General features: G+C 48.0%; 37 protein-coding genes and 1 pseudogene. 23 read left to right on the top strand and 15 right to left on the bottom strand.

Annotated elements, in window-relative coordinates; genetic code table 11:
- Positions 1-185 precede the first annotated feature (185 nt).
- Positions 186-590 (bottom strand): hypothetical protein, encoded by a 405-nt coding sequence (locus tag EKO24_RS17960; RefSeq protein ID WP_127027608.1) that lies wholly within the window; start codon positions 588-590, stop codon positions 186-188.
- A 368-nt stretch (positions 591-958) separates the two neighbouring features.
- On the opposite strand from EKO24_RS17960, the gene mfd reads away from it, so the two are divergent.
- The 8 genes from mfd (at position 959) to EKO24_RS18000 (ending at position 11,557) form a co-directional block, all read left to right on the top strand.
- On the top strand, positions 959-4,417 hold the full coding sequence (gene mfd / locus EKO24_RS17965; RefSeq protein WP_127027609.1) for a transcription-repair coupling factor: 3,459 nt from the start codon (positions 959-961) through the stop codon (positions 4,415-4,417).
- A 2-nt stretch (positions 4,418-4,419) separates the two neighbouring features.
- Positions 4,420-4,956 carry a CsiV family protein gene (locus EKO24_RS17970; RefSeq protein WP_241674638.1) on the top strand — a complete coding sequence of 179 codons (537 nt, stop codon included), beginning with the start codon at positions 4,420-4,422 and terminating at the stop codon, positions 4,954-4,956.
- Between the two features lie 364 nt (positions 4,957-5,320).
- Complete coding sequence (locus tag EKO24_RS17975; protein WP_127027611.1) at positions 5,321-5,851, top strand: PAS domain-containing protein; 531 nt, start codon at positions 5,321-5,323, stop codon at positions 5,849-5,851.
- On the top strand, positions 5,832-7,598 hold the full coding sequence (locus EKO24_RS23505) for a methyl-accepting chemotaxis protein (RefSeq protein ID WP_127027612.1): 1,767 nt from the start codon (positions 5,832-5,834) through the stop codon (positions 7,596-7,598). Before EKO24_RS17975 ends, EKO24_RS23505 begins: the two co-directional genes overlap by 20 nt.
- Positions 7,599-7,920: 322 nt before the next feature.
- Positions 7,921-9,276, top strand: coding sequence for a tRNA (N6-isopentenyl adenosine(37)-C2)-methylthiotransferase MiaB (gene miaB, locus EKO24_RS17985; RefSeq protein ID WP_143733253.1), 1,356 nt, complete (start codon positions 7,921-7,923; stop codon positions 9,274-9,276).
- 3 nt (positions 9,277-9,279) lie between these two features.
- The gene (locus tag EKO24_RS17990; protein WP_127027614.1) at positions 9,280-10,257 is read left to right on the top strand and encodes a PhoH family protein; all 978 of its coding nucleotides are present in this window, start codon (positions 9,280-9,282) and stop codon (positions 10,255-10,257) included.
- Positions 10,254-10,715, top strand: coding sequence for an rRNA maturation RNase YbeY (gene ybeY, locus EKO24_RS17995; RefSeq protein WP_127027615.1), 462 nt, complete (start codon positions 10,254-10,256; stop codon positions 10,713-10,715). The genes EKO24_RS17990 and ybeY overlap by 4 nt, the downstream gene beginning before the upstream one ends.
- Complete coding sequence (locus EKO24_RS18000) at positions 10,712-11,557, top strand: HlyC/CorC family transporter (protein WP_127027616.1); 846 nt, start codon at positions 10,712-10,714, stop codon at positions 11,555-11,557. Before ybeY ends, EKO24_RS18000 begins: the two co-directional genes overlap by 4 nt.
- An 85-nt stretch (positions 11,558-11,642) precedes the next feature.
- On the opposite strand, the gene EKO24_RS18005 is transcribed toward EKO24_RS18000, so the two are convergent.
- Both EKO24_RS18005 and EKO24_RS18010 read right to left on the bottom strand, forming a co-directional pair.
- Positions 11,643-12,026: a 4a-hydroxytetrahydrobiopterin dehydratase gene (locus EKO24_RS18005; RefSeq protein WP_127027617.1), complete on the bottom strand. Its 384-nt coding sequence runs from the start codon at positions 12,024-12,026 to the stop codon at positions 11,643-11,645.
- Between the two features lie 57 nt (positions 12,027-12,083).
- Positions 12,084-12,683 carry a hypothetical protein gene (locus EKO24_RS18010; RefSeq protein WP_127027618.1) on the bottom strand — a complete coding sequence of 200 codons (600 nt, stop codon included), beginning with the start codon at positions 12,681-12,683 and terminating at the stop codon, positions 12,084-12,086.
- Between the two features lie 284 nt (positions 12,684-12,967).
- Here EKO24_RS18010 and EKO24_RS18015 point away from each other — a divergent pair, with 284 nt between their 5' ends.
- The 5 genes from EKO24_RS18015 (at position 12,968) to EKO24_RS18035 (ending at position 17,954) form a co-directional block, all read left to right on the top strand.
- Entirely contained in the window at positions 12,968-13,210 is a 243-nt protein-coding gene (locus EKO24_RS18015) for a PA3496 family putative envelope integrity protein (RefSeq protein WP_127027619.1), read from the top strand.
- Between the two features lie 197 nt (positions 13,211-13,407).
- A complete protein-coding gene (pgaB, locus tag EKO24_RS18020; RefSeq protein ID WP_127027620.1) occupies positions 13,408-15,348 on the top strand; it encodes a poly-beta-1,6-N-acetyl-D-glucosamine N-deacetylase PgaB in 1,941 nt (646 codons plus the stop codon).
- Positions 15,349-15,409: 61 nt separating this feature from the next.
- Entirely contained in the window at positions 15,410-16,738 is a 1,329-nt protein-coding gene (gene pgaC / locus EKO24_RS18025; RefSeq protein ID WP_127027621.1) for a poly-beta-1,6-N-acetyl-D-glucosamine synthase, read from the top strand.
- Positions 16,735-17,181 carry a poly-beta-1,6-N-acetyl-D-glucosamine biosynthesis protein PgaD gene (gene pgaD / locus EKO24_RS18030; protein WP_127027622.1) on the top strand — a complete coding sequence of 149 codons (447 nt, stop codon included), beginning with the start codon at positions 16,735-16,737 and terminating at the stop codon, positions 17,179-17,181. The genes pgaC and pgaD overlap by 4 nt, the downstream gene beginning before the upstream one ends.
- Before the next feature lie 236 nt (positions 17,182-17,417).
- Positions 17,418-17,954, top strand: a complete 537-nt coding sequence (locus EKO24_RS18035; RefSeq protein WP_127027623.1) for a flavin reductase family protein — start codon at positions 17,418-17,420, stop codon at positions 17,952-17,954.
- Here EKO24_RS18035 and EKO24_RS18040 read toward each other — a convergent pair whose 3' ends face one another.
- The 3 genes from EKO24_RS18040 to EKO24_RS18050 form a co-directional block, all read right to left on the bottom strand.
- Entirely contained in the window at positions 17,955-18,392 is a 438-nt protein-coding gene (locus EKO24_RS18040) for a YcgN family cysteine cluster protein (RefSeq protein ID WP_127027624.1), read from the bottom strand. It abuts the gene before it with no gap.
- The gene (locus tag EKO24_RS18045; RefSeq protein ID WP_127027625.1) at positions 18,389-19,255 is read right to left on the bottom strand and encodes a PHP domain-containing protein; all 867 of its coding nucleotides are present in this window, start codon (positions 19,253-19,255) and stop codon (positions 18,389-18,391) included. The genes EKO24_RS18040 and EKO24_RS18045 overlap by 4 nt, the downstream gene beginning before the upstream one ends.
- Positions 19,256-19,330: 75 nt before the next feature.
- A complete protein-coding gene (locus tag EKO24_RS18050; protein ID WP_127027626.1) occupies positions 19,331-21,184 on the bottom strand; it encodes an ABC transporter ATP-binding protein in 1,854 nt (617 codons plus the stop codon).
- Between the two features lie 125 nt (positions 21,185-21,309).
- On the opposite strand from EKO24_RS18050, the gene EKO24_RS18060 reads away from it, so the two are divergent.
- The 9 genes and pseudogenes from EKO24_RS18060 (at position 21,310) to lysS (ending at position 30,922) form a co-directional block, all read left to right on the top strand.
- Entirely contained in the window at positions 21,310-23,511 is a 2,202-nt protein-coding gene (locus EKO24_RS18060) for a lytic transglycosylase domain-containing protein (protein WP_241674639.1), read from the top strand.
- A gap of 82 nt (positions 23,512-23,593) precedes the next feature.
- A complete protein-coding gene (fabA, locus tag EKO24_RS18065; protein WP_127027627.1) occupies positions 23,594-24,109 on the top strand; it encodes a 3-hydroxyacyl-[acyl-carrier-protein] dehydratase FabA in 516 nt (171 codons plus the stop codon).
- Positions 24,110-24,120: 11 nt separating this feature from the next.
- Positions 24,121-25,344: a beta-ketoacyl-ACP synthase I gene (fabB, locus tag EKO24_RS18070; RefSeq protein ID WP_127027628.1), complete on the top strand. Its 1,224-nt coding sequence runs from the start codon at positions 24,121-24,123 to the stop codon at positions 25,342-25,344.
- A 146-nt stretch (positions 25,345-25,490) separates the two neighbouring features.
- Positions 25,491-26,300: pseudogene (gene ttcA, locus EKO24_RS18075) on the top strand (tRNA 2-thiocytidine(32) synthetase TtcA); the annotation flags it as partial.
- Positions 26,301-26,446: 146 nt separating this feature from the next.
- A complete protein-coding gene (locus EKO24_RS18080) occupies positions 26,447-27,184 on the top strand; it encodes an SAM hydrolase/SAM-dependent halogenase family protein (protein WP_127027629.1) in 738 nt (245 codons plus the stop codon).
- A 182-nt stretch (positions 27,185-27,366) separates the two neighbouring features.
- A protein-coding gene (prfB, locus tag EKO24_RS18085; RefSeq protein WP_127027630.1) for a peptide chain release factor 2 occupies positions 27,367-28,465 on the top strand; the annotation gives its coding sequence in 2 pieces (ribosomal slippage) (positions 27,367-27,441 and positions 27,443-28,465; 1,098 coding nt in all).
- Between the two features lie 7 nt (positions 28,466-28,472).
- Positions 28,473-28,889, top strand: a complete 417-nt coding sequence (locus tag EKO24_RS18090; protein WP_127027631.1) for a DNA-binding protein — start codon at positions 28,473-28,475, stop codon at positions 28,887-28,889.
- On the top strand, positions 28,868-29,341 hold the full coding sequence (locus EKO24_RS18095) for a hypothetical protein (protein ID WP_127027632.1): 474 nt from the start codon (positions 28,868-28,870) through the stop codon (positions 29,339-29,341). Before EKO24_RS18090 ends, EKO24_RS18095 begins: the two co-directional genes overlap by 22 nt.
- Before the next feature lie 81 nt (positions 29,342-29,422).
- Positions 29,423-30,922: a lysine--tRNA ligase gene (gene lysS / locus EKO24_RS18100; protein ID WP_127027633.1), complete on the top strand. Its 1,500-nt coding sequence runs from the start codon at positions 29,423-29,425 to the stop codon at positions 30,920-30,922.
- A gap of 171 nt (positions 30,923-31,093) precedes the next feature.
- Here lysS and gloB read toward each other — a convergent pair whose 3' ends face one another.
- The 9 genes from gloB to EKO24_RS18145 all read right to left on the bottom strand — a co-directional run bounded on the left by gloB (position 31,094) and on the right by EKO24_RS18145 (position 44,051).
- Positions 31,094-31,858: a hydroxyacylglutathione hydrolase gene (gene gloB / locus EKO24_RS18105; RefSeq protein WP_127027634.1), complete on the bottom strand. Its 765-nt coding sequence runs from the start codon at positions 31,856-31,858 to the stop codon at positions 31,094-31,096.
- 240 nt (positions 31,859-32,098) lie between these two features.
- Positions 32,099-33,961 (bottom strand): 1-deoxy-D-xylulose-5-phosphate synthase, encoded by a 1,863-nt coding sequence (dxs, locus tag EKO24_RS18110; RefSeq protein WP_127027635.1) that lies wholly within the window; start codon positions 33,959-33,961, stop codon positions 32,099-32,101.
- Position 33,962: 1 nt separating this feature from the next.
- Positions 33,963-35,600, bottom strand: a complete 1,638-nt coding sequence (locus EKO24_RS18115) for a copper resistance D family protein (protein WP_127027636.1) — start codon at positions 35,598-35,600, stop codon at positions 33,963-33,965.
- Between the two features lie 9 nt (positions 35,601-35,609).
- Positions 35,610-35,966, bottom strand: coding sequence for a copper resistance CopC family protein (locus tag EKO24_RS18120; RefSeq protein WP_127027637.1), 357 nt, complete (start codon positions 35,964-35,966; stop codon positions 35,610-35,612).
- Between the two features lie 236 nt (positions 35,967-36,202).
- Positions 36,203-37,588 carry an aspartate aminotransferase family protein gene (locus EKO24_RS18125; protein ID WP_127027638.1) on the bottom strand — a complete coding sequence of 462 codons (1,386 nt, stop codon included), beginning with the start codon at positions 37,586-37,588 and terminating at the stop codon, positions 36,203-36,205.
- A 16-nt stretch (positions 37,589-37,604) separates the two neighbouring features.
- Complete coding sequence (locus tag EKO24_RS18130; RefSeq protein ID WP_241674646.1) at positions 37,605-40,214, bottom strand: MMPL family transporter; 2,610 nt, start codon at positions 40,212-40,214, stop codon at positions 37,605-37,607.
- Between the two features lie 5 nt (positions 40,215-40,219).
- Complete coding sequence (locus EKO24_RS18135; protein WP_127027639.1) at positions 40,220-40,939, bottom strand: phosphorylase family protein; 720 nt, start codon at positions 40,937-40,939, stop codon at positions 40,220-40,222.
- Positions 40,936-42,939 carry a squalene--hopene cyclase gene (gene shc / locus EKO24_RS18140; RefSeq protein ID WP_127027640.1) on the bottom strand — a complete coding sequence of 668 codons (2,004 nt, stop codon included), beginning with the start codon at positions 42,937-42,939 and terminating at the stop codon, positions 40,936-40,938. The genes EKO24_RS18135 and shc overlap by 4 nt, the downstream gene beginning before the upstream one ends.
- A gap of 11 nt (positions 42,940-42,950) precedes the next feature.
- On the bottom strand, positions 42,951-44,051 hold the full coding sequence (locus EKO24_RS18145; protein WP_127027641.1) for a phytoene/squalene synthase family protein: 1,101 nt from the start codon (positions 44,049-44,051) through the stop codon (positions 42,951-42,953).
- A 476-nt stretch (positions 44,052-44,527) separates the two neighbouring features.
- On the opposite strand from EKO24_RS18145, the gene hpnH reads away from it, so the two are divergent.
- Entirely contained in the window at positions 44,528-45,637 is a 1,110-nt protein-coding gene (gene hpnH, locus EKO24_RS18150) for an adenosyl-hopene transferase HpnH (RefSeq protein ID WP_127027642.1), read from the top strand.
- Positions 45,638-45,737: the final 100 nt, after the last annotated feature.

Raw genomic sequence — 45,737 nt, forward strand, 5'->3', positions numbered from 1 at the left:
GATGTTAATTATCGGCTGTTTATACCCAAAGGGCATAAGTAGGGTTTGAGCAGGCCAGCTGCTCAACTCAGCTGTATATGTGGCCGCCCCAATAAAGAGATAAAGACGGCCACAGATGCGGCTGGGTATGCAAAAGTGCGAAGCGTACTGGATGCGCTTCACTACAGAACATCCTCAGTCTTGTATTATTTAATTTTAACCAGTTCCTTGTCGCCGCTGGAAAAGTGGCATTTATCCACGGTAAAGTTAGCGCAGTCTTTGGACTCTTCAACTTTCGCGCCGTTTGGGCTCAGTTTGATTTTTAGTTCGCAGAAAACTGCCGAGCTTTCAGAATGCTTTTTCAGCAGCAATTCGTTTTCGCCGGTGCTTTTGGCTTTACCGGAAATAGACTCTGAGCATTGGCTGCTGCCTCCGTCTTTGCCGCTAGATTCAAAGTCCACATCGGCACTGACAACATAATCGTCATCGATTATTTTAGTGACTTTCAAGTGGCGAACAGTGTCGCCGTCGCGCAATACATAGTGATCTGTCGCTGCAAAAACGTTGCCGGAAACCAGCATAGCAATAGTCAGAAACAAGCTTTTTTTCATGGTGTTACCTCGTGTTTGAAATTGAAATTTGACCAACATGGTGGCAGCCTATAGTTTGTTGCTGTTCATGTCGTCGTCGGATATAACTTGGCACAACTGGCAATTATTGTACCTGATTGCTGGCCGTTACCAAAAGACGAAGCAATGAATTACCTATCTATCAGCAATGAGCCGTTCTCTTGTCGATGGCGCGCACATTAGTCAGCTTATGTGGCTATAATATTGAATTAGTTTCAGTCTTTTACAGACTGGCCGTGATTCGTGGCGCCACGCGCCTTAACTGCATATTCCCAAGCAGTACATGACTGCATGATGGTTTAACTCGACGACAGTGATGAATGCTATGGGGGTGAGGTATAAAATTTTTAATGGCTAATAATTTGATTTTCTCCCCGAAAATTCCGCAAAAACAAGATCAATCATTGATTTGGGCTGGATTAACCGGCTGCGGCGATTCGCTGGCTTTGGCTTCCGCCATTAAAAATGAAGACCGGCTGTTTGTGATCGTCACGCCGGATAACCAGACTGCTTTGCGGCTTGAGCATGAGTTATCGTTCTTTTTGCAGAACGAACATGCCATTTTGCATTTTCCCGATTGGGAAACCTTGCCTTACGATGTGTTCTCGCCGCTGCCGGAGATTATCTCGGAGCGTTTAAAAACATTGGCCTTGCTGCCGCAGGTGAAACGCGGCGCACTTGTCGTTTCGGTGACCACATTGATGCACCGCTTGGCGCCTCGCGAGCATGTCCTGGCCAACAGTTTTGCCGTGAAAGTCGGCGATGATTTTAACTTGGAATTGAATCGCCTGAAGCTGGAAAGCGTCGGTTACCACTGCGTTTCGCAAGTGTATCAACACGGCGAGTTCGCGGTCAGGGGATCTATAGTCGATTTGTTTCCGATGGGCAGCAAGGCGCCGTTCCGCATCGAATTATTCGATGAAGAAGTTGAGTCTATCCGTACTTTCGATCCCGAGACGCAACGGTCATTGGAAAAAATCGACCTTATCCGGTTATTCCCGGCGCGGGAATTTCCGCTTACCGATGAATCCATCAAGCATTTTCGCCAGTCTTTTAGGGAGGCTTTCCCGGAAACCTCGCCCAAAAACCATTTCTATCTGGATGTTAGTAAAGGCATCACCCCGGGCGGCATTGAATATTATCTGCCGTTGTTTGTGGATCAAATGGCGACTTTGTTCGATTACCTGCCGAAATCGGCCGTTCTGGTGATGTCCGATACGTTCGGCGCGACTGCGCAGGCTTTTTATGCGGAAGCCGAAGACAGGTTTCAGCAAAGAAAATATGATGCGGACAGGCCGCTGCTAAAACCGGAACTGTTATTTTTATCGACCGACGAGTTGGCGCAAAAAACCGGGGCATTTGCCCATATTAGACTTGGCGGTACGGTTGCTGAAGACGCAGAGAGTATCGTTTTTAATTGTCAAACACTGCCCAATGTAACCATTGACGCCAAACTGGAGAACCCTGCCCAGGCTTTGCAGCAGTTTGTCGGCAGTTTTGCCGGCAAGATTTTGTTTGTCGCGGAGTCCGCAGGGCGCCGGGAAGCCTTAATGGAAAGATTAAGGCAGCACAAAATTACCGTAAAGCAGGTTGAAAACTGGGATAAATTTCTCCAGTCCGAAGTATCGCCGTGCCTTCTGGTTGCGCCGATGGATCATGGTTTGCGGCTTGATAGCCCGGCTATTGCGATCATTACCGAAGCGCTGCTGTCGGGCGAAAAAGTACAGCAACGCCGTAGGCGGCGTAAGTCCGGGGCTTATGAACTCGAAAATATAATCAATAACCTGAATGAGCTGACTATCGGTTCGCCGGTCGTGCATCAGGAGCATGGCGTGGGCCGCTATTTAGGCTTGCAGACTTTGGAGATCGGCGGTATTGCATCCGAGTTTTTGACCTTGGAATACGCCAATCACGACAAGCTTTACGTGCCGGTTTCGGCCTTGCATGTGATCGGCCGTTATACCGGCATGAGTGCGGAAAATGCGCCGTTGCATAAGCTGGGCGGCGATCAATGGAGTAAAGCCAAGCAAAAAGCCATTAAGCGCATCCGCGACGTTGCGGCTGAATTGCTGGAGATCCATGCCCAAAGGGCTGTCAAACAGGGGCATGCTTTTGAAGTCCAAAATGTCGAATATGCGGCTTTCGCCGATGCGTTCCCGTTTGAAGAAACGCCGGACCAGCAGACGGCTATTGAAGCGATATTGGACGACATGGCGAGCCCTCATCCTATGGACCGGGTGATTTGCGGCGACGTCGGCTTCGGTAAAACCGAGGTGTCGATGCGCGCGGCATTCATTGCCGTGCAAAACGGCAAGCAAGTCGCGGTATTGGTGCCCACTACGTTGCTGGCGCAGCAACACTACCAGAATTTTCGCGACCGTTTTGCGGATTGGCCGGTACGCGTCGAAGTGTTGTCGCGTTTTGTCAGCGCCAAGCAGCAAAAAGAAATTACCGATGACCTGGAACAGGGTAAGGTCGATATTGTGATCGGTACGCACAAGCTGTTATCGAAAGAGATCAAATATAAAGTGCTGGGGCTGGTAATCATTGACGAAGAGCATCGTTTTGGCGTGACGCAAAAAGAGCACTTCAAGAAATTGCGCAACGAGCTCGATATACTGACCCTGACCGCAACGCCTATTCCGCGCACGTTGAATATGGCTATGTCGGGTTTAAGGGACATTTCGATTATTGCCAGTCCGCCGCCGAATCGCCATGCAATCAAGACCTTTATCAGCGAATGGATAGATGCCCAGGTCCAGGAAGCCTGTTTGCGCGAAATCAAGCGTGGCGGACAGGTGTTCTTTTTACATAACGATGTTAAGTCGATGGAAAAAATGGCCAGGGATTTGGAAGCATTGGTGCCGGAAGCGCGGATTGAAATTGCCCACGGGCAAATGCCGGAGCGCGAACTGGAGCGCATCATGCTGGATTTTTATCACCAGCGCTTTAACCTGCTGTTGTGCACTACTATTATTGAGAGCGGCATCGATATACCCAGCGCCAACACGATTATCATCAATCGCGCCGATAAATTGGGATTGGCGCAATTACATCAATTGCGCGGCCGGGTAGGGCGTTCGCATCACCGCGCTTATGCTTACTTTATCGTGCCGCCGAAATCGTTATTGAGCAAGGATGCGGTTAAGCGGCTGGAAGCGGTCGAAGCTTCCGGCGATTTAGGGGCCGGGTTTATGCTGTCGTCGCATGATATGGAAATCCGCGGCGCAGGCGAACTGTTGGGCGACGATCAAAGCGGTCAAATTCAGGAGATCGGTTTTACCTTGTATACGGAATTGCTGGAGCGTGCGGTCGGTGCATTAAAATCCGGCAAACAGCCGGAACTCGAGGCACCGATGGACAGGGGGCCTGAGGTCGACCTGCAGGCTTCTGCGTTGATCCCGGAAGATTATTTACCCGATATTCACGGTCGTCTGGTGTTATATAAACGTATCTCCAGCGCTGAAACGAGAGAGGAACTGCGTGAATTGCAGGTGGAAATGATTGATCGCTTCGGATTGCTGCCGGAACCCGTCAAAACATTGTTCAGCGTCACCGAATTGAAACAGCGGGCCGAAAAATTGGGTATCAAGAAGATAGAAGCCAATGCCGGCGGCGGGCGCATCATTTTTTCAGAAACGCCGAATATTAATACCGACCAGTTGATTTCCCTGATACAAACCCAGGCGCAGATTTATAAATTCGATGGGGCGGATAAGCTGAGGTTTATCAAATCGTTCGAAACGGCCGAGCAGAAGCTTGAGTTTATCGTTGAGCTGCTGGATAAATTAACGCCGATACCGTCATGACGATGATTAAAATTGTTTTTTACGGCTTGGCGGCAATGTTGGGACTTTTTAGTCCCCCTGTTTTGGCCGAAACCAAGGCGTATCAAATAGAGTTGATCGTGTTTCTACAGACTCAGCCTAATACCGAGGTATTCGATCAGGTCTCCAGTGAAATAGAGTGGCCTTCCGGTTTGACTGAGCTATCGGCTTATAACAAAGCGGAAAATACAACGCTTGACGACAGTTATGCGGCATTAGCCAGGGATTCGGCTTACCGGCCTATTTTGCAGGTTGCCTGGGTTCAGCCGGTAGAAGAAAAGGGGATAAATTCCCCCGTTCATATTCAAGGGGCTGATGGCAAGCTGAACGGCTATCTTCGGATACAGCATGATCAAGGTCTGCAAATGGTGGTTGACTTGGAATTTAGCTCTAAGTCGGGTGATCGCGGTAGCAAAAATCTGGTTTATCGGTTAAATGAAAAACGCTCTGTTAAGTTGAATGAAGTCTATTATCTGGATCATCCAAAGTTTGGGGTTATAGTAAAGATGAGTTCTTTATAAAGTATGCGGCTAAGCTTAGGTGTTTTTCTTGCCTGGAGTTGCTCTCAAAACTGCAAACTTAATAAGGGCGGTTAACCGGATCGTCAATGATGCGCATCAAGTACTAAAAAATAGTGCGGACTGGTTTTTTATGATATTAAGGAGCAATAAAGATCGGCCAAAGTGAAAATTCTTTTGAGTAAGGGGAACTTGCCAGCTGGCTACGCTGCTCTTCCGTGAGATACGGCACAGCGGCAACAGAGGAGTGATTGAAACATATTATAAAGTCGGGCTTGATTCAGGATATACACGACTATTGATAATAATAAACCGGTAAACAAATTGCGGACGCTTTGTTAGCCGAATAATTAACTGAGGAAGAATAATGAAGAGAAAAGATATTGTCCCAACCACCAAGGAGAGGGTGATGCGGGAAAATGATTTCATCGTTTCCAAAACCGATCTTACGGGGCGAATTATTTATGGGAACGAGATTTTTATCGAGTTCTCGGGCTATGAAGAACAAGAACTTCTCGGTAGCCAGCACAATATCATCCGTCATCCTGACATGCCTAGAGCCGTATTTAAGTTATTGTGGGACTATTTGGCAGAAGATAAGGAGATCTTTGCCTATGTTAAAAATATGTCAAAAGATGGCGGGTTTTACTGGGTATTTACCCATGTCGCGCCTTTAATAGATAAAAATAAACAAAAAGTCGGCTACACCTCCGTGCGCCGGATGCCTAATCCTAAGGCTATTCCGATTGTGGCGGATGTGTATCGCGCCATGTTGGATGCCGAGCGGAACGCGGGCTCTAAACACGCTATGGAGGCTTCGGGCGCTGTATTGGCTAATGTATTAAAAGATAAAGGCGTTACTTACGAGGAGCTGATCAATGTACTACAGTCGCTTTAAAAATAATGAAGCTATTGCCTTAGCGGCTGTTGCTATTGCATGGGGTGGTTCACTGATTTATCTGTGGATGCTTGTCCTCGGCCTGTTTGAAGTAGTAGGCGGGGTGATTATTTCTTCGCTGCTAACGGTCCTCTCCATTTTATCTGCCGTTTGGTGGAGCAAATTAAGGACGGCCGACCGGGAGTTGCTGGATAAGTTGCTCAATGCAAGTCACGAGTGGGCGCAAGGCTCCGTGGATGTCCGGCTGACTTATATCGGCGGCAAAGAGCGGCCGCTTCAGCAGCTGGCTTGGGCGCTAAATAATTTGATGGACCAAGTAGAGACTGCCCAGGTAGATATGTATTACTCCATGGCCTACGTCATTTATGGCGACTTTTCCAGAAAAAGCTATCCACAAGGGTTACATGGCGGATTTGCGTTAGCCCTGAAACAACTTAATGCTGTCGCAAGAACATTGTCTGCCACGACAAGCGCGATTACTAAGCTTATGACCGCGATGGCTAACGGCGATTTCAATGAAAAAGTCGATGTTAATGTCGAAGGCGAATACAGGGTGGCTGTGGATAATGCGATGAGCGCGATGATGACAATGCAAACCATGCTGGGAGACGTAGGTAAGGTTATGGGCAGCGTTGCTCAGGGTGACATCAGTCAGCGAGTTCAGGCGGAAGGAAAAGGGGATTTGGGACGATTGAAAGAGGATATTAATTTTTCGCTCGATGCTTTGAGCAGTCTTGATGATATATCGCTGATTGCGAGTGCATTGTCCGCAGGCGACCTGACTCAAACTATCACAAAGAGCTATCCGGGGACTTTTGGCGCGGTAATCGCCAGTATGAACGGCACGGTGGAAAACCTTAAGGGACTGGTGGGAGATATCAAGGATTCGACTATCAGCATTAATACTGCCGCGAAGGAAATTGCCGCCGGCAATAACGATTTATCGCATCGCACTGAAGAGCAGGCAGCCAGCCTGGAAGAAACTGCTGCCAGCATGGAAGAACTGACTGCCACCGTTCAGAATAATGCTAAAAACGCCCAGCATGCCAACCAACTTGCTGTAGGGGCTACAGATATTGCAGGCAAGGGCGTTACGGTAGTTGATCAGGTTGTGGCGACCATGGAAGGAATCAATGAGTCTTCCCGGAAAATTGTCGATATTATTTCCGTGATCGATAGCATTGCTTTTCAGACCAATATTCTTGCTTTGAACGCGGCGGTGGAGGCGGCTCGCGCCGGCGAGCAGGGCCGCGGCTTCGCCGTCGTGGCTGGAGAAGTGCGCAATCTTGCTCAACGCGCGGCTGCTGCGGCAGGAGAGATCAAAAACCTGATTGGCGACTCAGTAGAAAAAGTTGAAGACGGTACTAAATTGGTTGCCCAAGCCGGGAAAACCATGGAGGAAATTGTTAGCGCCATTCGCGGTGTCACAATCATCATGTCGGAGATCAGAAGCGCTTCTGTTGAGCAGACTTCCGGTATCGAGCAGGTTAATCAGGCTATTGGACAAATGGATGAAGTGACTCAACAAAATGCCGCGTTGGTGGAACAGGCTGCTGCAGCAGCCGAGTCGTTGGAAGAGCAGGCGGAAAACTTGTCGGCTACCGTTGGACGCTTTACTGTTGATAATGGTTTAGCGAGCTTGCAGGTTTCTAAGCCTGCAATTCCAAAGGTAAATAAAAGCCCTGCGCCCGTTAAAGCAAAGCCGCAATTACAGGTGGCTATTAGCGATGAGTGGGAAGAGTTTTAAATTGGGTGGTAATTCAGTTTGAGAATCAGGCTCGAGCAATTACAAAGCGGATATACACACTGCGTTGTTCGGGCCATTTCTATTGAACTTAGCGAAGAGCCTCGTATCGGCGGCGTCCGTCCTTGTTCCTGCCTACGGTTTCTGTTTAAATAGTCTTCAGGTTATAATAATCAATAACTAAGCCTTGGCCGATTGTCCAGGGCTTTTTTCATTATTACAAGGTGGCTTAGCCACCGCCGTTCCGTTTTAATGAACTTAAGACGCGGACTTTAAGCTCGGGGGTGTGGCCTCAGTGATTTTTGGATGATTTACTATTAAAAATATGACACAAAAACTTTATATTCAAACCAACGGTTGCCAAATGAACGAGTACGATTCCGATAAAATGCGGGATGTGCTCAATGCTTCACATGGATTTGAATTAATTGACGACCCCAAGCAAGCCGATGTTTTGCTGCTGAATACTTGTTCGATACGTGAAAAAGCGCAGGAAAAGGTATTTTCGGCGTTGGGTAAGTGGCGCAAGATTAAAGACAAGCGTCCCGATGTGATTATCGGTGTTGGCGGCTGCGTCGCCAGCCAGGAAGGTGCCGCTATCCAAAAGCGGGCTCCGTTTGTGGATATTGTATTTGGACCGCAAACCCTGCATCGCTTACCGCAGCTGCTGGATCAGGCGCGAAGTCATCAAAAAACTGTTGTCGATGTTTCCTTTCCTGAAATTGAAAAATTCGATGCATTGCCGGAACCCAGGGCGGAAGGTCCGAAGGCTTTTGTTTCTGTGATGGAAGGATGCAGCAAATATTGTACGTTCTGCGTAGTGCCTTATACCCGCGGCGAAGAAATCAGCCGCCCGTTGGATGACGTAATCGCTGAAGTTACTACATTAGCCAAGCAAGGTGTCCGGGAAATCAATCTGTTAGGCCAGAATGTTAATGCCTACCGTGGTGTCATGGATGACGGCGATATCGCCGATTTTGCGTTATTGCTGCATTATGTGGCTGCGGTGGAAGGCATTGATCGTATTCGTTTCACCACATCGCATCCGATGGAATTTACCGATGAACTGATCGAGGCTTTTGCCGAAATTCCGCAGTTGGTTGATCATCTGCATTTGCCGGTACAAAGCGGCAGCGATCATATCTTGAAAATGATGAAGCGCGGACATGCGCGCGCCGACTATATTGAGATTATCCGCAAGTTACGCGCAGTGCGGCCTAATATTTACTTGTCATCCGATTTTATTATCGGCTTCCCCGGTGAAACCGATGCCGAGTTTGAAGAAACGATGTCTTTCATTGAAGAAGTCGGCTTCGATCTATCTTTCAGTTTTGTTTATAGTCCGCGTCCTGGAACGCCGGCGGCTGATTTGCCGGACGATGTGCCGGCGGAAGTTAAAAAACAGCGCTTGGAACGTTTTCAAAACCGTATCAATGAAATGACGGCTGCTATCTCGCAGAGTATGATCGGTACCGTGCAAACTGTGCTGGTTGAAGGGCAGTCTAAAAAGAATCCGTTGCAAATGCAGGGCAGAACGGAGAATAATCGGGTCGTTAATTTTATCGGGCATCCCCGTTTGGCCGGACAGTTTGTCGATGTGCTGATTGCGGAGGCATTGCCTAATTCTCTACGAGGCCGGATAGTTGATACTTCCGTTGAAAAAATTGTTGCTAAGAATTGATTTATGATTTCACAGGAAATTTCTCTGTCGCCTGCCGATAATGGCCGGTTATCTAATTTTTGCGGTCAGTTTGACGCTCACTTGCGGCAGATTGAGTCGCGTCTTCAGGTCGAGATCGCTAATCGCGGCAATCAGTTTAGGGTAACGGGCTTAGACAGCTCTGTAAAGGCCGCCTGTGCCGTGATGGAAAAATTATTTGCCAGTACCGAAAAAGAACAGTTGACTTCCGAGCTCGTGCATTTAGCCATGCAGGATTCATCCATCGAAGAGTTATTGGACGCTCCGGCAGCAACATCGTCCCAGCAAAACGTAACGATCAAGACCAAGTGCGGAATGATCAGGGGGCGAGGGATTAACCAGCAGGAATATCTGAGGAAAATTGTGACTCACGATATTAATTTTGGCGTCGGACCTGCTGGAACCGGCAAAACTTATCTGGCCGTTGCTTGTGCGATTGAATCGCTGCAAAGCGAAAAGGTCAGAAAGATTATTCTGGTGCGTCCGGCGGTAGAGGCCGGTGAAAAACTGGGTTTTTTACCGGGCGATATGGCGCAAAAAGTCGATCCTTATTTACGGCCTTTATATGATGCGCTGTACGACATGCTCGGTTTTGAACGAGTTGAAAAAATGATCGATAAAGGCATTATAGAAGTGGCGCCGTTGGCTTTTATGCGCGGCAGAACGCTGAACGATGCTTTTATTATCCTGGATGAGGCGCAGAACACCACTATCGAACAAATAAAAATGTTCCTTACTCGCGTGGGTTTCGGGTCGACGGCTGTGGTTACCGGCGATGTGACCCAGATCGATTTACCGTCGGAAAAAATGTCCGGTTTGCGGCATGTGCTTGAAGTATTAAAGAATGTGGAAGGCATCAGCTTTACTTTTTTCAATGCGCGCGACGTAGTTAGACACCCGCTAGTGCAGCGTATTGTTTGTGCGTATGAAGCTTATGAAAAGACTCACAAGGGTGAGTCGTGAATCAAATAGAAGTCCAGGTTGTTTTTGAATCCGTAGAGCAGCCGGAGCGGCAACAAATCCAGCTCTGGGTTGATACGGCGCTGGAGGATTATGAACGGGACGCCGAGATTGTGGTGCGTATTGTTGACGAACAAGAAAGCGCCGAACTCAATGAGCAATACCGCCATAAGTCAGGGCCAACCAATATCCTGAGTTTTCCTGCCGATTTGCCTGAAGGTATTGAGCTGGATTTGCTGGGCGATTTGGTCATATGCGCGCCGGTAGTGGAAAAAGAAGCGCGGGAACAAGGTAAGATATTATCGCATCATTGGGCGCATATTATTGTGCATGGCGTATTGCATTTGCTGGGTTATGATCATATCGACGACGATGAGGCCGAGCTTATGGAAAATAAAGAAATAGCAATTTTGCATAAATTACATATAAATAATCCTTATATAGAGGTAAACGATAAATGAGTGACGAACAACCCCCAAGTAGAAACTCCCCGCAGAAAAGCTGGGTCGATAAGATCAGCCATTTACTGACCGGGGAGCCGCAAGACCTTGAAGATCTACTTGAAATATTAAGAGAAGCCCGGGAAAAACGTTTATTGGATACGGATGCATTATCCATGATTGAAGGCGTTCTACAGGTGTCTCAGATGCGGGTCAGGGATATTATGATCCCCCGTATTCAAATGGTTGTTGTACCCAAAGATGCCGAGCTGGAGACTATTATGCCGCTGGTTACCGAATTTGGGCATTCGCGCTATCCGGTTATCGATGGCGATCGGAGTAAAGTGGTTGGCGTGTTGTTAGCTAAAGACTTGCTGGCCCGCATTCTGGAAAACAAGACTTTGAAAGTTCATCAAATAATGCGGCCTTCATGTGTAGTGCCGGAAAGTAAGCGCTTAAACGTATTGTTGAAAGAATTGCGCACCAACGGAAACCATATGGCCATTGTTGTCGATGAGTACGGCCAGTCGGCAGGCCTGGTCACCATTGAAGACGTGTTAGAGCAAATTGTCGGGGAGATTGAAGACGAACATGACGATCATGAAGACGAAGGTTATATTTTTCAGCGCAGTTCGAATGAATACATGATTAAAGCGTTGACGCCTATAGAAGAGTTTGATGAATATTTTTCAACGCATCTGGCAACCGATGAATACGACACCATCGGCGGTTTTGTTGTGAGTCAGCTTGAGCATATGCCCAAAAAAGGCGAGAGTCTTGTCGTCGATACAATGAAGTTTGAAGTTATTCGGGCAGATAGCCGACGCGTACATTTGCTAAAACTAAAAATAATTGAGCACTGACTTACCGTGGCGTAGGACTGCGATAGCCCTGCTTGCGTTACCTGAAAATTGGTTGATCTGTAGCAAAGCAAGCAGGGAATTCAACTTAATCGTATTTGATGTATTTAAATCTCGGATCATCCGGCGTTCCTTCCAATGCGCCGCCCTCTTTACCGGGTTGCCACATGATCACTTCTTCGATTTTATGCGCTAATTCGAAATCTTTGTTGGTAATGCCTTTTGCCGCGTGGTTCATTAACTTAACGATCACAAAGGCATAAGAAACGGTGAGGTCCGGATGATGGAATGCGGCTTCAGCCAAGTGTCCTACCGTATTAACTACCATTAATGTCGCTTTCCAACCGCTGGTTTTATATTTACGTCGAATCCAGCCGTTTTCGTAATACCAGTGCGGTAATTCCTCCTTTAATCGCTGTTCGATATCGGCATCGGAATAAGTGTCTTCATGTGTACGTTCTCTCCAGCCCATAATGACTCACCTCATGCTTGTTTGCTTATGAGAAACCCGGATAACCTAATCTTAGAGCTAGTTCTCCGGCTCCTGATGTGTGGCTTCGCAGCCTTGTTGATAAAAAGTAAATGACGGTGCGAACGGGACAATATCAATCGTTAAAGTTGTTTGTTGTTGGAATGATTTAACCGCACCGGCCACGCTATTGCGGAAGTTGGTAGACAATTGTTTGGTCAGTTTTTCTTGTGCTTGATCTGCGCCCAACGCAAAAGGATCTTCTGCAAGATTGGTTGCATTGATCGCATCTTGTAGCGCTTCTAGCGAAAATGCTTGGATTTTATTTTCAAAGTCGCCGAAAATTTTCGTTCCTTTCTCGCTTTTGATTCTCTCTACGTCGGCTGGATAAGCATAAACGAGAAATGCACCTTTGGCGCCTTGAAAATTGTTTTTACAGGCTCCGCCATCCATGATCCTGACCAAGCTTAATGTTTTGTCGTCTTTAGTCCAGGTTAGCGGTGGATTCTGGCCGGACTGTTGCGATGAGTTCTCGGATATTGGCGGGCGTTTATCAGGAGCCGGCATAGCGCTTACGTCGTTTTTAATTTCTTGGGTAGTAGAACATGCGGTCAATACAATACAGGCGATAGCGATTAGAATGTGTATGCTTGCTTTCATAAATTACAGTGTTTTGTTAAGTACGATTATTCTGTCTGTAAACATTGTAATCTTTAAAAAGTCATTAGGTAAAAAATATGATTACGAGCCGGTAAACCGTAAGATATAAAAAACGAAGACACTGATTACGTATAGCTCTTCTAAGCGTTTGATCGTTTTTTAAAATAAATATCCGAGCCTATATCCATTACGAAAATTTTATTACGGTAGAATTAAAATTTCGCTTTACAAGCTTGTCATAAATAATTAAAAAGTGAATTTTTAAAGCTAGATTGATTACGACTATGAAAGTTTCTAAATCCGTACCAGATAAATCAGCGCCTGAAGTTGGTGTCGACAAAAACAAAGATGAAGTTGATCTTGATGTTGAAGGCTTCGATTTGAGCAATGAATATATAACACTTCCTAATGAAAGTGAGCGAGCGGCAAAGAAAATGGCGGCGCGCAGGAAGATTGAGTTGTACTGGGAGAAAAAACGCCTACAGGAACAGCTTGGTGAGTTTTATGATGAGGATCTCGATTTTTAATTGAGTAGTAACAGCCTGAGGAGTCAGGTTGCGTTTATTTATTGTAAGGAAATAATAGAGTTTTTTGTTAAGTAACAGATTTTGCAGTCGAAAGTCGGCTGGATGATCATGTTCAGCCGATTATTCAATCCGGTTTGCACGTTTTTCGGTTAATATTATCGCCCGTTGGTGAGTTTTCTTTTTGCAATCCGGATACCATGACTATTTTTACCCCTGTTACAGCAGTCCATTACTTAAATAAAGCGTGTTTGTTAATTTTTCTTATTGTTTGTTTCGGCACAGCATCCGCCAAAGAACACTCCTTTCTTGTTCTCAATTATCACGACATACTTACCGCAGAAGACGCTCAACGTTCACTTGATAAGATGGATGTCGGTGTCGAGCATCTTGAACAGCATCTGGACTGGTTGAAAAAAAAAGGTTTCAAGATTGTCAGCGTACAGAATGTCCTTGATGCGGCCGCGGGCAAAGACTCATTGCCCGATAAGGCCGCGCTGTTGACCTTTGACGACGGTTATCTGAGTTTTTACACGCGAGTTTTTCCGCTGTTAAAAAAATATCATTATCCTGCCACGGTGGCGCTGGTGGGTACCTGGATGGACGGTAATGTCACTGCTGACGAACCGGGCAAGCCCTTGCTGAACTGGGCACAGGTAAGAGAAATGGTGCAGTCCGGTTTAGTCGAAGTGGCCTCGCACAGTTACGATTTGCATAAAGGTATTAATGCGAATCCGCAAGCCAATTCCCAGGCTGCCGCGGTTACGCGTTTATATGACGATCCGATGCTGGTTTATGAAACCGATGAACAGTATCGTGAACGTATCCATGCCGCTTTACGAAAAAGCGCCGAATTCATCTTTCAACATGCCGGAATCAGGCCCCGAGTGATGGTTTGGCCGTATGGAGAATATAACCAAATCACCATTCAGGCATCGCGTGAGGCTGGAATGCCGATGACGATGGGATTGTTGGACGGTACTAATACAATAGCGGATGTCAGCGCTTTACGCCGCTTGATTATGGTCGATAATCCCGACGTTGATCAATTTGCAAAAATTGTTACCGGGCTACGCGTCGATCAGTCTTTACGAGTAGCGCATCTGGATATGGATTATCTTTACGATAAGGATTCCGAGCAAAGCGAGCATAATCTGGATGCCGTGATTCAGCGCATCAAAGACATGCACATCAATACCGTTTATTTGCAGGCCTATGCCGACCCAGACGGCGACGGTAATGCCGATGCGTTATATTTTCCGAATCGGCACTTGCCGGTAAAACAGGATTTGTTCAGCCGGGTTGCCTGGCAATTAAAAACGAAAGCAAGAGTTAGGGTGTATGCCTGGATGCCTATCATGGCTTATCGTGGCAAAGCGCCGGAGTCCTGGTATGTCCAGGAATGGCGCGACGGCAAGACGCAAAAAGCCAGTCATGTTTATACCCGTCTTTCACCGTTTAATCCCGAAGCGCGTCAATATGTGGCTGAAATTTATGAAGACTTAGCCAAGCATTGCAGCTTTGACGGCATCCTGTTTCATGATGACGGAATTTTGTCGGATTATGAGGACGTATCGCCGCTAGCGTTGGCTTATGCGAAAGAGGTATGGGGCTTGCCCGATCAATTTGAGCAATTGCACGCAACCAGTGAAATGCGCATGGCTTGGGCACAACATAAAACCGAGCTGATCAATCAATTTACCGACGAGTTGGCAAGCCGGGTACGCATTTATCGGCCTGGCATAAAGACCGCGCGCAACATTTATGCGTTGCCTTTGTTGCAGCCCTACAGCGAGGAATGGTATGCGCAGTCTTTTAAATCTTTCTTGGCGCATTACGATTATGTCGCTATTGAAGCCATGCCGTTTATGGAAGAGGCTGAAAATCCCGATCAGTGGCTTACGGAACTGGTAAAAACGGCGGCCAAACAGCCTGAAGGGCTCAAAAAGACCGTGTTCGAGTTGCAATCGGTCAACTGGAAAAACCAGCAGAAAGTTCCAATGCCGGTATTTAACGGGCAATTGGAATTACTGAAAAAGCTTGGCGTCAATCATATCGGTTACTATCCCGATAATGTTTTTGAGGATCAGCCGCGCTTGGCGGATTTACAACAACATTTTTCACTTCCTACACAGCCTTAACCATGTCTTTTGTTTTAATTAACCTGAATAAGTCGGGCAATGCCGTTTGCCCTGAAAAATCATGAATACTTCATTGCAGAGCCTGACTGTTATATTGCAGAGCCAATGGCATGATTTTGTTTCTGTATGGGAGCCGCTGGATGATTACATTCAAGGGTTTATTTATTATTATCCTTTGTTTATGGCCTATATTTGGATGTTTGGCGCGATTATTTTTTATTTTCGCTACGAATGGCATCAGCAAGGCAATGCCGAACATCTGCCCGAATTAACGGAATATCCGCCTGTTTCTATTTTGATTCCTTGTTACAACGAAGAGGATAATGTTCGCGAAACGGTGGAAATTCTATTACACCAGAAGTATCCGGATTTTGAGATTATTGCCGTTAACGACGGTAGTAAAGATAACACCCTGGAGATACTGCAGGAGTTAGCCGGACAGCACGACCAGCTTCGCGTGGTCAATTTGCATACCAATCAGGGCAAGGCAATGGGCTTGCGTACCGCTGCGTTACTGGCCAACAGCGAAATCCTGATTTGCATAGACGGCGATGCGTTGCTGGCGCCCGAAGCTATTGCCTGGATGGTAAGGCATTTTCAGGATAATCCGAATGTCGGCGCCGTTACCGGCAATCCGCGCATTCGCAACCGTTCCACGTTATTAGGGCGGATTCAGGTCGGCGAATTTTCGGCTATCGTCGGCATGATCAAGCGGGCGCAACGGTCTTATGGACAGGTATTTACCGTCTCAGGCGTTATCGCGGCTTTTCGTAAATCCGCATTGCACGATGTCGGTTATTGGAGTAACGACATGGTCACCGAAGATATCGACATCAGTTGGAAACTGCAACTGGCCGGCTGGTCGATCTATTTTGAACCGAACGCATTGTGCTGGGTGCTGATGCCGGAAACGCTGAATGGTTTATGGAAGCAGCGCTCGCGTTGGGCTCAGGGCGGAACCGAAGTGTTGTTGCGTTATTTTCGCGGCCTATTCCGCTGGTCGTCCCGGGGCATGTGGCTGTTGTACGGCGAATGCCTGATCAGCATTTGTTGGGCATTTTTGATACTGTTGCACGTGCTTTACGTTCCGGTGGAATTGTTTAGCGAATCGACCAATGAGTCGCTGCACGATCTTAGCCCGAATTGGACCAGCATGCTGCTGAGCCTGACTTGTCTTATACAATTCGGAGTCAGCCTGTTCATCGATTCGCATTACGAATCCCGTACCGGAGGCGTATCGAGATACTATTACTGGATGGTGTGGTATCCGATCGTGTACTGGCTTATCAACGTCGGTACTACCATTATCGGCTCGGTCAGGGCGATAAAAAAGAAACGCGGGCAACGCGCCATCTGGGTAACCGTGGACAGAGGCTTGCGCGAAAAATGAAAGAATACATTATTAATACACCGCAGCTACAAAGCTTGCAAAAACGGGTTGGGGCCGTATTGGCTTGGGCTGTTTGCTGGACCATGTGGATTTATTTGTTGGTTCCGTTGGCCACTTTAATTAGCTGGGTGCTCGGCGATAGAAAGATGATCAACGAAATGCGCTGGTTTGGCGGCTATAAAAGCTTGCTGGAACTGATGCAGATTTACGTTGTAACCTTACTGGTGATGGTTGCACTTTGGTTGTGCTGGATTATCTACCGCGCTTTACGGAGCAGGGTGCTAATTCCATCGGCTAATAATATTGTTAACGATGCGGAATTGTGCGCGTTTTATCAGGTAAAAAACGATGAATTGCAACAGTGCCGGAAGGTGGCGTTGATTACCGTTTATTTTGACGATCACGGGCATATTGTTCATCTTGATCCGCATATAGACCGATAGATGTTGCTCGTCTACGTGTGAAACTTGCTAGCATGAGCGGCTTTAAGTACTCGTACCAATTATGTTGCCGTTGAAACTACCGTACATTTTAAATTAAAAAATGATAATTTGGGCAGGGGAACGTAGTCCGCTAAATTACTAGCGATAGTTTCTTCATTTAGTGCTTATCCGATAGCTGTACATTCTTTATAATCCGGTAGCAAATACATGTTTACCGGATAACAAGAGGTCCTAATATGTCGAAAGAAGCTTTCCCCTTGTCTAGGGTTTATGGCCTGCTTGAGCCGGGGCCGGTTGTGCTGCTTACTACCGCCAGAGAAGGACGAGCCAATATTATGACTTTGTCGTGGCACACGATGTTGGAGTTTGAGCCGCCGCTGGTTGGCTGCGTGATCAGCAGCGGGAACTTCAGTTTTGATAATTTGAAAGCAACCAAGAAATGTGTAATCAATATCCCAACGGTGGAATTGGCGCAGAAGGTAGTCGATTGCGGGAATTGTTCCGGCCGAACGGTCGACAAGTTCAATGCGTTCGGACTCACGCCAGTGGCAGCCTCGCATGTCGATGCGCCGCTTATCGATGAATGTTACGCGAATCTTGAATGCAAGGTTGTCGACGAGGATATGGTCGAAAAATATAATCTCTTTGTTTTAAAAGTTGTTAATGCCTGGATTGACCCAAACAAGAAAAATCCACAGACGATTCATCATCTTGGCGAAGGTGCGTTCATGGTTGCCGGCGAAAGAATCCAGCTGCCTTCCAAGATGAAATAATTACTCCAGCCATTCGATAATGTAGTCTTCCAGGTCGTCGATGTCGTCGACTTCGGATTCTCTTAGCGCATAACTGCTGATTGAAACATCGGCTTTCCGGACGCTAGCGGAGCTTTTCGACAGCAGCGGATGCCAGGGCGGAAGTTGTTCGCCATTGTTCACTAGCCGGTAAGCACAGGTTGCCGGCAGCCAGTCGTATTCGTTAAAGTCGTATTGTTTTAAATCCAGGCATTCCGGGACTAATCGCGTGCGTTCGGCATAACGGGTGCAGCGGCAAGTTTCCAAGTCGATCAGCTTGCAGGCGACACTGGTAAAGTAAATGTCGCCGGTGTCTTCGTCTTCGAGTTTATGCAGGCAGCATTTGCCGCAGTTATCGCATAATGACTCCCATTCTTCGGTGGACATTTCGGAGAGTTTTTTAGCTTCCCAAAAATTCATACAAGGGCCTCATTAACAGATTGCGGTTGAGGGCCGAGCAATTCCCATACTGGTTTGATATTCTCGGGTAATGGTGCAAGCCGGCCTAATTCCACCCATTGATTAGCCGGACTGTGAAAGTCGGAGCCGACCGAGCCGGCCAGTTCAAAGCGCGTTGCATAACCGGCAACCGTTCGTATTTCATCGCTATTATAGCGGCCTGTGACCACTTCTATTCCTTGTCCGCCTGCTTCCTTGAATGCGGCTAACAGCCGTTTCATCCAGCTGGCGGTCAGCTTGTAACGCAAAGGATGGGCCAATACCGCAATTCCGCCGGATTGCGTGATCCAGTTTACTGCTTGCGCCATATCGGACCAGGTCGTGGACACATAAGCGGCTTTGCCCGCGCCCAAATAGCGGTCGAAAGCTTCCTGCTGAGTCGATACATGAAATTGCGAAAGCAGGAAGTCGGCGAAATGTGTGCGGGTGATCATGCCTTCGCCGGCGGCTTTTTTAACCGCTTCCAGCGCGCCCGGAATACGTTTTTTCTCCAGCTTCTCGGCAATTTTTTCGGCGCGTTCAATACGCATGTTTTGCAGGCTGCGGATAGCGTCGGTCAATGGAGGGTAATCGGGATCAATGCCCAGGCCGACAACGTGCAAGCATTTGTTTTGCCAACTGGTTGATAACTCTATCGCGGGAATTAATTTGATGCCTGTTGCGCTTGCCGCAATCTGTGCTTCGCCGAGCCCGGCAACCGTATCGTGATCGGTTAAAGCCAGCGAGGTAACGCCATGCTCGTGGGCGCGCCGCACTAATTCCGTCGGCGATAACGCGCCGTCGGAGGCGGTGGAGTGGCAGTGTAAATCGTAGCGTTCAGTCATAGATATTTTAGGTCAAAGGCTAAAGGCGCAAGGCAAAAGAGCTCTCCGCCTTTTGCCTTGCGCCTTTCATCTGCGTTATTGGTACTCGCCATAGAGTTTTGCATACAGACCATTCTGGTTGAGTAAGGTCTCATGTTGTCCATGTTCGCAGATTTTACCTTGTTCAAACACGTAAACATGATCGGCTTGTTTCACTGCACTCAGACGATGGGCAATGATGATCGTGGTACGGCCGTTTAAAAACTCAGCCAGCGCCTGATGCAGATTGCGCTCCGTTTCGCTGTCCAATGCCGAGGTCGCTTCATCCAGAATGACTACTTTAGGATCGGCAACGATCATTCTGGCAATGGCCATACGTTGCCGCTGCCCGCCGGAGAGCCTCATGCCTTGCCGGCCGACGATAGTGTCCAGTCCTTGCTCCAGTTCCTGAACAGTATCTTTTAATTGGGCGATGGCAAGCGCATTCCATAACGCTGTATCGCTAGCCGTTTTACCTAATGTCAGGTTGGCGCGGATGGTGTCGTTGAACAGGACAGGGTGTTGCAGTACGGTGACAACATTTTCCCTGACCACTTCAAGGCCGATGCGATCAATAGGTACTTCGTCAAAGTAAATCCGGCCGCTATCGGGTGGATACAGGCCGATTAAGGTTTGTATCAATGTCGATTTGCCGCCGCCGCTGGCGCCGACCAACGCAACTTTCTCTCCGGCCGGGATTCTTAAATGGATGCCGTCGAGCACTTTGTCATGCTGGTCTGCCTTGTTCTGCACCCTGCGGGTAAATGTCACTTCGCTTCCGGCGAATTGGTCATCGCCATAGCTGAAATGCAAGTCTTCTACGCGCAAAGAAACGGTTTTTTTATTTAAAAACGGATTTTCAAGGTGAGGATAATGCGGCTCCTGTTTCAGTGCGTTAAGGCGATTGATCCGAACTAACGCGGCTTTGGCGGCATAGAAAGCATATTGGATGCTCAGTATTTCCTGGACCGGCGCCATCATGAACCAGAGATAGCCGAATACTGCCAGCATTTGTCCGATGCTGAGGTCCGAATAAAACACCATCAGCATCGCGCAGGCCCGGAATATGTCAAAGCCGAACAGGAACACCAGAAAACTTAAGCGTGTCGCGGCATCGCTTTTCCAGGCGAACGCGGTGGAAAAATCTTTAACAGAGCGGGCGGACTCAATTAATTGATGGCAATAATGTTTCTCGCGATTGCTGGCGCGTATTTGATGGATTGCTTCCAGGGTTTCAGTCAATGACTGCTGGAAAACTTCAAAAGCGGAGTTTTCCTTGGACTTTAGATCTTTAACGCGGGAACCGATAACGCGGGTGAAGTAAATGACCACGGGATTCAGTAACAGGATAAACAGCCCCAGTTGCCAGTGCATCCATAACAATATGACGGCGGTGCCGATAACGGTCAGTACGGCTACCAGCAGTTTGCTGACGGTAGAGCCGATAAAAGTATCGAGCGTGTCGAGGTCTTTGACCAGATGGGTGACCACGGTGCCGGTGCCGAGACTTTCGTATTCGGACATCGAAATAGTTTGCAAATGCCCGATCAGGTTGGCGCGGATGCGAAATACAATATCCTTGGCAATGCACGAAAACTGCCGGGTCTGGATAATGTTGAAAATAATCGCGATGATGCGCAGGATAAGGCTGATCAGTAAAATAACGCTGATATAAAGAATGGGGAGTTGCCAAGCGACGGGAAAAAACAGGTTGACGGTCTGGATAATAATGCCGGGTTTATGCAGCAGCACTTCATCAACCAGTAACGGCATCAGCAACGGCACCGGAACGTTGGCAATAGTAGCTAGAATGGCGATAAAATGAGAAGCAATAAGCTCTTTTTTATGCTCTAGCGCAATTTTGTAGATAGTGTTCCAGTTGTACGCCGGGGGAATCTGTTTCGATTGCACGGAATTGGATAGGGAGGTTTTGAAGCGCTTGATTATAACATTTTTAAAACTGAGTTGAGCAGCCTGTCTGCTCAAACGAAACTTATGCTCTTTGGGTATAAAAATATATTTATTGTGAGTGAAATATGAAATGTTTGGCGTGGATTGTGCTGTTATGTCCGCTTCTTTTTTCCGATGCCGTATCCGGCAATACGCTCGACCAACAAAGAAACGATTTTTTGCAGGCGGAAAAACTGCTTGCTCAAGGCAATGTTGATGCGTTCATGCGCGCCAGTGCCGCTTTGCTGAATTATCCTCTGTATCCCTATCTGCAATACCAGTGGCTGAAGGATAATTTGCATCAAGCCGATCAAATTCAATCTTTTCTGGCCGTCTATAAAGACACTCGTTATGCCGGATTATTGAGGTCCAAATGGCTGGATTATTTGGCTAAGAATGAACAATGGCCAGATTTCATCCGCAATTATATCGCCAGGGATGGTGTGTATGCCGCAAGCCAGTCGGGAACTGGCGCGGCAATCGCCAGGGATGGTGTGTATGCCGCAGGCCAGTCGGGAACTGGCGCGGCGACCGCCAGGGATGGTGTGTATGCCGCGAGCCAGCAGGGAACTGTTGTGGCGATTGCCAACGATAGTGGACCTGCTTCAGTCTCGGCGGGAACAAGTCCGGCAATTGTCAATGACGTTGTGCCTGCCCCAGTAAGCCTGCCGGCAATCGTCGTGTCAAAAGTAACCGAAAATACCGCTCTTGAATGCGAATATAACCTGGCCCGCTATAAAACCGGCAACGAACAGCAGGCACTGAGCGAAGCTGAACGTTTATGGCTGACTGGAGACTCGTTACCGCAAGAATGCGATCCGTTATTGTCTGTGTTGATGATGTCTCCCCGTTTTACGCCGGAACTGATATGGCAACGGTTTGAGCTGGCCCTGCGCAAAGATAACGTTTCCGTGGCTGAATATGTTCGCCGGTCTATGAGCAGAACCGATCAGGATGCTGCCGACGTTTGGCTAAGGATTCACCAAAAGCCTGAACTAATCGAAAATAATGTTTTATCGCCAGGGATGGTGTGTATGCCGCAAGCCTGCCCCGAGCAGGCAGGGCGTTTGACTCCACAAATGGGGAAGCTCTTTGCCCATGGCATAGAGCGGCTGGCAAAGTCCGATTTAAATCTGGCTATTCGAATTTGGGATGATAGAAAAGTTACCTTCCAGATAGATGAGCAAACTGCCCGGCATTTGGAGCGTAATCTCGCGATAAGTCTGGCTCGTAGCCGAAATCCGGGCGCCTATTTTCGATTGAGTCAACTGCCTGCCGATGCTGAAGTTAATGAGTGGAAAATGCGCGCGGCTTTGCTTGAACAAAACTGGCAGCATGTCGGCGAGGCGTTGGCGGGTTTGACGGTCCAGGAACGATTGGATCCTAAATGGCAATACTGGCAAGCCAGGTTGTTGGATAAAACCGGGAACTCCATACAGGCGAAAGATGCTTATCTTAAGCTCGCTGAAGACCGCAGTTTTTACGGTTTTCTAGCTGCCGATTACGTTAACAAGCCTTATCAATTTGCTAATAAGCCGATTTTTTTGACCGCAAGCGAGCTAAGCAATCTGGCCGATGAAACCGATTTTAAAATGGTTAGTGAGTTTAAGGCGTTGAACAGGGATATGGAGGCCGAGCGGCAATGGTGGTATGCGGTAAAAAAGCTAAGCAAAGAGCGCATGATGATCGCCGCCAAATTAGCCCAGCAATGGCATTGGGACCAGGTGGCCATTGCTACATTGGTTAAAGCCGACTATTGGGATGACTTGGCTTTGCGTTTTCCCGTTTATTATGCGAATGAAGTTCATACTAATGCTTCTCTACATAATCTCGATCCGGCTATTGTCTTTGGTTTGATCCGGCAGGAAAGCATTTTTAATAAAAATGCCGAATCGGCTGTTGGCGCGCGGGGCTTAATGCAGGTTATGCCTAAAACCGGCATGCAAATAGCCCGCGACTTGAAGGAGAAATGGCGATCGGACAGCGTTCTGTTTAATCCCGGAGTGAATGTCAGGTATGGTGCTTTCTATTACAAGCAGCTGCTAAAACAATTCCATGGTCATTTCGCCTTGGCAATTGCCGCGTATAACGCGGGGGCCGGGCGAGTGTCTAAATGGCTGCCAAGTGTCGAGCCTGTACCCGCGGATATTTGGATAGAAACGATACCTTTTAAGGAAACCAGGAAATATGTAACGTCGGTGCTTTCGTACAGCATTATCTATCAGCAGCTTATGCAAAGAAATGCGTTGAAGATAAAAGAATTGATGCTCGACGTGTTGCCAGGCTAAAAATAGAGCTGATTTTTTTCGAGGTCTGTTAGATAATGAGCAGTTTAGAATAATAATAATTACGTTAAGGTATCAGAAGAGTATGGGTAAACAGCACAGTTTTACGCGCGAAGAATTGTTGAAGTCCGGCAGGGGAGAACTGTACGGGCCGAAAAATGCGCAATTGCCTCTACCAAATATGTTAATGATGGATCGTATTACCCTTATTACCGATGAGGGCGGTGCATACGGAAAAGGCGAGATCATTGCTGAGCTGGATATAACGCCCGATTTATGGTTTTTCGATTGCCATTTTCAAGGCGATCCAGTGATGCCAGGTTGTTTGGGCTTGGATGCAATGTGGCAATTGGTCGGCTTCTTTTTATGCTGGATGGGCGGTCCCGGTAAAGGACGGGCTTTAGGCGTGGGTGAAGTTAAATTTACCGGACAAGTATTGCCTACCGCTAAAAAAGTGATTTATCGGGTTAATTTAAAAAGATTAATAATGCGGAAGTTGGTTATGGGTATTGCTGATGCCACCATGGAAGTCGATGGCAAAGTGATTTATGAGGCTACCGATCTACGGGTTGGTTTGTTTACTTCCACAGAAGATTTTTAGAGGCATTAACCATGAAAAGAGTCGTAGTTACCGGTCTGGGCATTGTTTCCAGTATTGGGAATAACAGAACGGAGGTTGTCGATTCCTTAAGAGAAGGCCGTTCAGGAATTGCTTTTGCCGACGTTTATCAGGAAATGGGCTTCCGCAGCCATGTTCATGGCCCTATCAACATCGATTTGGATGCATTCATCGATCGTAAAATAAAACGCTTTATGGGCGACGGCGCTGCATTTAATTATATTGCGATGCAGCAAGCGATCGACGATTCCGGTTTGGATGAGTCGGATGTGTCGAATTTCAGAACCGGTTTGGTGATGGGGTCCGGCGGTCCTTCAACGTCCAACATTGTCGACGCGGCTGATATTTTGCGCGAAAAAGGCATTAAAAAAGTAGGCCCTTATATGGTGCCTAGAAGCATGTCCAGCACCAATACCGCTTGTTTGGCAACGCCTTATAAAATCAGAGGCGTCAATTATACGATTAGTTCTGCATGCGCAACTAGCGCTCACTGTATCGGCCATGCAATGGAATTGATTCAGATGGGTAAGCAGGATGTCGTGTTTGCAGGCGGAGGCGAAGAAGTTCATTGGACCATGTCGATGTTATTTGACGCGATGGGCGCGTTGTCTTCCAAATATAACGACACGCCGACAACAGCCTCAAGACCTTACGACGAAACCCGCGACGGTTTTGTGATCTCCGGCGGCGGCGGTGTTCTGGTCATTGAAGAATTGGAACATGCCAAAGCGCGCGGCGCGAAAATCTATGCGGAACTGACCGGTTATGGCGCAACTTCCGACGGTTACGACATGGTTCAACCGTCGGGCGAAGGCGCGGTGCGGTGCATGCAGCAGGCAATGGCGACTATCGGCGGCAGTAAGGTCGATTATATCAACGCTCACGGCACTAGCACGCCGGTCGGCGATACCAAGGAACTCGAAGCCTTGCGTACCGTGTTCGGCCAAGACGACGTACCGTTGGTCAGTTCGACAAAATCTCTGACAGGCCACGCGTTAGGTGCGGCGGGTGTTAACGAAGCGATTTATTCGCTGTTAATGATGGAAGAAAACTTCCTCAGCGCTTCAGCCAACATCACCCAGCTTGATCCGGGCGCGGCAGGTATTCCGATAGTGTGTGAGCGTAAAGACAACATCACGTTAAATACGGTCATGTCGAACAGCTTCGGCTTTGGCGGCACCAACGCGACACTGATTTTTCAGCGATACAACGGTTAATCGTTCCGCATTTTATAGAACACGGATGACACAGATAAGACGGATTTAAACGGATTTATCTTTTTTATCCGTGTTAATCAGTTAAAGCCATGTCATTCGTGTGCTGATTTTTAGTTTCCTTTTTCGAGTATTCCATATCTCTGACCATGTCAGACCTAAACCAAAAATCCAGAACCCAGTTCAATAAGCTGCAAAAAAAATTGCGGCACACGGTCGGCGATGCGATTGCCGATTACAACATGATCGAGAACGGCGACAAGGTCATGGTGTGCTTGTCCGGCGGTAAGGATTCGTTCACATTGTTGGACGTCCTGATGCATTTGCAAAAAACCGCACCGGTTGAGTTTGAACTGATTGCTGTTAACCTCGATCAAAAGCAGCCCGGTTTTCCGGAGCATGTATTGCCGGAATATCTTGAATCGTTGGGAGTGCCTTATCATATTATCGAAAGAGACACTTACAGCGTGGTAAAGCGGGTGATTCCCGAAGGCAATACCACCTGTGGATTATGTTCGCGTTTGCGCCGCGGCACCCTTTACGGTTATGCCGAAGCGAATAACGTCACCAAAATTGCTTTGGGCCATCATCGCGACGACATACTCGAAACTTTTTTCCTGAATATTTTTTACGGCGGTAAATTAAAAGCGATGCCGCCCAAGCTGTTGAGTGACGATAAAAAGAACATCATTATCAGACCCTTGGCATACACCCGAGAAAAGGACATCGAACGTCTTGCGGTATTTAAAAACTATCCGATTATTCCGTGCAACTTATGCGGTTCCCAGGAAAATATGCAACGCCAAGCCATGAAGGCGATGTTAAGAACATGGGATAAACAGTTTCCCGGACGATTGGAAACCATCTTTTCCAGCCTGCAAAACGTCGCGCCTTCACAATTGGCGGATACGCAGTTATTTGATTTTGCCGGGTTAACGCGCAGCCGGCAAGCTGATGAAGAGCAGGTTATGACATTTATCGCCAGGGATGGTGTGTATGCTGCAGGCCAGTCGGGAACTGGTGCAGCGATCGCCAGGGATGGTATTCATGCCGCTTGCCAGTCGGGAACTGATTCGGCGAATGCCGGGTTGGACGTATTGGCGCAGTGACCTGCATTGTCCTTTTTACCGATTTTGGCCCGTCCGGACCTTACGCCGGGCAAATGGAGTCGGTGCTAAGGCTGGCAGCGCCGAATGTTCCTATTATCAATCTGTTGAGCAATGCTCCGATAGCAGATCCTCGATTGAGTTCCTATTTGTTGGCCGCATTGCGCTACAGTTTTCCGGCCGACAGTATTTTTTTGTGTGTTGTTGATCCAGGCGTTGGCAGCGAGCGCCGGGCAGTGGTTTTACACGCTGACGGACAGACTTTTGTCGGGCCGGATAACGGCTTGCTGAATACAGTTGCTTTGCAGTCTCAAAACACGCAATGGTTGGAAATTGTCTGGCACCCGCAACATTGTTCGATGAGTTTTCACGGTCGGGATATATTTGCCCCGATTGCCGCCAAGCTGGCTGTCAACCAAGCAGATGATTCATTGCTGCCATTTGAGCGAAACGAGTTATGCGATTGGTCCCAGGATTTAGCCGAAGTGATTTATTTCGACCACTACGGCAACGCAATGACCGGATTGCGTTATCGGGAAGACTTCATTGGCAAGGTTTTAAATATTAACGGGATTGTAATCAGGCAAGCCGATACTTTCAGTGATGTCGGAGCACTGCAAGCATTCTGGTACCAAAACTCCAGTGGATTGGTCGAAATTGCAGTCAATAAAGGCCGTGCAGAGCAGCAGTTGGCTTTGAGGTTGGGAATGCGGGTCGGTTTTTCATCTATTTTCTGAACATGGCCGACTTTGGTGGCGTGGTTAAAACTGCAACTAATTCCTTAACTTAATAGCTTTAAGCCGGTAACTTGGGATGAACAGGTTCGGCTTATAGTTTATAATTGCCCCCCTAAAGTTTTTCATCGACCAAATGCCGATACCCGCACTTGGTCCCGACTGTCATTGGTTAAATACACCTCATGCAAGAAATAAATCCGATCAAAAACAAAATAGCCGACTTAAAAAGCCGTGGCGATGCGCTTAGGAGGTATCTTTGACTTTGACGTCAAGAGTGAACGTTTAGTCGAAGTTTTAAGAGAGCTGGAAAACCCGAAAATCTGGGATAACCCGGAAGAAGCGCAGGCATTGGGCAAAGAGCGCACGCAGTTGGAAGCTATCGTCAACACCATCAACGAACTGGAGCGCGGCCTTGCCGATGCGGAAGAACTGTTGCTGATGGCGGTTGAAGAAGGCGATGAGGAAACGGTTCAAACAGTCGTCGACGATTTGGAACACTTCGAAAAAAGAGTGGCAGACCTGGAGTTTCGCCGCATGTTCTCAGGCAAAATGGATGCCAATAACGCGTTTTTGGATATACAGTCCGGCTCAGGCGGCACAGAAGCCCAGGATTGGGCGTCAATGATCGAACGCATGTATTTGCGTTGGGGTGAGCAGAAAGGTTTTAAAACCGAACTGATTGAAGAGTCGCAAGGCGATGTGGCCGGCATCAAAAGCGCCACGATCAGGTTTGAAGGCGAATATGCGTTCGGCTGGTTGCGCACCGAAACCGGCGTGCATCGCTTGGTCAGAAAATCGCCGTTCGATTCAGGCAATCGCCGTCATACTTCGTTTGCCTCCGTATTCGTATCGCCGGAAATCGACGACGACATCGACATCGACATCAATCCAGCCGATTTACGGGTCGATGTTTACCGTGCCAGCGGCGCCGGCGGCCAGCATATCAACAGGACCGAGTCGGCCGTGCGTATCACCCACAATCCGAGCGGAATCGTTGTGCAATGTCAAAGCGACCGTTCACAGCATAAAAACCGCGATACCGCGATGAAGCAATTGAAAGCTAAATTGTACGAGCTGGAAATGCGTAAGCGTAACGAGGCCCAGCAAGTATTGGAAGACAGCAAGTCGGATATCGGCTGGGGCAGCCAGATTCGTTCTTACGTTTTGGATCAATCAAGGATTAAAGACTTGCGCACCAGCGTTGAAACAGGCAATACCCAAGCGGTTCTGGATGGCGATTTGGATCAGTTTATCGAGGCCAGCTTGAAGAGCGGTTTATAGAGCCGTTGTGAATAAAACTGAGCTTGAAAATTTAGCTGCACTCAGAATAAAAGAGGCCGGTGTTCTTTTAACTGCGGATTGTTATCAGGGGGCCTACTATTTGGTAGGCTATGCGGTGGAATGTCTATTAAAAGCCTGTATTGCCAAGCAAGTTAAAGAGTTCGACTTTCCAGATAAAAAACTCGCCAATGACTGTTACACCCACAAGCTTGCCGATCTCGTTATTACTGCCGGGTTGAAACAGAAACTAGCTGAAGAAGAAAAACGAAATAAAGAATTCAAATTAAATTGGGCAGTTGTTGTTGAATGGTCAGAGGAGTCTCGCTATAAAGGCGCCATTACAAAACCAGAAGCGTATGATCTTTTTACTGCAATTACCGACAACGAATCAGGAGTATTGCCGTGGCTAAAGAAATTTTTATGACGCAATGGTTCTCGGATGAGATGCTTTTAGCCGGTGAGTCTTTGATAAGGCAATTAGACGCAAGCGATGCAAAAGTGCAAGCCGCTTTTTGGTTATTGGATGCCGAAGATAAAACTTGGAAATTGACAATAGTTTCGCCGCTTGTTGAAAGCGAAGGACCTAGAAGCTATTACAAGCGCATTAATGACATTAATGAGTCTGCCAGGCCTGATGAAAAAGTGATTGCGTTGCACGACATTAGTGTAAGCGATACTAATAACCGTATTGTCAAAGCGATAAAACGCAGTGTTTTAGGCGACGACGCTATGCTTGGAAATAATAGACTTGGCAGGAATACGCTAGGGGGGGTTTATATTGAAGATATGTACCTTTATCGAATGGACTGGGTTTTACTTGGAAATAATGTTCCTAGCGCAACAACGAAGAATGCTGCCCCACCTCTAAGTCCTTAGGAAAAATTGATGTGATGCAGTCAGCCACTTAATTCTATGGATGAAATAAAAAGATTATTTTAACTTTATAACTATTAAATCATGTCAGAAATCGAGCACGACGAACAAGAACAAATCAGACAACGCCGCAGCAAATTGAACGAGTTGCGTGAGAATGGCGGTATTGCCTTTCCTACCGATTTTCGCCGCAATGTAGTTGCGGGCGAATTGCTGGCCGAATACAGCGAAAAATCCAAGGAAGAACTCGAAGAACAACCGTTGCGGGTGAAGCTGGCCGGACGCATGATGACCCGCCGGGTGATGGGTAAAGCCAGTTTCTGCCATATTCAGGACATGTCCGGAAAGATTCAGCTCTACGTAACTCGCGACGCGCTGCCGGAAGGTTTCTACAACGAGCAGTTCAAGAAATGGGATATAGGCGACATCGTCGGCGCGGATGGTGTATTGTTTAAAACCCAGACCGGCGAACTCAGCGTTAAAGTTGACGATATTCGCCTACTGACCAAAGCTTTGCGGCCGTTGCCGGAAAAATTTCACGGTATTGCCGATCAGGAAATCAAATACAGACAACGCTATCTGGATTTGATCATGAGCGAGCAATCGCGTAATACCTTTTTGACCCGCTCGAAGGTCGTCGCGTATATTCGCCAGTTTTTGATTGAGCGTAATTTTCTGGAAGTTGAAACGCCGATGATGCAAATGATCCCCGGTGGAGCAACGGCGCGTCCTTTTACGACTTTTCATAACGCGCTGGATATGGAACTGTACTTGCGTATTGCGCCGGAATTGTATTTAAAGCGCCTGGTTGTCGGCGGTTTTGAACGGGTGTTTGAAATTAACCGCAACTTCCGTAATGAAGGTTTATCGACCCGTCATAACCCCGAATTTACGATGCTGGAGTTTTACCAGGCTTATGCGGAATACCATGAGTTGATGGATTTAACCGAAGCGATGTTGCGCGGTGTCGCGATGGAAGTGTTAGGGCAAACCATGATTACTTATCAAGGTGAGCAATACGATTTCGGCAAGCCGTTCGAGCGGATGACCGTGGTCGAGTCGATTCTGCATTTTAACCCTGAGTTAACAGCGGAAAATCTTGCCGCCCGCGAAGCCGCCGCTGAAGTGGCTAGAAAGCTGAACATTCCGGTCAAAGACGGCTACGGTCTAGGCAAAATCCAAATTGAGATTTTCGAGAAAACCGTCGAAAGCCGGTTGATGAATCCGACGTTTATTACCGCGTATCCGGTTGAAGTGTCGCCGCTGGCAAGACGCAATGATAAAGACCCGCATGTGACCGACCGTTTTGAGTTTTTTGTCGGCGGCCGGGAAATTGCCAACGGTTTTACCGAGTTGAACGATGCCGAAGATCAGGCTGCGCGTTTCCAAAAACAGGTTGAGGAAAAAGAGGCCGGTGACGATGAAGCGATGCATTTCGATGCCGACTATATCGTCGCGCTGGAACACGGCATGCCGCCCACCGCAGGCGAGGGCATAGGCATCGACCGTTTGGTGATGCTGTTCACCGATGCGCCGTCAATACGCGATGTACTGTTGTTTCCGCATATGCGGCCTAAGGGATAAGTGGCAGCAGGATACCGATCAATTCACCACGAACGACTGCAAGGATGCAGGAGGTGGAGCAACCCGCTCCTGCGTTGCTCTCGATTGCTGTTCCCGACGCAATTCTACCTCCTGCTTTCATGCAGCTGTTCGTGCCTTCGTGGTGCATCTGTATAATTTTTGTTATATCAGTCAGAAACAGTCCTTCAAACGCCTGATTTCTGCAAAAACTTCCACCGGCGTTTTATTTACCATCTTAATAGTTTCCCGCAACGTTAAACTGTCTTCCCTGAAAAACGGGTTAGTCGCAAGTTCTTGTTCTATCGTCGACGGCACTGTCGGCAGCCGGTTCGCTCTCAATTGATTGATTACTTCCATTCGTTGTCGTAACTGCCGGTTATCCGGTTCTACCGTTAGCGCAAACCGGCCATTGGTTTGGGTATATTCATGGGCGCAATAGATTTGCGTGGAAGAAGGCAAGGTCTTTAATTTCTGCAATGAATGCCACATTTGTTCGGCAGTGCCTTCAAACAACCGCCCGCAGCCCATCACAAACAGCGTATCTCCGCAAAACAGCGCGTTGTCGTCAGCAAAATGATAAACAACATGACCGCTGGTATGGCCGGGAGTCGATATAACTTTAGCTGTATGTTTGCCAAGCATTACCACATCGCCGTCAACAACGCCGCGATCAAGGCCGGGGATTCTATGCTGGTCCGAAAGCCCTGCAATAACCGTGCAGCCGGTAAGTTGTTTCAGCTCCAGATTGCCGCCGACATGGTCGGGATGATGATGGGTATTTAGAATATAAGTTAATTGCCAATTATTTTGTTCCAGAACATCCAGAACCGGCTGGGCAACAGCGGGATCTACAGCAGTGGTTTCACCGGATACAGGGTCATGGAGCAGGTAGATGTAATTGTCGTTTAGGACGGGCAGATGGAGGATGGTCAGCATGTTTTAGCTCTTACTGGCGGCAGGTTAAAGAATCATTAATCGAGAGGTGATAAATATGCTTTATCCTAACATAGAGCCATTGACTGGATAGAGTCATAAATATCGCTAAGCGGGAGCGGACTGCTGTTTTTCGCGGCCCGAGAGCGAGTTAAACCAGTCGCTATATTGGATGTTGGGCATAAAATTATGCCCAACATAGAGTTCTTTCGCAGTAGGAAAGTATTTATTCCTGCAATATCGTTAAGCGCAAAACTTCTCAACCTGAGCCAGAATTCCTTGTGTATCGAGACCGCACAAGGCCAGTAATTCTTCCCTTGTACCTTGCTCGACAAAGCTGTCCGGCAGGCCGATATTCAGCACCGGCATTAGGATTTGTTGCGCTTGCAGAAAGTCGTTGACGGCACTGCCGGCGCCGCCGGCCAGTACGTTTTCTTCGACAGTAATCAATACTTCATGAGTCTTGGCTAACTCAAGCACCAGTTCGGTATCGATGGGCTTGACGAAACGCATGTTGATCACCGTGGCTCCCAGTTGTTTGCCGGTTTCCATCGCCGGAGTAACCATGCTGCCCCAAGCCAGGATCGCGATGCGGCTGCCTTGATGGCGCACTTCGGCTTTACCTATCGGCAACGCTGTCATCGTCTTGTTGACCGCCACGCCGGGGCCTTTGCCGCGTGGATAGCGCACCGATGCAGGGCCTTCATGCAAAAAGCCGGTATAGAGCATTTGTCGGCATTCGTTTTCGTCGGCAGGCGCCATGACCAGCATATTGGGGATGCAGCGCATATAGCTATAATCGAAACTGCCGGCATGGGTTGGGCCGTCGGGACCGACAAGACCTGCGCGGTCCAACGCAAACAATACATCCAAGTTTTGCAGGGCGACGTCGTGGATCATCTGGTCGTAAGCCCGTTGCAAGAATGTCGAATAAATCGCGACGACCGGTTTGGCGCCTTGGCAAGCTTGTCCGGCAGCCAGCGTTACCGCATGTTGTTCGGCAATCGCAACGTCAAAGTAGCGTCTTGGGTAACATTCCGAGAATTTGACCAGCCCGGAACCTTCACGCATAGCAGGCGTAATGCCCAATAAGCGTTCGTCTTTTGCCGCCATGTCGCACAGCCACTCGCCGAATACTTCGGTGTAAGTCGGATGCGGGGAGGGCGCTGATTTAGGCAGGCAATCCTTGGTCGGATCGAAAGCCGGTACGCCGTGATAAGCCAACGGATCTTTCTCCGCCGGCGGATAACCTTTGCCTTTTTGCGTGACGATATGTAAAAAGCGCGGCCCGGTAATATGTTTCAGGTTTTCCAGCGTCGATACCAGCATATCGATGTCGTGGCCGTCAATCGGGCCGATATAGTTAAAACCCAGCTCCTCGAACAAGGTGCCCGGCACGATCATGCCTTTCATATGCTCTTCGGTGCGTCGAGCCAATTCCCAGACGCTGGGTATGCTGCTCAAGGCTTTTTTACTGCCTTCGCGCATCGACGAATAGAATTTACTGGACAAAATCTTGGTTAGGTAATTATTCATCGCACCGACCGGCGGCGAGATTGACATGTCGTTATCGTTCAGTATCACCAGTAGGTTGGCGTCCAGAGCGCCTGCATGATTCATTGCCTCAAACGCCATGCCGCCGGTGATGCTGCCGTCGCCGATGATTGCGACCATTTTCTTGTCCTCGCCTTTTAACTCGGACGCAATCGCCATGCCCAAGGCAGCGCTGATCGAAGTGCTGGAATGGCCGACGCCGAACGCATCGTATTCGCTCTCTGCCCGGTTAGGAAATGCGGATACACCGTCCCGGGTACGGATAGTCGTCATCCGTTCTTTACGGCCTGTCAAAATTTTATGCGGATAAGCCTGATGGCCTACATCCCAGACCAACTGATCGGACGGCGTATCGAATACGTAATGCAAGGCTATCGTTAATTCAACTGTACCCAGGCCGGCGGCAAAATGGCCGCCGGAAATGCTGACGGTATGGGTTAAATATTCGCGCAGTTCTGCCGCCAAAGGCTTAAGCTGGCTTTTCGACAGCTTGCGTACATCGGCAGGGGTATTGATGTCTTTGAGCAAAGGATAGTTTTGTAATGTATTCATATTAATAAAGAGGTTCGCGATAGAACATCAGGATGATGCCAATCTGAAACAGAGCGGCAACAGAAATAAAACCGGCAATATCCTTGCCCGGTCTGTCCAATTTTAATTCCAGCCAACGGCCACAGGCCAGAATCAGGGAAAATATCCCCATCATAGTATGACCGACCTGGATAAGGAAGGCGCTTTTGGGTTGAAAGCCCACATGGGAATGCGTAAGCAACATTAAACCGCCAAAAGCCGCCAGCAACGGGAAAATAAAAGGCAGTTTGCTGTCCGGATTTTTGGTTATCCGGGCGCTCAGTTCCATAATGCCGAGCACAAATACCAGTAAAGTAGCAATCCGGTGCTGCAGTACTTCACCATTATTGAAAGTGCTTTCCCAAAAGCCGATGGGGCCTAAAGGCCAAGTTTCGGCATCGCTACGGAAAAACAGGAAAATACCGAGCAGTACAAAGCCCAACGGCCAGTATTTGAATTTTTCGAATCCCGGTTTTTGAACATAGGACAACATTGCAAAGAAGCTCATCACGGTCAGGAAAATGCCGGCGATATTGTGGTTATAGTTCGACCATTCGGTTGCTGCCAGCGAAGGAATCTGGCCGACAATTGCGACTCGTCCTGCTTCGCCGGCAATCAACGCGGTATGCGTAGGCGAGCTGGTTCGTGGTATCTGCGGGTGGAAAGTGTTAAGAACCTCCTGCCAGCTTGCGGTCAGGCTTGGAATATCTATGGCCGGAGGCTGGGAAGCGAGGCTGGCTGCAGTAAAGAGCAGGGTGACCAAAACAAAGGTTTCCGCTTCGACGTAATAAGGCACGCGGTTATTTAATGCGTGACTGTTGCCGGAAAAACCGAATTCCAATACGGCGGACCTATTCAACCACGCAAATCCCAAAGCGATGGCCATTAACGTAATCTTTACCATCAATAGATTGCCGTAGCCGGTGCCGATCAGGCCATTCCAGGTATCAATATATTGCAGTGCAATCGGCAAGCCTGAGATCAAGATCATCGCGACCGAGGCTATGCCGAAAGCGGAGAATCTTTTTAGCAATAATGTCCATAATGTCTCCGGAACTTGCTTGCCGTTACGCAATAGCCACAGATTAACCAATTGGAAAACGCCGCCTATCCAGGCTGCTGCGGCCAGTTGGTGAATAACCGTCAGCGACATCAACGTAACTTGATTTTCAAAACGGCCCGCGCCATGAACCAGCCATGCTCCTGAAATAACCATCGGCAGGGCTGCAACGCCGGCGGTAAGCCAATGCTGTTTGGAAAAAGAATTTTGGCTCAGGTATTGGTAGCAATAGCCGGCCAAAAATACAGTCAGCACGGTACGAATGATGCCGCCTATGAATTGCACTGTGTCGGCGAATTCAGGAAAAGGCCAACGCTCAAGCACGGCTGTCATCAGCCAAACTTTAAGGATGATTTTGAATAGTTGAGCCGCAGCCAGCCAAAAACCGCCTTTATAGAGAAGGGCAACGGTTCTTTGCAATAATGCGGATGAGTATCCGTCTTGGTAATGCCACGGACGCAATACAAAAATCCCCCAAAACAGGCCGCCGATGATTAATGAATAACAAATCAGGTCAACCCCGCCAATAAGAGAATCGAGAAAATCAGCTATGCCGGCCATTGCTAACTCCTATTGGGAAACGGAAAAGTGAATAACGTCTTCAGTCAAATGACCGTCAGCCGCGAAGATTTTGAATCTGAGCGCATAATCGCCGGGTTCCAGCGGCGGAACATGGATAATAATCTGGCCTTGCTTGCTGCCGGCGTCGCTTTGTAACAATTGGTGCTTATCGCCTTTACTGACCAGGAAGATTTGCGACAAACTCAGTTCTATATGGGAATTAAACGATAGTTCGACGTTTGCCGGGCTGTTGGCATGAATCGGCGTCATTTTTAACGAATAGTCGGTTATCACCGCATGAGCGGCGGCCCAATGTGCTTGGCACAATGTTAAAAATAATAAAATGAATTGAAATGACTTTTTCATTACTTTTCCAGTCTGTAACTATTTACGGATGTAGACTATTAATAATGGAGCACGGATATAACTGATAAACACGGATAAAGCTGAGTTGGGCGGCTTGCCCGCTCAAACGAAACTTATGCCCTTTGGGTATAAAGCTGAGTTGAGCGGCTTGTCCGCTCAAACCCTACTTATGCCCTTTTGGGGTATAACAAAATCCGTGTAAATCCGTTTAATTCCCGTCATCCGTGTTCTATTTCTTATTTTTTTCCTTTCAATGCATGACTCGCCAGATTCTTGCCTAAATCCCATATCGAGCCTGGAATTTGGTGAGTATCGGCAATAGCTTTATCGAATGAGTTGACGATAGTGTCGCGGTCTTTTTGCGTTAGGTTTAACGGCGGCAACAGTTTAACCACATTCATGCCGTGTCCTGCGACCTGGGTTAATATGTGGTGCTCTTTAAACAAAGGAATCGTGATCATTTGACAGAACAAGCCTTTGTTGGCGGCTTCCAGCATCGCCCAGGCGGCTTTGAGTTTCAGGCTCTTCGGCGATTGGAATTCAATCGCAATCATCATGCCTTTGCCGCGCGCTTCTTTCAGGAACTCATATTTGCCTGTCATCGCGTTCAGGCTGTCGATAATGTCGGTGCCGACCTTCATGCTGTTTTCGACCAGTTTTTCGTCTTCCATCACATGCAGCGTGGCAAGTCCGGCCGCCATCGCCATATTGTTTTTGGAGAACGTGGAGCCATGCACGACAGCCCGGTCCATACGGTTGTAAACGGTATCCATGATTTTCTGGGTGATAGCGACTGCGCCAACCGGGACAAATCCGCCGGACAAGGCTTTGGCCATACAGATCATGTCAGGTTTGACGTTCCAGTGGTCGATGGCCCAAAACTTTCCGGTACGGCCCAAGCCGGTTTGAACTTCATCGGCAACAAACAGCGTACCGTATTTTTTACACAGGCGTTCGACTTCCGGCAAATAATTGTCGTCAGGTACGTTGACGCCTTTGCCCTGGATAGGTTCGACGATAAACGCGGCCACGTCTTTGCCGCTTAAAGCTTCTTCTAATGCTGCCAAATCGTTGAATGGAATGGCGCTGCAACCGGGCAGCAACGGGCCAAAACCTTCGCGGAAAATGTTTTCGCCGTTTAATGACAGCGAACCCATGGTCAAGCCATGATAGCCGTGTTCGCAAAAGACGATTTTTTCGCGCTTGGTGGTATAGCGGGCGAATTTGATTGCCGCTTCGACGGACTCGGTTCCGGAATTGCAGAAGAACATCTTGTTCAGGTTGTCCGGCGTGGTTTTCAGGATTTCCTGCGCCAGCAATCCGCTCAGTACCGATACGTCCATTTGCACCAGGTTCGGCAATTCCAGCGTTAAAGTCTCGGTTAACGCGCTGACAACGGTTGGATGATTGCGGCCGATCGCGAATACACCGAAACCGCTCAGCAAGTCAAGGTATTCGGTACCTTCCTGGTCGTAGAGATATTGTCCGACAGCCTTTTGGTAATGGCGGTCATAACCAATGGTCTTTAACACTTTGACCATTTGGGTGTTTAAATGCTGTTCGTGCAGATCGAATTTATCAGTGCTGTGTTGAGAAAAAAGTTCGGAGATGCTGAATGACATTAGGTACCTCAAAAAATTAAATGCTTTTGCCGCTAAAAGCAGGCAGGACTATTAAAGAACACATCACTGTGAAAGTAAGGCCGATGGCCAATACTAAACCCATGCTTGCCATGCCCTGGTGAGCGGTGAAGGCAAGGCTTGAAAAACTGCACAAGGTGGTTATCGAGCTGAAAATAATGCCTCGGGTGGTGCTGCTTTGCAGCAAGTTTTCATCTTCGCACGAATTGGAATGGTGCCTGTGCATGATCAGGATGCTGCTATCGATGCCCATGCCCAGCAGCAAGGGCAAGGCGATGATATTGGCGAAATTGAAAGGGTTATCCAGCAATACGTTAGTTGCGCCGGTCAATAAGGCGGCCAGCAGCAATGGCATGATAATCAATAAGGTTTTTTTGATGCTTCTGTACATGAGCAATAATAACATCACAATCGCAACAAAGGCACCGCTAAAGGCTTTAATAAATGCGTTGACTATCGCGTCGCCGCCGGCTTGATTGATAATCGGCAGGCCCGACACATTGCTGTCAACGGTTTGTACTTGGGTCACGAATTCTTTCAGGTTATCCGCTTGGTTTTGGTCTTTTTCAGGCATGATCAGGACTCTATAAAGGCCGCCGGCGCTAAGCCAGTGCGATTTTATTTCCTGCGGCAAGTCATCCAGGCCGAATGGAATTGCGGTCAAGCTCGTTCTAAGACGTTCCAGCGTAAACGGCAGCAAACCCAGGATATTTTTTTCCAGCTGTACGTAGCCTGCTGCCGGCGTTTGCGTGCCATCGATCTGGGCGATGAATGCATCGATGCGCTGTTGCAGCTGCTGTAAGGTTTGTTCAGGCACATTAGGCGATTTTTCGGAAATAGCCTTTTTAAGCGCGTCATTGAACTTAATCAATGCGTCTCGCTGGTTTGCCGTATCGAGTGTGTTGTCGAAATTTTTGAGTTGTCCGCCCAGCATCAGATTTAAATCTTCAATCGTTGCCAGCTTTTCGTCCTGATCTTTAGCGACAAAGCTTTCCAGGGTTATTGTTTGATGGACTGAGGGTTGCTCCGCCAGTTGGCCGGTAATTTTGTTTGCCGTTTCAAGGCTGCTTGCCAGCGCGGTCAACGCAAAAGGCGAGTCGGTTTTGGACGTTAACAGCTCTTTAATCGTTACGACCGATTCGCTGTTGGGGTCCCTGAGATTGATCGGATTGTAGTCAAAGCTTAGGTCTGTTAATACGTAGCAGGCGCCGATGCCTAACAAGATCGAAACGATTTTAATGCCTGTCGAAAAGCGGAAAGGAAAGGTAATGATAAATTTCGGGGTTAACGGCGAGCGTATCGGCTTTACGTTTTCAACCGAAAAAACGCAAAACAGCGCCGGCAGCACAGTCAGCGAAATAATCAGGCCGATAAAGATGCCGCCGCCGGAAATAACGCCGAGTTCGGATACGCCGGCATAGTCCGTTGGTATAAAGGCGAAAAAACCGATCGCGGTGGCCAATGCGCATAAGAACAAAGACGAGCCGACGTCGCGGATGCTGATCAGGATCGCTTCGCTGTTCGATAGGCCGTCGGCTTTGCCTTCACGGTAGTGCAGGCAAATGTGTACCGCGTAATCGACGCCCAACCCGATATATAAACTGGCAAAGGCAATTGAAATAACGTTTAAGTGGCCGACGGTAATGGCTGCGAACCCGGCCGTGAATATCAAGCCCATGACCAGAACGATATAGGTTGTAATCAATAATTTTACCGAGCGCAGGCCTATCCATTGCACTCCGAATACTAAAATCAACGACAGCACCCCTGACAGGGTGGCGCCTTTGGTCACGCTCTCCAGTTCTTCGTGTTCCAATGCGGTTTCGCCGGTCATGCGGATATTGACCGAAGGATTCTCCGCCATGATAGCGCGACTGATGTCGCGCGCTGCCGATAGCGCGACATCGGCCGGCAGCATTTCATTAAAATGCATTTTAGGTTTGGCGATAACGATAGTCCGGTTAAATGTTTTTTGTTCGTCCGGCTTGTTCTCGGAAAGTATGTTCTGCCAGGATAAATAGTGCGCTTGGCCGTTTAACTGGTTTTTCAACACCTCATCAATCGCAAACAATATTGGGTTCAAGTCCATGGGCAAGGCATTGTCATGGCGGTTTAGCGCTTGGCCGATAATGCCGAATAAGCCTTCGAGATGATAATTTTGAGCCAAATGGCCTATAAACGGCTGGGCATCGGTCAGTTTTTTGGCAAACTTATCCAGGTCTTTCCGGTCGAGATAAAGCAATGCCTGTTGCCTGAAAAAAGCATTGTCGGTGGGTATGTAGGCGGAATCAAAACGATCGTCTGCCAGGTTTAGCTGCTCGCTAAGCTTGACGGCAGTCTGCGAGGATTCTTCCGGCGTACCGGCTTCAACGACAAAAATAATGGTCGTCGCGTCTTCGGGAAATGCCTGGTTAAAGTGCGCCTGGTTTTGCTGAAACGGCAAGTCGGGTGACAGCATTTCAGCGGTGTTGGTATTAATTTCCAGGTTCTTAAGCGTGTAGTACAGCGTGCCGCCGCACAGTAAAAGCGACAGCAATAGCAGCGTCCATGGGCAGCGCATGATTTGCCGCTCGCACCAGCTGATCAGGGTGTTAAAAAAAGATGACATGTCGATTATCGGTCTTGGCTGGCTAGAGCGGTCAAACGGTCGAGCTGTTTGGCGACCGATTTCAATGTGTTTTTGGCGGCGTTGAAATGTAGGCCCAGTTTGATAAGGCCGGGTAATTCGGCAGGGTGTAGCGCAAGAAATAGCAGTAACTTGGCGAGAACGATGTCGCCTTGATCATTAAGGGAATGATTGATAGCTTTAGGTAAATCCATGCCGGCCGGATCGGCAATGGTTCGGATAGCTATAAAAGGCACATTGTTTTGCCGGGCGACTTTTGCGACGGCAATGCTTTCCATATCCACTGCAATGGCGCCGGTTTGGGTGTGCAAATGCTTTTTATCCGCGGCTGCGGCCACAATGCCAAGGCTTTCAGCTAAACTGCCGGTATGGATTTTTAGACGGGTTGAGAGCAGGTTTTTAGCTAGCTCGAACCAGTCATTGTGAATGCGGATTTGATTGGCTTCGGCATCGATCAGGGTATCGGCCAAGACCAGGTCGCCGGGGATTAGGAATTCGGTCAGCGCGGCAGCGCATCCCCAGCTGACTAGTTGCGCGGCGCCTTGCGCAATCAGTAATTCGGAAGCTGCGCGGGCATTATCGGCGCCTGCGCCGGAATAGGCGAGTACGATTTTATCGCTAATAAAAACACAGCACCCCTTGCCAATTTTCTTTGAGGTCAGGGTGCTGAGTTCTTCCGGTAAAGCAACGACAATGCCGGTGATCAATTTTTATCGCCAGGGATGGTGTGTATGCCACTAGCCGGTAGGGAACCGGCGTGGCGATTAAGCTCGTTACGATAGCGAGCCAAGGCCCAAAGCGGGAAGAATTTGTCGTAACCGTGGTATTTCAGGTAAAAAACTTTCGGAAAACCGGGCGCGGTAAAACATTCGTCATTCCATACGCCGTCAGCTTTCTGGTTGCGCAACAGGAAATCAATGCCTGCTTTTACTTCGTGGCTGTGAGCTTCGCCTGCGGCCATCAGCGCCAAAACAGCCCAAGCTGTCTGGAACGCGGTGCTGAAACGGTATTTCCCGCTATGGCTGGTGTCGTGGTAGCTGTAATTATCTTCACCCCAGCCGCCATCCCCGCGTTGTACGCTTTTTAGCCATTTTGCGGCTTTGGTAAACATCGGGTCGGTTTTAGGCAGGTTGGTTTGCTCCAGTCCAAGCAATACCGACCATGTGCCGTAGATATAGTTAGTGCCCCAGCGGCCAAACCACGAGCCGTCTGCTTCCTGTTCACTACGCAGGTATTCGATAGTACGTTCCAATGCAGGTAAATATTCTTCATGATCCTGCGCTACTCTGGCCATCAGCATCGCGCACCGTGCGCTAACATCGGATGTAGGAGGATCTAATAGCGCGCCATGATCGGCAAACGGGATTTCATTCAGGTAGTAATAAGTGTTGTCAACGTCAAACGCGCCGTAGCCGCCGTTCTTGGATTGCATGCCGACTATCCAGCGTGTTGCCCGGTGTATTGGTTCATCCATATGTGGCAGATTGGACTCCGCCATCGCAAAGGCCACTACTGCCGTATCGTCGACATCGGGATAATACGGGTTTTCAAATTGAAACGCCCAGCCGCCGCCTGCTAAGTCAGGCTTGGAAATCCGCCAATCGCCGGGTTCGTCGGATAATTGCTTGCTTTTAAGCCAATCGTAGGCGCGAGCCAAGCTTTGGCTGTTGCCGGTTTTGTCGGCTTCCTGTAGAGCCAATGCCGCGAGTCCTGTGTCCCAAACCGGGGAGAGGCAAGGTTGGCAATAAGCGTCATGCTCATTAATAACCAATAATTTATCGATAGCTTTACGGGCGGTGACGACGTGATGATGATCGGCAGGCATACCCAACAGCAGCATGGCTTCGTAAGCGTTGACCATGGCCGGGAAAATCCCGCCCAGCCCGTCTTCGCCGTTCAGGCGCTCAATAAACCAGTCTTTGGCTTTTTCAATCGCCAATTCATGGGCTTTTTTCGGAATCAACGGACGCGTTACCCGTCCCAGTTTATCCAAGCCTAGAAATATCTTATTTAAAGTTGTTCTTTCGGGAAAATAGTGCTTTTCTTCGTCAGGATGAGTGATGAAAAGTTCCAGTATGCTAACTTTATTAGGATTTTTAGCTGTTGCCTTTAAAGTGCAAAGAATAAATAACGGTACCATAACGGTTCTTGACCAATACGATACTTTATCCAGGTGGAACGGAAACCAGCTCGGAAACAGCATGATTTCAACCGGGATATACGGAACGCCGCGCCAAGGCAGCTGTTCAAAAGTCGCCAAGGCAATGCGCGTGAATACGTTGGCTTTGGCTGCGCCGCCCTGGCTGAGAATATAGTTTCTCAAGCGCGTCATATGCGGCGTGTCGATAGAATCGCCTGCCATTTTTAACGCGTAATAGGCTTTAACGCTGCAACTAATGTCGCCAGGGCCGCCGGTAAACAACGGATAACTGCCGTCTTCGGATTGGCGGGGCCTTAAATAATTGGCAATTTTGGCCTGAAGCGCTTCATCGATTTCGCCCAGATAGTGCATCATCATGATGTATTCTGATGGAATCGTGCAGTCCGCTTCCAGTTCAAATACCCAGTAACCGTCTTCGCTTTGCAGGCTTAATAATTTATCCTGCGCTTTGCTAATGGCGCGTTCGAGGTCGGATGCATGGTTGCCGGCGGTAGATGAACTGGAAATAGTGCCGATAGTTATCTCTGAGTTGGCTTCGTTAAACATAAGTTACGTCCTTAAAGTTTTATGTTGTCTTTTGAGGATTGTGTTGAATATGTCCAGTCAGGCGTCTTGAGTTCGCGACTTGTCAAATTGAAAAGTAAGTTAAGCATGGCGTTGCTACGTCCGGTCAATCGAGTGGCAAGAATCGTTGCTTTAACGCTGTTGCGGGTGATTTTGACTTGGTCGGAATGGGTGAAATCCAGGTTTTGTTTAATCTTTTTTAAGGTCAAAACGGCCATTCCCAGCGCCCAAAGGCAGAAATTACGGATGCCGGTTTCGTGGGAAGGAAGCAGTTGCGTATACCTTAATGCATTGTGTAAATGACCATGAGCAATGCCGATCAGGTGTTCCAGGCCCTTTCTGAAGTTTTTGTTATTAGTTTCCGGTGTCAGGTTCTTAAGATCAAACCCCGTTTCCGTAAAAATATCCTGAGGTAACCAGCAAACGCCGCGTCCGGCGTCATCCCAAATATCTTTTAATATGTTGGTCATCTGCAAGCCCTGGCCGAAAGACACCGACAGCTTAAGCAATTCGTCTTTGTGTTGTGCAATTTCCGGTGAGTAATGGCAAAAAAGCTTGGCCAGCATTTCGCCGACGCAACCGGCAACGTAATAGCAATATCTGTCCATATCGGGCAGCGTTGCAAGTCCGCCGTGCAGGTCTTGCGCTTGAAAGATAGGCATGCCTTCCGCCATCGTTTCCACGCAGCAAGCGAGCGCTTCGATTTGCTCGGGCTCAAATTTATGCGTGATTTGAATAACCCTCGGCAGTACGTGTATCAAGGTATGTTCGGCCGGGATGGTTTGCTCGGAAAGCAGCGGCGCCAGATCTACGGCAAACAGCTCTGCATGGTTGCCGGTTTTAACGACCTGAATAAATTCGGAGCAAAAATATTTTTTTTGTTGCGGCGATAGGGAAATTTCATCTTCTATGGTGTCGACGATCCGGCATAACAGATAGGCATTAGCGACAGCGCTATACAGCTTTTCCGGCAGTTGCGGGATGGTTAGCGCAAATGTTCTGGAGACGCCTTCGAGCAATACGGCTTGAAATTGATCGTCAGATAATTTGCTGAGTGATTTTGGGTTATCCAAAGATAGTTGAGTGTCACTCATGGTATTTTTGATGTCGACGTGCACGGTTAATTCAAATTAATAAATGGCAATAATAGACTGTTTGTTGGTATTTTGCAAAGCAATGTTGTTTTGTTGCAAATATGTGAATTCGACGTTTTGTTAGTGAGGTTTATTTTTAATAAAAATAACAGCTTATGGTTATTTTGGGCGTGTTTTGCCGAACGTCTAAAGATGTTATTTGGGTAAGGTATTTATATCTCTATATTATAAAACTGGAGTCCCCAGTTAAAAAATAGTATTCTAATCACAACAGGTAAGCGCTTGTATTATATAACAGGCTTGTCGATATTCCTTAAATTCCACCTTTAAAAAATGCTAGGTTGTTGTATTTTTGTGAATATTATTTGCTTGTTGCTTTATTGGTACATTTTTTTCTTTCCGTACATGTGGTTGTCAAGACGGTCATTTATAATGGGCGTCATTTAGTTTATTAAGGTTTTTTGGAGGGTTTGCTTGTGGGAGTTCCTTTACGTCAGCAGTTGACTGTAGGTAGTTATTTGATTAAGCAGAAGTTGAAAGGAGCTAAAAAATATCCTTTGGTGCTAATGCTTGAGCCTTTGTTCCGTTGCAATTTGGCCTGTGCAGGCTGCGGTAAAATCGATTATCCCGATGATATTCTCGATAAGCGTCTTTCGTTTGAAGAATGCATGCAGGCCGTGGACGAATGCAGTGCGCCGATGGTGTCTATTCCTGGCGGAGAGCCGCTTATCCATAAAGAAATGCCGCAAATTGTTGAAGGCCTTATCGCGCGGAAGAAATTTGTTTACCTTTGCACCAATGCCCTGTTATTGAAAAAGAGAATAGACGATTATAAACCGTCCCCTTATCTGACATTTTCAATCCATTTGGATGGTATGCAGGAAAGGCATGATACCTCCGTGTGTCAGGAAGGTGTTTTTGAACGGGCTGTTGAAGCTATAAAGCTGGCGTTGAAAAAGGGCTTTAGGGTCACCGTGAACTGCACTTTGTTTCAAGGTGAAAGCGCCAAGGAAGTTGCCGACTTCCTGGATTATGCAATGGAACTTGGCGTGGAAGGCGTAACGATTGCTCCGGGCTTCAGTTATGAACGTGCGCCTCAGCAAGATGTATTTATAAAAGGCAGCGATGTTAAAGACTTATTCCGGGGGATTTTCAAAATCGGTAAAAAACGTAAGTGGAAATTAAACCATTCGTCGCTGTACCTTGATTTCCTGGCCGGTAACCAAAGTTACAATTGTACGCCGTGGGGCAATCCTACCCGCAACGTGTTCGGCTGGCAAAAACCCTGCTACTTGTTGGCCGATGAAGGCTATGTGCAAAGTTTTCAAGAACTTTTGGATACTACGCCCTGGGATAAATACGGCACTGTTAATAATCCTAAATGCGCAAGTTGCATGGCGCATTGCGGCTATGAAGCAACTGCCGTTGAAGATATGTTAAGCCATCCTATAAAAGCATTGCTGACATCCATCAGGGGCCCAAAAACCGAGGGGGCAATGGTACCGGAAGCCACTCCTCAGTATGCAAAAGAAAAAGTGTCGTCAACCATCGCAGGGATTCCTGTGAGGGTAGAGGCTGTCGATTAAAATTTATTTAGGCTAAAGGCTAAAGGCTAAAGGCTAAAGGCTAAAGGCTAAAGGCTAAAGGCTAAAGGCTAAAGGCTAAAGGCTAAAGGCTAAAGGCTAA

Origin of the sequence: Candidatus Methylobacter oryzae (assembly GCF_003994235.2) — a bacterium.
GTDB classification, from domain to species: Bacteria; Pseudomonadota; Gammaproteobacteria; order Methylococcales; family Methylomonadaceae; genus Methylobacter_A; species Methylobacter_A oryzae.

Excerpts from the sequence above, each read along its gene's own strand:
- EKO24_RS17960 (WP_127027608.1), bottom strand. The coding sequence starts at position 590 with ATGAAAAAAAGCTTGTTTCTGACTATTGCTATGCTGGTTTCCGGCAAC.
- mfd (WP_127027609.1), top strand. The coding sequence starts at position 959 with ATGGCTAATAATTTGATTTTCTCCCCGAAAATTCCGCAAAAACAAGAT.
- EKO24_RS17970 (WP_241674638.1), top strand. The coding sequence starts at position 4,420 with ATGATTAAAATTGTTTTTTACGGCTTGGCGGCAATGTTGGGACTTTTT.
- EKO24_RS17975 (WP_127027611.1), top strand. The coding sequence starts at position 5,321 with ATGAAGAGAAAAGATATTGTCCCAACCACCAAGGAGAGGGTGATGCGG.
- EKO24_RS23505 (WP_127027612.1), top strand. The coding sequence starts at position 5,832 with ATGTACTACAGTCGCTTTAAAAATAATGAAGCTATTGCCTTAGCGGCT.
- miaB (WP_143733253.1), top strand. The coding sequence starts at position 7,921 with ATGACACAAAAACTTTATATTCAAACCAACGGTTGCCAAATGAACGAG.
- EKO24_RS17990 (WP_127027614.1), top strand. The coding sequence starts at position 9,280 with ATGATTTCACAGGAAATTTCTCTGTCGCCTGCCGATAATGGCCGGTTA.
- EKO24_RS18000 (WP_127027616.1), top strand. The coding sequence starts at position 10,712 with ATGAGTGACGAACAACCCCCAAGTAGAAACTCCCCGCAGAAAAGCTGG.
- EKO24_RS18005 (WP_127027617.1), bottom strand. The coding sequence starts at position 12,026 with ATGGGCTGGAGAGAACGTACACATGAAGACACTTATTCCGATGCCGAT.
- EKO24_RS18010 (WP_127027618.1), bottom strand. The coding sequence starts at position 12,683 with ATGAAAGCAAGCATACACATTCTAATCGCTATCGCCTGTATTGTATTG.
- EKO24_RS18015 (WP_127027619.1), top strand. The coding sequence starts at position 12,968 with ATGAAAGTTTCTAAATCCGTACCAGATAAATCAGCGCCTGAAGTTGGT.
- pgaB (WP_127027620.1), top strand. The coding sequence starts at position 13,408 with ATGACTATTTTTACCCCTGTTACAGCAGTCCATTACTTAAATAAAGCG.
- pgaC (WP_127027621.1), top strand. The coding sequence starts at position 15,410 with ATGAATACTTCATTGCAGAGCCTGACTGTTATATTGCAGAGCCAATGG.
- pgaD (WP_127027622.1), top strand. The coding sequence starts at position 16,735 with ATGAAAGAATACATTATTAATACACCGCAGCTACAAAGCTTGCAAAAA.
- EKO24_RS18035 (WP_127027623.1), top strand. The coding sequence starts at position 17,418 with ATGTCGAAAGAAGCTTTCCCCTTGTCTAGGGTTTATGGCCTGCTTGAG.
- EKO24_RS18040 (WP_127027624.1), bottom strand. The coding sequence starts at position 18,392 with ATGAATTTTTGGGAAGCTAAAAAACTCTCCGAAATGTCCACCGAAGAA.
- EKO24_RS18045 (WP_127027625.1), bottom strand. The coding sequence starts at position 19,255 with ATGACTGAACGCTACGATTTACACTGCCACTCCACCGCCTCCGACGGC.
- EKO24_RS18060 (WP_241674639.1), top strand. The coding sequence starts at position 21,310 with ATGAAATGTTTGGCGTGGATTGTGCTGTTATGTCCGCTTCTTTTTTCC.
- fabA (WP_127027627.1), top strand. The coding sequence starts at position 23,594 with ATGGGTAAACAGCACAGTTTTACGCGCGAAGAATTGTTGAAGTCCGGC.
- fabB (WP_127027628.1), top strand. The coding sequence starts at position 24,121 with ATGAAAAGAGTCGTAGTTACCGGTCTGGGCATTGTTTCCAGTATTGGG.
- lysS (WP_127027633.1), top strand. The coding sequence starts at position 29,423 with ATGTCAGAAATCGAGCACGACGAACAAGAACAAATCAGACAACGCCGC.
- gloB (WP_127027634.1), bottom strand. The coding sequence starts at position 31,858 with ATGCTGACCATCCTCCATCTGCCCGTCCTAAACGACAATTACATCTAC.
- dxs (WP_127027635.1), bottom strand. The coding sequence starts at position 33,961 with ATGAATACATTACAAAACTATCCTTTGCTCAAAGACATCAATACCCCT.
- EKO24_RS18115 (WP_127027636.1), bottom strand. The coding sequence starts at position 35,600 with ATGGCCGGCATAGCTGATTTTCTCGATTCTCTTATTGGCGGGGTTGAC.
- EKO24_RS18120 (WP_127027637.1), bottom strand. The coding sequence starts at position 35,966 with ATGAAAAAGTCATTTCAATTCATTTTATTATTTTTAACATTGTGCCAA.
- EKO24_RS18125 (WP_127027638.1), bottom strand. The coding sequence starts at position 37,588 with ATGTCATTCAGCATCTCCGAACTTTTTTCTCAACACAGCACTGATAAA.
- EKO24_RS18130 (WP_241674646.1), bottom strand. The coding sequence starts at position 40,214 with ATGTCATCTTTTTTTAACACCCTGATCAGCTGGTGCGAGCGGCAAATC.
- shc (WP_127027640.1), bottom strand. The coding sequence starts at position 42,939 with ATGTTTAACGAAGCCAACTCAGAGATAACTATCGGCACTATTTCCAGT.
- EKO24_RS18145 (WP_127027641.1), bottom strand. The coding sequence starts at position 44,051 with ATGAGTGACACTCAACTATCTTTGGATAACCCAAAATCACTCAGCAAA.